The sequence below is a fragment of the Chlorobaculum sp. MV4-Y genome (genome assembly GCF_025244685.1).
In the GTDB taxonomy this organism is placed as follows: Bacteria; Bacteroidota; Chlorobiia; order Chlorobiales; family Chlorobiaceae; genus Chlorobaculum.
In genome coordinates, this window is the sequence record NZ_CP104202.1 from 987,835 (window position 1) to 1,045,505 (window position 57,671).

The window sequence follows — 57,671 nt, forward strand, 5'->3', positions numbered from 1 at the left end:
GCGAAGGCATTTCATTGCCAATCCCCTCAAAAACACTGGCAAGCATCCGCTCGAAATTCACGCGACGACCAGCGTTGTCAAGCTTTGAGAGATGATGATTTTTCAGCTTTAGCAATTGCGGAAAAACGGTCACAGGCGTCGATGAAGCTGCTCCGTAAAAGCGATCACGAATCGTTGCATTAAGGCCGCCGGGACTTGCCTCTTCCTGAATTTTTTCCAGAACGGCAAAAAGCCGTCCAAGCCGATACCCCGGATTGTTGTTGGTTGGATCAAGAGCCACGTTTATCTCCTTTTCTTTGGTTTTATAAATTCTGGAAAAACGGTTGAGATAGGCTTTCAGAATACTCGCCTGAACCCTCGTTACATCCTGCGTTGCGCGAATTCGTCGGATTGCCTGCTGAAGCATCGTTGCAGGATACAAACCACCGGTTATCACCGATTGAAAAATCTGTCCGGAAAGATTGGGTGGAACGTTATCCACCTTCCCTTCGTGCCCCATTGCAGACAGGAGCCAGAACATCGAAAAATGGCCACTATCTTTCTGCCTTCTGATGATGTCGAGATCATCGAAATGCTGGCGGATATTCCCTGCAAATTCCGCAATCGTGCCGGTATGCCAGAAGCGAACGGAAATACGCGCCGAGTTCGGTGCAAGCCCAAGCACATAAAACCTCGTATCTGAATCCATACCTGCGTGACCGGCATAAACCCCTTCATAAAGAGCTTTAACAGCTCTGACATCCGCATCTGGATCGTCTTTTCGATAACCGAAAAAGACCGGAAAATCCTCTTCAAAAGTTTCTTGCTTTTGGGACCAAAAAACGGTCGTCGCATCTCCGACCTGAACCTTATTTTTGGATTCTTTACCAAGCAACATGTTGAGAGCTGTCGTATAGGCAAACTCTGCTGATTTGCTTATCGGTGCATTGAAAGCTTGCTCTTTTCCATACGAATCATAGCCGGAATTTTTCTGAAACGAGACAAATTTCTTTGAATCCTTGTTGATCGGAGTATCACTGTGAATTCTGGCAATTGGAGCGTTTTTTCCTGTCACAAGACAAAGGCCGGCGACATCATCAGCACTCTCTCCAATCTGACTCTCAACATAAATTCTTACCGCATCACGGCATGGAATGAGATCGACTTCGCCATCAAGCCTGAAGCTCATATTGCAACCAACTATTTTGCTACATTCTCTCCAGTTATCAGACTCTTTAACTTTTTCATACTCGCCATTTTCGTAAAAGCGCATGACCGCCAGAACACCTTCATCGACCTTGACATCTACAGGTAATGAGTGAAGTTTTTCTATAAAACTCGACATCTGTTTTTCAGCCATCACCTGATCTTTTTCATGTTCACTTCGTGCATGTCCCAGCACATAGCCGTAATGATCCCAAAACAAAAAGCTATTTTTCCAACCGTTAAGGCCAGTGCGAACAACAGACTTCGGCAACAAATATGATTTCGCTTTTTTCTTTTTCCCCTCGCCTTCTCGCGTATCTTCGAGCGATACGAAATTCCCATCCCGATCAATCACGATCACGAATGGAATTTCCTTCCATTCAAAACCTTCCGGAGCAATACCGCTTTCCGGATCGGCAGCTTTTCGCTGGTAATAGTCGTACAGTGCTTGCAGAATCATTTTTTCACCTCCTCGCTGTCCCATGCCGGAACCTTGATTACCCCGTTTTCAAGAGATGCCCGGAAAAAGGCTGGAGGAGGTTCTTTCAAGCTCTTTTCAAAATCGAGGTCGTAAAGCATGAATCCCAGATCGCGCGTTTCACTGATCGGCTCCGGTTCGTTTGCCATATCATCGACCATCCTGAACTCGCAACTGAACTCGCGGCATCCGAGGTAGGGCTGGTTGAAGCACTGCCCTTTCCGCGCCCGGCGCTCGAACATGGCGTTGTACTTTCCCGGATTTTCATCTTTGCGCAGCTCTTCGGTTTCCCAGCCATCCTGCAACGCTTCCGGCACCGGGCGCTTCACGTTCGCACGTTTCGACAGAGGAATGAATTCAAGCTCGGCGTGCAGCCGGTAGGCCACATCCCGCAGAAACAAGCCCGCTCTCTGCTGACGCGAATCCTCGATATAAATCCCTCGACTTCGCTCGCTTGCCGTTTGGCCGACTTCATTCCGCCGCACCGAAATCCACTTGATCGGATTCAGTACCTCGATCTTGCAAATCCGCCAGCGAATGGCCGGTTTCCAGAAAATCGCCTCGAAAATGCCCCGCGCCGCCGATGGCGTGATGACGTCGTAGCTCACCCGTTCGACCTTCATTTCGGGCCGGGTGAAGCAGGCATAATCGCCCTTGACTTCGACGCAGAATGGTTTATTCCAATGCTCCATAGAGTTCTTCTTTTTGTTGAGCTTAGTAGTAAAAATTCAGGGCCGCATCGATATTCAACCCGAAAACCGGATCGTACGCGCTTTCCGCCGTCTGCACCCAAACGCCATTGACCTCTTCGATCAGGCCATTTTCCCTCAGTTTCTCCAGATCGGGATCATAGACATTGACCGAATAGCGCTGAAGCTTTCTCATCAGCGTCCGGTTCGGGCCGCCAAAACGGAGTTGATCGGTCAAGGCCTCGATGTTCGTTTTTCCATCGCGATACTTAACGATCACACCGTGTTGCTGCGTATCGTCGATCAGCTTGAATTTTCTGGCCGCCGTGCGGAACTGGATTTTATAGCACAGCGCGTCGTTACTCGCCAGCAAATCCATGATTCCCTTCGTGTCGAATCCGTTCAGTCCGCTGAAGTAGTGCATGAAATAACGGCGAAACGCTTCCGGCATGAGCGATGCAGCAAGCTCAGGCTCGTTACGGAACAATGTCTGGGCGGCAGTTTCAGCTTTGAGCAAGCGGCCCGATGGCGAAGGCTTCGGAGGATTGAACACCACCACATCGCCACGTTCAAGCCGCCCCTCGCGATTGCACCGGCCCGCCGCCTGCGCGATGCTGTCGAGCCCGCTGAAAGAGCGATACACCGTTGGAAAATCAATATCCACGCCAGCTTCGAGCAACTGCGTGCTGACAACACGGACAGGCTCGCCCGCCTTGAGCTTCGATTTCACCTCGGCAATGACGTTACTGCGATGCTCCGGGCACATCAGCGCGGAAAGATGAACTGTGCCGTCCGGCATCTGCCCGTGAAGCGCCCGACAATCCTTGCGGGTATTGACGATGCACAACACCTGCTCGTGCTCCCGAACCCGTTCGGCAATCTCCGACCACTCGTGCCGCTCATCGGCTTGGCCCAACATCCGGACGCGAACGCGCTGAAAAACGCTGAACAGTTTCTCCGGATCAGCCATCAACTCGCGCACGGAGCCTTCCGCAAATCCGTTCAGAATATCCTTGCCGGTGCCGACCTTGCCGCTCAACACCGGTTGGGTGGCCGTGCAGAGCACGACCGACGTTCTGAAATGCGCGGTCAGCGATTTGATGACGGAAATAATCGGTTGCAGAAAATCGGTCGGCAACATCTGCGCTTCGTCGAGCACGACAACCGAATTGACGATGTTGTGCAGCTTGCGGCAGGCTGAGCTTCTGGCTGCGAAGAGCGACTCGAAAAGCTGCACGTTGGTGGTCACGATGATCGGCGCATCCCAGTTTTCGGAGGCCAGCCGTGATGCCGGAGTTTCTCTCGACGGATCGAGGTTGCTGTGGTGCTCCAGCACGGCGTCATCGCCGAACACTTCGCGATAAACAGCGGCGGTTTGCTCAATGATGCTGGTGTAGGGAATCGCCACGATAATCCGTTTTTTGCCATGCCGAATAGCGTGTTCGAGCGCGAAGGACATCGAGGCAAGCGTTTTGCCACCGCCGGTGGGCACGGTCAGCGAAAACAGTCCCGGCTCCAGCGACGCGCCTTTTTCGCGGCACTCGCGGAGAATCTCTTTTCTTTCCCGGTTCACCGGCGTATCCGGAGCGCCGCTCTCTTTAGAGGCCATATAACGGTCGAAACGCTCTTTCAGCGTCGCCAAATCAACTGCGTTCGAACGAAGATCAGCCTGCTCTGGATTCATGAACAGTTCGGTATCGAGAAAGTCCGCATCGACCAGGCAGGAGTAAAGCATCCGGATCCACAGGTGCGCCAGCTCTGCGCCGCCAGGCGGGCTTTGGCATGGCAACGACGTCGGCAGCGCCACATTCAGAACGCTGTCGGGCGGAGTGCCTTTCAGGGCATGCTGCAAATGCTCCAGATTTTTCAAGCGTTCTTCAAGCGTGCATCCGTTCGTTCTCATTTCTCGGTACCAATCCGGCAAACCGGTGTGGTGCCCGGCGATCAGGTAGCCGAGAATTCGTCCGATACCTTTGCTTTTGTTGCTGGCCAGAATCGCTCCGGCTGCGGAGTGGTCAATCTTGCCCATCGTGCTCCTCCAGATAATCGCCGTTGCTCTTGCGCAGATACTCCTGCCAGCGCGGATTGAATTTGCCGAGATCGTGCAGCATTCCAGCCGCCCTGGCCCAATCGGCATTGCCGAATTCACTGGCAAAGTTGGAGGCGATTTTTGCGACGCTGGAAAGATGGTCGCTCAGCTCGTGCTCGAGCCACCGTCCCGATTCATCTTTTCGGAGATGGGCGGCGGGGATTTTTTCGTCACTCATGCTATTCCAATTTGAATTGATATTTCCGAACACAGCACAGTAAAGCCCGTATCTGCACTAACGAGCCTGATATTTGTAAGGCGAAATTGAGAAACTGATGATTGAAAAGGGGAAAGAATCTTCCTGCTGGCACGGCTCTCTTTCCGGGCAGATAAGGTACCGCCCGAAGATTTTTAAAACTGCAACTCATGAAGAGAATACCGCTTGCTGAAAAAGGGGTTAAGTTGAACGTTGACACAATGGAACTGCCACGAACATCAGCACTTTTCATAGTACTGATTGGTTACGCCATTTGAAAGCAACAAAAGCATTATGTGACAGGTGCCCGATTGAAAAAGCGAGCGTTTGAAATCGCAAAGAAAATTCAGGCTGGGGAATGTTCTCGGGATAAAGCTCGTTAAGTGTGTTAATGGTTCTCAAATTTCATGAACAAATGCTCTCTGCGGCTTCATCGTGAAAGTTGGCGCTCTGGGTGGTAAAAGCTGGTCAACGAGTTATGGGGAGTTTCATTATATTGATTAACAAACTGTTCCCTTGTATGGCGTTAATCGCTGCCAAAGCCATTTCACAGCGAAATCGGACCATACGGAAGAACGCAAGAGTTTCGGATTTTTATCGTCCTTGTTTATTGTGGCTTCCTGCGGGACATCATCTGGCCGGAGCGTGAATATTTTTTCGTCAGTATCGAATACCTATGACTGTCAATAAAGAGAGTGATGCCGCGCGGGCAGTTCCTGCCGTGAAGCGCGAGATACCTTACAACTACACTTCGGCGAGTGACCGCCAAGCGATTTCGTTCATCCTCGGCGAAGAGGTCGTCCGGCAGATCGAGGAACTGCGCGACCTCCGGGTGACTGGACGGTCGGCCCGTCTGTTGATGCAGCTTTTTGGCGATATTCTCATTCATGGCCGCAATCCCTATCTGTTCCAGGAGCTGGTCGGTTCGGAGCGGCGGCGGGACAGGATTTTCGAACACGCCCGCAAGGACATAGAGACTATCCAGTCGTCGGCCAACGGCGAGCCGAGAGTGCTGGCAATTGTCCAGACCCTTCGCGCCAAGCTGGAGAAGTTCCGCGCCGAGATCGAAAGTTTGCCTGAAAAGCGGCGTAAAATCAAAAAAGAACTGGCCCCGATCGTCGGTGCAAAGAACGTACTGTTCGATCCCTTTTCGATTGTGGCCCACGCGACCGACGCTACCGACTGGCGCCTGTACCTGCCGGTAGCCGTGGTAACGCCGGACGACGAAGCGCAGGTGGCGCCACTCATCGCGGCTATCGCGAAGCTCGGGCTGCGCGTGATTCCGCGCGGCGCGGGCACCGGACTCACCGGCGGCGCAGTGCCGCTGCGTTCGGATTGCGTCATGATCAACACCGAAAAACTGAACCGCGTGCGCGGCATCACCGAGCGGACATTCCACCTTAAGGACGGTCACACGGTGACAGGCAAGGTGATCGAGGTCGAGGCGGGCGTCATCACCGAAGCAGCCATGCACCACGCCGACGAGCACGGCCTCGTCTTCGCCACCGACCCGACCAGCGAGTGGGCCTGCACCATCGGCGGCAACATCGCCGAGAACGCGGGCGGCAAGATGGCCGTGCGCTGGGGCACCTGCATCGACAACCTGCTCGAATGGAAGATCGCCATGCCGGGCGGCAAATTGTGGACGGTTCGCCGCGCCGACCATCAGCTTCGCAAGATTCTGCCCGAGGATACCGTAACCTACGAAGTGCTCGACCAGCACGGCGCTCCGCTGAAGCGCATCGCCTTGCGCGGTACGGAAATCCGCAAGCAGGGGCTGTGGAAGGACATCACCAACAAGGCGCTCGGCGGCGTACCGGGGTTGCAGAAGGAGGGCACCGACGGCGTCATCACCTCGGCGGTTTTCGTGCTCTACCCGAAATATGAGGAGAAGCGCACGCTCTGTCTGGAGTTCTTCGGCCCCGACATGGACGAGGCGAGCCGCGTCATCGTCGAGCTGTCGAAGGCATTCCCGTACCAGAACGTCGAGCACGAAACGCTGCTCGCGCTGGAGCACTTCGACGACGAGTACATTCGCGCCATCGACTACAAGGTGAAGGCCACCCGCCCGCAGACGCCCAAAGCGGTGCTGCTGATTGACATTGCCGGGCACACGGAGGCGGAGGTCGAAGCGGGTGTGGAGCGCGTTCGCGCCCTGCTCAAAAAGCACCCGAACACGCTGATGTTCGTGGCGCGAGACCAGACGGAGAGCATTCTCTTCTGGCAAGACCGCAAGAAGCTCGGCGCGATTGCCCGACGCACCAACGCTTTCAAGCTCAACGAGGATATCGTCATCCCCATCGAGCAGCTCGCCGTGTTCGCCCGTTTCATCGACGACCTGAACGTCGAGGAGGAGCGCTATTCGCAATTGAGGTACGTCGAACGGATCGAGGCGATGCTGCGCGAAAGCAGCAACCCCGAAAAACTCACCCCCTTCGAGGCGAAGATTCCGGCGGGACTCGGCCTGTGCGACCTGATCCGCAACCGGCTCGAAGCCGCCGATCCCCTGCTGTTGCGTTCGCTGACGCTTTTGCAGGAGTTCCGCACCGAGTTGAACCAGCTTTTCCGCGGCTACCCGAAAACGCTCGACGCCATCGAAGCGGCCTACCAGCACGTGCGCGACCGGCGCATCGTGCTGGCCACCCACATGCACGCCGGTGACGGCAACGTGCACGTCAACGTGCCGGTACTTTCGAACGACCGCCCGATGCTCGACCGCACCAATCACGTCATCGACAAGGTGATGGAAAAGGTGATTTCGCTTGGCGGAGTGGTCTCGGGCGAACACGGCATTGGCGTGACGAAGCTGAAATACATGGACAAAGAGCGTATCGAGGAGCTGTCGGCCTATCGCCGCGAGGTCGATCCGGATGGCATCATGAATCCCGGCAAGCTGGAGGATTACGAGGCGCTGAACCACATCTTTACGCCGTCGTTCAACCTGCTGGAGCTCGAAGCGCACATCCTCAAGCGCGGCAAACTCGAAGCGCTCTCGAAGAAAGTGGACTACTGCATCCGCTGCGGCAAGTGCAAGCCGGACTGCTGCGTCTACTACCCGGCGCGCGGCATGTTCTACCATCCGCGCAACAAGAACCTGGCTATCGGATCGCTCATCGAGGCGCTGCTCTACGACGCCCAGCGCGAGCGTTCGACCGATTTCAAACTTTTGCAGTGGCTGGAGGAGGTCTCGGATCACTGCACCATATGCCACAAGTGTCTGAAGCCCTGCCCGGTGGACATCGATTCGGGCGAGGTGTCGATTCTTGAGCGGCAAATTCTCTCTGCGCGCGGGTTCAAGGACTCGCCGCTCATCACCAAGATGACGCTGAACTACCTGGCCAACCGCTCGCCCTTCTACAACAAGATGTTCCGCAACACGGTGCTGCGGATTGGCGGCGCAGCCCAGCGGGCTGGCACGAAAATAACCGCCCCGTTACAGACATCCGAGGCGCAAAATGTCCTTCCGCCGCTGCGACTCTTGCGTTCGGCGGTACCACCGGTGCCGGAAAAGACCCTGCGCGACGTACTGCCCGCCTGCGACAGCGATCAGGTGCTGGTGTTTGAACCATCCGGCAAGGAGGCGACCTCGACAGTCTTCTACTTCCCCGGCTGCGGCTCGGAGCGCCTGCACTCGACCATCTCGATGGCCGCAATCCACATTCTGCTCGAAACCGGTACGCGCGTGGTGCTGCCGCCGCCCTTCCTCTGCTGCGGCTTTCCGCTGAACGTCAACGCCAAAGAGGAGGAGTACGCTTCGATCGTGCTGCGCAACACGGTAATGTTCAGCCAGATTCGCGAGATGTTCTCCTATCTGGATTTCGACGCCTGTGTTATCTCCTGCGGCACCTGCATGGAGGGACTTGAAGTCATGGACGCCCCGAAGCTCTTCGGCAACCGGATCGTCGATGTGTCGCGGTACGCTTACGAAAAAGGAATGCGGGTGGACGGCGGCTCGACGCAGAGCCTCTACCACGCCCCCTGCCACGACTCGCTGAAGGGCAAAGCCTGCGACCTGTTGCGCGATGTCGGCGGCTTCGGAAAGGTGACCGATGTACCGCACTGCTGCTCGGAAGCGGGCACGCTGGCGCTCTCACGCCCCGACATTACCGATTCGATGCTGCATCGCAAACGCGAAGCGCTGAAGGAGTCGATGCACGACGAAGCGACCGCGACGATACTGACCAACTGCCCATCGTGCGTGCAGGGCCTCGGGCGCAACCGCGACATGGGCATCGAGCCCAAACACATCGCCGTGGCGCTTGCCGAAAAACACTCCGGCCCCGATTGGATGGAGCGCTTCCTCGTCCAGGCAGCAAAGGCCCAGGCGGTGATGTTCTAAATGAACAATGTCGAATGATGAATTGAAAGGGCGGGCACTCAAGCCCGCCCTTTCTGCGTCCGGCATCACGGAAAGCCATTTCGGTCACGGTGCAGCGCACTCAAACCTCACCAATTTTCTACAAAAATGAAGAAAACGCAGTATGCCTCTGATCTTCAATCAGACGATTATGGCTAACGCTAAATAAAAAAGAAGGTTAGCCAAATCTCTTCCTGTGGTGGCTTGAGCTGTCTATTGTTGCTGGAGCCATAAGGGTCTCGGGAAGAAAAAATTTGTTACATATTTGTAGTTACCATCATCTCCCTTCTGCTCTAAAGCTCTCCGCATCTCTTTCCCTGAAAAAATCTCAAATCCATCTAATTTCAAGTAAAGTATTCTATTTCTATAGAATAGACAGCAAAGAGCACTGCTATACAAAGAATTTTACATAAAAAACGAAATAATTGGCACACTTATTGAAAATCTTTTTATAAAGATTATCACAAAACGAAAAACCTACGACCATGTACAGAATCATCAATGAATCGGAATACATCGCGGTCACCTTTACCGGCTCGGTCAGTTTTTCGGAACTTCTCGACGCCTTCCTTCGCCTTACCGCCCTTCCGGGTTTCGGCGACAAGAGCCGTATCTGGATTTTCAAGGGCGATGATGAAAGCAGTCTTTCTCTGGCGACCATCTTTTCGGTCATGCCGATAGTCCAGAAGCTGAACCTGAAGAACAGAAAAAACAAGGTTGCCATCGTTTTGCAGAACGGACTCCAAAACGCCATCACTGATCTGTTCGACAGCGAAAGCAACGGGGGAAGCCGCCGCGTCGATCTGTTCGAAGATGTAGAGAGCGCCGTGCAGTGGATTGCAGCGTAAGGAAAATGGTGAATGAACTTCAAGGACGGACTAGCAGATCCGTCCTTGTTTCCATCCTATAAAAGTTATACGACCTATTTCACTGCTCCTCCATCGCTATCGAAAAACCGCCCCTTGCGATATCCGAACATTGATGCCGCGAGCTTCATGAGCATGAAAACAACCGGCTGGTAACGCAACGTGCCGCCTCGTCCACTGATTGCCCTGATTGCTGGCACCAGCGTTGCCGCAACGGTCTCCGGAGTTTCGGCCATCGCGTTGAAAAAGCGCTTCTGAGCAGGCGTTGCGTCGCGGAGCAACAGATCGGTCAGCACCAGTCCGGGACTCAGATCGTGAATACCGACTGAGCGGTTGCCAGCGGCTTCGAGTTCCTGGCGAAGTAGTTCGCTCATGATCGCCACCGCCCGTTTGGATGCTCGATGCGAGACGGAGGTAGACGATGAACGAAGGCCCGCTGATGAAAATCCCATGTTGAACAGATGGTAAAGCGGCTCGTCGGCACTCCCTGGCTGGCGAAGCATAACGCGCAGCGCTTCGGCACAAAGCATCATGCTACCGGAAAGATTGGTGCGGCAGGTTTCGTCGATGTCCAAGAGCTCGAGCTCCCAGAGCGGCCGGCGCATCCGGCCCGCCGTACCCGCGTTGTTGATCCAGCGGTCGATGACGCCGAGCTTCGAGGCGGCGAAAGCGGCAAATCCGGCGGTCTGCCGGTGGTCGGAAACGTCACACGCCATGCCGTGAACCTCCCCGCCTGGCACGTCTCGTTCGAGCACCTGCAACGCCAACGCGAGATTCGATTCGCGGCGCGAGCAAATCGCCACGCGGTCACCGGCCCGCAAAAACTCCCGCGCCATCGCCAGCCCGAGCCCGGCACTGCCGCCGGTAATAACCACGCCGAGAGAGGCTGATATGCTCTTCGTTCGTTGCATTGACAGGATAACCGTGATTTTTCAAAAAGAGAGAAAATACAGCCGCACGTAGCGACTTACAAGCAAAGCATCATTCTGATCGTGATGATGTGTCGCTTCCGTTGCAGCTATTGATATTTAAGCGATGTTTTTATTATGCTTTGCTTTATAAAGTACTTTACACTAAAACACAACGGAGCAAGGACTACGGCCTGAAACCCTCGCATTCAGGTAAATTGCTTAAATTCAATCCTGTTCCCCAGCGGTCAACCAAACAAACCTGAAGCGGACTCAAGCAATATGGAATCCTATTACCATCAGTTTCTTGAGGAATTCCGGCTACCGTTGACCAATCCGGTGCTGGTCTTTTCGCTCGTGCTGTTCATCATCCTGCTCGCCCCGATTGTTTTCAAAAGATTCAACATCCCTGGTACGGTCGGCCTGATTCTCTCCGGCGTGCTCATTGGCCCGCATAGCCTGAATCTGCTTGAAAAAAGCTCAGCGGTAGAACTCTTCTCAACCATCGGTCTGCTCTATATCCTCTTCATCGCCGGCCTTGAACTCGATGTGAACGAATTCAAAAAGAGCCGCTATAAAAGCGCCCTGTTCGGACTGCTGACCTTCAGCATACCCATCGCCATAGGCTATCCTTTCTGCCGATACCTGCTCAATTACAGCATCGGCACGAGCCTCCTGACGGCCAGCATGTTCGCCACGCACACGCTGGTAGCCTACCCAATCGTGAGCCGGATGGGCATTTCGAAAAACCGGACGGTTGCCATCACGGTAGCAGGAACAATCCTGAGCGATACCGCTGTGCTGATCCTCCTGGCGGTTATTATAGGCTATAGCCGGGGTGACATCAATCATGAGTTCTGGCTGCACCTCGGCATCGCCCTCACACTTTTCTCGGCGATCGTGTTCATCGTGCTGCCCGCCATCGCCCGCTGGTTTTTCACCAAGCTCGAAAACGAAAAACACGCCCACTACATCTTCGTTCTGGCGGCTCTCTTCTTTTCGGCTTTCCTCGCCAAAGCCGCAGGACTGGAGCCAATTGTGGGCGCCTTCGCGGCTGGCCTCGCGCTCAACCCTCTCATTCCCGGCTCTTCAGCCCTGATGAACCGCATCGAATTTATCGGCAACTCGCTCTTTATTCCCTTTTTCCTCATCAGCGTGGGAATGCTGGTGGACCTCCGGGTCATCCTGAGCAGCCCGATGGCCCTGATCATCGCCGCCCTTTTGACCTTCGTGGCATTAGCAGGAAAATGGCTCGCGGCGCTCTCTACCCAGAAAATTTTCGGCTATTCCGCCGCGCACCGGCGGCTTATCTTCGGCCTGAGCAGCTCCCGCGCCGCCGCGACCATCGCCATCGCCCTGGTCGGCTACCGAGTGCGCATCCTCGACATTAACATCCTCAACGCCATCATTATCCTCATTCTCATCACTTGCATCGTCAGTTCGCTGGTTACGGAAAAAGCGGCCAAGGAGATCGTGCTTGAAGAGCACGACGCCGCACCGGAAAAAGAGAGCGCCGAGAGCGATTCCGATGAGCAGATTCTGTTACCAATCGCAGAAAACAAGCCTTCCGAACGGGTGCTGGAGCTCGCCGTAATGATCAGGGAAAAGCGCTCCGCCAATCCGCTGACCATCCTGACTGTCGTGCCCAATGATCATGAAGCTGAACTGAACGTGAAAAAAGCCAGAAAAGAGCTGGCGCCAACAGTCGATTTCGCGGCGTCGTTCGACACCAGCCTCAATATCGTTGCAACTATCGACTACAATATCTGCAGCGGCATCGGCAGAACGGTCAAAGAGTCCCAGTCAAACCTGATCATTTTCGACTGGCCAAGCCGTCAGGGATTCATAGACCGGATGATCAACGACGCAACGGAGAGCATCGTGGGGTGCACCTGTAAAACCACCATGATCTGTCATTTCACGCGTCCGTTGGTCCTACACCGGAGGATTGTTGTCATCTGTCCGCCCTTTGCCGAAAAAGAGAAAGGATTCGGGCAATGGCTGCGCAAAATGAGTCGCCTGTCGCAGGAGTTGGCCATTCCGCTGCTTTTCCATTGCGACAGGAAAAGCCGCCTGTCCATCATCGAAACACTGAAAACAAGCCATTCAGGCTCTCCTGTTCTGTACGAAGCCTTCAAAAACTTCCGCGAATGGGAGGATATACCGAAACAGAAACACCAGTTCAGGGCTGACGACCTCATCGTGTTCGTCAGCGCCCGCCGGGAGTCCATTTCCTACAGAGCCTTTTTCGATCTCGTGCCTGAACGGCTTGAAAAGCATATGAGCGGCATCAGCAAAATCATGATCTATCCGGCACAGTTCGATTCCGCCATCATTGAAGAGGAGTATGCCGATGTGGTCGCACCGAAATCCTTCCCGTTCGGAGCATCGACCATCCGAAAAATAAGAGAAGAAATATCCGGCTTCATGAAAAAGAATCAGTTACAAATCAGAAAAAAGCTTGGGGAAAAACAGCAGCAGCACCAAAAAGATTTGGATTTTCCCGAAAAGAACCATAAACTTTAACTTTTTAAAATACAATGTACTAACGCCGTCAAATACCGTTTATAGCGGAAGTTGACTAATCCACACTGCCTATGCGAAGAGAGCAGCAATCCCGCCCAAGCCTTCGGGTTCTGAAAAGTCTCATGGTTTGCGCCACCATTGCAGTCTCTTTGACTCTCCACTCCCCCGCGCTCATGGCTGCCGAAGAGGCAACTGGAGTAACTTGCACCACTCCTTCAGCCGATAGTATAAACCCGATCAGACAATCGTCGGAAAACCTCAAGAATCTGTTCTCAGAAGTCAAGCAGTACCTTGGCATCCGCTACCGTTTTGGAGGAGATACGCCTTCGGGTTTCGATTGTTCGGGCTTTGTCAGGTTCATGTTCAATAAAGAACTCAACGTCAATCTGCCTCGCTCGTCACGTGAAATGGCAACGATAGGCACAAGGGTAGATCGCAACGAACTCCGGCCCGGCGACCTCGTATTTTTCAAAAACGCAAAAGACCGCATCAACCACGTAGGCATTTTCATCGGTAACGACACCTTCGTCCACTCCTCCCTCTCAAAAGGCATCACCCGCGACACCCTTAACGAAAGCTACTACAGCAAACGCTTCGCCACCGGCGTGCGTATTCTCGACGTACAGAACAGCCAGCTTCCGAACGACCTCAATAACCTGATCGACGGCGACTCCGCATCCTGATTCTCCGAAAGGCCTGAGCCGGCAAAAGGCCGACAGCCGCCAATCATCAGAAATTCGACGCACTTCCGTCAACACATTTCGTGACATCCCAGCTCGTACCAGGCGTAAAAAAACAGCTTGACGGACAACTTCGCTGGCATCAACACCATAAGATGCTCATTCTGTTGAATTACATATATTCTTCTCATACAGTGCGTAACGCTATCGAACCGTCGGTACAGTCGAGCTAATCGAGGTGAGGGAAAAATTTGCTGATGACCTATCTGAATAATCAATCCTCCCCCATCATTCCGACAGGCCGATACGGTAAAAGATGTAAGTGTCCATACGCTGATAATCGATAACGGCATGAACCCTGAATTCCGCCAGCCTGTGTTATGAAAACATTTCTGAAGATCTCTCTGCTTTTCTTTCTGATCTCCAGCGCGCTGTGCGCCTCGCTGTATCTTGGCCTCGGACTTCTCGTATCGATGCACTCAACAAAGCCTGAAAAGGCTGACATAATCGTGATTCTTGGCGGTGACGACGGGCTGCGGGTGAGCAAAGGAGGCGATCTTTACAAGGCGGGCTATGCGAAGAATGTTCTGCTGACCGGCATCGACAGCCGCTATTACCGCCCGGATCATCCCAACTGGCGTGAACGCAAGCTGATGGCGCGTGGCGTACCGAGAAAACACATCATCGTCGATACCTGGTCGGAAACAAGCTGGGAGGAAGCGGAAAACACCTCTGACCTGATGGATAAAAAAGGATGGAAAAGTGCGCTTGTGGTCAGCGATCCACCGCATATGCTTCGCCTCAACAAAACATGGAAAAAGGCGTTTGCAGGCACAAACAAGCGTTTCAGACTTGTGGCCACTGAACCCTCGTGGTGGAATCCTCTCCTCTGGTGGCGCAACACCATCAGCTATCGCTTCGTCGTGAACGAACTCAAAAAGAACATCTATTATCTGGTGACCTATTACTGAGACCGTTACCGGACTCACCTGGGACCGCTGACGCCAGGGCCTTCGATGGCGCTCCGGCCTCCGGTGAGTGGCGTGACTTTAATGTGCGTAGCAATGCGATCCCGCAGAGCCGGCACATGCGAAATGATGCCGATCAGCTTGCCGGACTGCTGGAGACTGCCAAGCGTTTTCAGGGCCGTTTCGAGTGCCTCCTCGTCGAGCGTACCGAACCCTTCATCGAGAAAGAGCGAATCGACGCGGACATTCCGGCTTGACATTTGCGACAGGCCGAGCGCAAGCGCGAGGCTGACGATGAAGCTCTCGCCGCCGGAAAGGTTGCGCGTGGAGCGCACCTCACCCGCCTGCCACTTGTCGATCACACTGAGTTCGAGCGCGCCCGACGGGTCGTGCAAAAGCACGTAGCGGTCGGTCATGCGCGCGAGCTGTTTGTTGGCGTGGACGATCATGATCTCGAAAGTGATGCCCTGCGCGAAGTTGCGGAACTTCTTGCCGTCCGCCGAGCCGATGAGGCTATGCAAAAGCTCCCACCGGCGGCACTCGGCTTGCTGCGCTTCGACCACCGCCATTTTCGCGCGGTGCTCGTCCGCCGCCTGCCGGTACGCTTCGAGCTGGCTCGCAATGGCCCCGATGCGCCCGTGAAGTTCGCGAATTGCATTCTGAAGCACCTCGATCCGCACCGCAAGTTCGTTGGCGGACGACGCCGTGAGACGACGCTCCAGCTCATCGCGCAGCCGCGCCTCGCGATCAGAACGCTTGAGGTCGAGGTCGCGCTTGCGATGCTCCAGCGAAGTCACCGCGTTTTCAAGCCGCTCGCGCTCGGCCTCCGGAAGCGAGGCCGCGATAAACGCCGCTTCGTCGGCAAATCCCTTTCCGGTGAGCGCCGCACCGAACTCCGCCTCGTGCCGTTCGGCTTCTTCGCGCTCCTCTTCGACAGCGCGACGCAACTCAACTATCGAAGTATCAAGCACGGCAAGCACCTGCCGCGCGGCGCTGAGCGCTTCCGACGAAGCAGCAAACCGGTCGCGCGATGCCTGCGCAAGGCGTTCGAGCCGCTCCTCCTCGGCATCGGGCGACTTCTCGCTGAACAGTTTCAGGCGCTCTTTTTTGACAATCTCCACCCCGGAAAATGCCACCTCGACCTGTTCGTGCCGCGCGGCGAGATCGGCGTCGAGCGCCGCGAGCTGATCGGCAAAGTTGCGAAGCAACGCCTCACCGTTTTGCACGGAGTTTTCGAGGCTTCGGCCTCGCTCCTCCTCGCTTTGCCATGCATCGCGCCGCGCCTCCAGCCTGGCAATGAGCGGCTCGTCAATTTCGTCATCCGCCGCGACGCCGTAAGGTTCGACGAGGCGGCGCAAGAGCTGCTGCCGCTCGCCGAGTTCGCGTTTCGCCACTTCGCGGTCGCGTTCGAGGCGAGCCAGGTCGAAGCGGTAGGTGCGCTGCCGCTCGGCGGCCTGTTCGAGACGGCGCTCGTCGGCGCGTGCGACTTCGCCGAGAAGTTGCAACTGCGCGTCGTCAGTGCGAATCTGCTGTTCGAGAAGGTCGAGCTGTTCGATCCGCCCGGCAAGCTCGCCAACCTTGCGCTCGCTCTCCGCAAGCTTTTCGAGCACAACCGGCTCTGCTTCCTTCGCCGGAGCTTCGATACACGCTTTTTCGAGCAAGGCAAGGCACTGCCGCCCGGAGGTTTCGCGCATGGCGGCGAGATCGTCGCGACGCTGCTGCATCTGGGCGATCTCCGTCCGGCGTTCGGCAATGCCGATTTCAAGCTCCCGGATTTCCCGTGACCGCTCCTGTACGGCTCGCTTCGCTGCGTCGAGCGCCGCTGCGTCGCTCTCCGGCAGCGCTGACTCTCCGGCGTAGGGGTGGTGCTCCGAGCCACACAAGGGACAAGGGTGACCGGCGACGAGGCGGCGGCGCTCCTCTTCGAGGCTGCGCACCCGATCAGCCATCCGCACGAGCTTCTCCTGCGCCGCCGCCTCGCGCTCCGCGTGAGCCAGCAGCTCCCGCGCATGTTCGAGCTTTCGCGCGGCCTCCGCCCGACGGCTTTCGAGCGCCTCGATATTCGCGCCAAGTTCGGTGATTTTTGGCAGCAGCTCTTTGCCGGATTTATAGAGTGCCACGATCTCTTCGAGCAGCCTTCGGCGCTCGCGCAGGAAATCGAGGTCGGCGCGAAGCGCTTTCAGCGTCGAGCCGCCAAGCTGCGCGGTGAACGTCGCTTTCCGCTCGTCGAGCGCCCGGCGAGCTTCGTCGAGTGCGACTTGCGACGCCTTTGCATCAAGTTCGATGGTCGCGCTTTCGTTCAGCAACCGCTCGATGGCTTGCTGAATGGCAACAATGCCGGAGGCGGCGGCCCGCTCCCGCTCCGCCGCCGGAAGCAGTTCGTCGAAAGCGTGGCGGATGCCCGACAGCGCACCGACAAGCGAGGCGTCCACGCGGTGCTCCTCCTGCCAGGCGCGAAGCGAAAGCAACTCGTTCCGCGCCGATTCGACGCTTTCAGCGACCGTTGCGCGTTCGGCATCGATTCGCTCGCGCCGCTCTTCGAGCGCCTCCAGTTCGCGCTTCCGTCGCTCCGCCTCCAGCCGCTTGCCCTCGATCAGCGCGTCGAGCTGCCGCACCTGCGCGATGAGCGGCTTCGCCGCCGCGGCGCTCTCCTGAGCCAAAGCGAGCGCTTTTCCGGCAGCTTCGTGCCGCGCTTCCGCCTCCAGCCGTTGGCGCTCGACCTCCGGTCGCCCAGCCTCCTTCGCAGCAAGCTCATCGCTGTCGCGCTGCAACTGCGCCCGTTTCAGCCTCAGCACGGCGTGCAACGGCTCGACGGCGGCGGCGTTGCGGGCGAGCCGGAGGCGCTCCTCGTCTGCGCGGAACGCCTCGCGCTCGGCGTCGAGCGCCGCCGCTTCGCTGCCGATAGCCGCGAGTGACGCTTCGAGCCGCGCGATCTCCTGCAACCAGCGCAGGGCCGCCGAATCGCGTTCGACCCCGGCGCTCAGCTCGCGCTCCTTTTCGATGCACTCCGCCCGCTCGTTTTCGAGCGCCTGCCGCTCCTCGTCGCCAAGCAACTGGATGCCCTCGCATTCGAGCTGGAGCCGTTCGAGCCGCGCCTGCTCGTCGCGCCGCCGCTCGTGCACCTTCATCGAAATCACCGAGTAAAGTTCCGTGCCGGTGATCTGTTCGAGCACGGGCGCGCGCTGGTCGGCATCGGCTTGCAGAAACGCCGCGAACTCGCCCTGGGCAAGCAGCATCGAGCGGGTGAAGCGGTCGAAGTCCATGCCAGTTCGCGCCTCGACCTCCTGCAACGTCTCCTGCAATTTTGTCTGAATGAGCTTGCCGGTCGCCGCGTCGGAGATTTCGTGCTTCTGGGACTGCAACTCGCCACCGCGCTTGTGGCGCGAACGGTGCTGGCTCCAGTGGCAGCGGTACGCGCCGGAGGCGGTCGCGAAGGTCACCTCGGCGAAGCAGTCCCCCGCGTGGCGCGACATGATTTCGTTGCTGCTCTTGGTGATCCGCCCGAGGCGCGGCGTCTGGCCGTAGAGCGCGAGGCAAATGGCGTCGAGAATGGTGCTTTTGCCCGAGCCGGTCGGGCCGGTAATGGCGAACAGCCCGTCCGAAAGATATTCGGGCCGGGTAAAATCGATCTCCCACTCCCCTTGCAGCGAGTTCAGATTGGCGAAACGGAGCTTCTGGATTATCACGAGCGAACCTCCTTTTCGGCCATCACATCCTCCTCGTGGATCGAGCGGAGCACCTCGCGATAGCTTTCAAGAAGCGCAGGGCGGAGCGATTCGTCCGTGCCGTACGCTTCGAGGCAGCGGTTGAAGACCGCTTCCGGATCGAGCTGCTGAAGCGTCTCGTCCATCGTGGATTGGCGCAGCGCCTGCTGGAGCGGACGGTTGTTGCGGATACGGCAAATTTCGAGCAGCGATCCTTCGACCGCCTTCTCCATCGCCTCCTGCACGGTTGCGGGCGCTTCGTCTCCGCGACAGTCGATTTCGAGCCAGGCGTTGCTGCCCGCCAACCGCAGCGCAGCGATGGCGGCGCTCAGCTCGTCGAGGCTCCCGGCGAGCCGTTCGAGTGGCTGGAAGCGGGGAATCGCGATCTCCGTGACCGCTGGCGTGCGCCCTTCGAAATCGACCTGAAGCACCAGCTTCTGCTGCTTCGCCTCGCCGAATCCCATCGGAATCGGCGAGCCGCAATAGCGCATATGCTCCGTTTTGTCAACCCGTTGCGGCACGTGCATGTGGCCGAGAGCGACATAGTCGAAGACAGGCGGAAAGGCGGTCGAGCAGACAATCGAGAGCGCTCCTGCATAAATTTCACGCACGCCATCATCCTCAGTCGTGACGCACCCCGCCGTGAAGAGATGGCCCATCGCAATCACCGGAATCTGTTCGCCGAGACTCCGGCGGCGCTCGGCGGCGATCTGCGCCACCTCGGCGTAGTGCAGCGACACGCCGTCGGAGAGCTTGCGGATTTTATCCTCCAGACTCTCCCCCGGCTCGACCGTGCGGATGTCACGATCCCGCAGGAACGGCACCGCGCACACAATCGCCTCCGGGCGGCCCTCCCGGTCAAAAAGCACACGCACCTCGTCTGCCGGATCGCCGGTCGCCGCGCCAAGCACATGCACGTCGAACGAGCGCAGCAACTCCTTCGGTGCATCGAGAAAGGTGGGAGAATCGTGGTTCCCGCTGGTAATGACCACGTGTCGGCACGGCGAGCCGGGCGTCAGGGCGATGCGGTGCAGGAACTGGTAATAGAGCTTCTGCGTGGCGTTGCCCGGCGTGGTGGTGTCGAAGATGTCACCCGCGACGACGAGCACCTCGATGCCCCGCGACTCGACGGTTCCCGCCAGCCAGTCGAGAAAAGCCTCGAACTCATGCAGGCGGCTCCGCCCAAACAGCGACCGTCCGAGATGCCAGTCCGATGTGTGAAGGATTCGTAAAGACAAGGGATAATGGAGAATGGAAAATTGATAATTGATAATGCACAATGTAGGAAGCGCCTCCGGGAGCGCCAAGCGCCTGGCTGGCAAAAATCCGGGCATTTATGGCTAATTTTCCAACAGAGCAAATGCTTTACTTTGTAAAGTTCTTTGCGAGCAATCACCAAAAACGAATTCACGGCAGGGTGTTTCGTCTACAAAGTCCACAATAGGGCGTATAGGTCTTACAGGTCGAATGGGACAAACCGCACAGAAAAGATCATCATAGACGGCTATTCGCGCAGTCCTACGATTCATTATCAATTATCAATTCTTCATTATCCATTAACTCCGGCGGCAGCTTCTTCGATACTTTCGCGCCGAGCTTGCGAATCTCTTCGGCTCTTCCAGCGAGGTTGCCGCGGCCTTCGGTGAGGCGTTTCATGGCGAGGTCGAAGCTCTCCGACACGCCGGCGAGCTTGCGGCGGGCGTCGGTCATCGCTTCGGCGACCAGCACCACCTGGTCGTAGATGCGGCCCGCCTTGTCGGCAATCAGTTCGGCGTTGCGGTTTTCGTTTTCGCGCCGCCAGATTTGCGCGATCAGGCGCAGAGTAATCATGAGCGTGGCCGGGCCAGTGACGACGACGTTTTTTCCGGCGAGTTCGTAAAAGAGCGACGAATCGGCCTGCATCGCCGCCTGATAAGCAGGTTCGAGCGGGATGCACATGATGACGAAGTCGAGCGTGCGGTTGCCCCGGAGCGTGGCGTAGTCCTTCTTTTCCAGCTCAGCCACGTGGCGGCGCACCGATTGCACGTGCTCGCGCAACGCCTCGCTGCGCCGGGCCTCGTTCTCCTCGCCGCACCAGCGCTCGTAGGCGGTCAGCGACACCTTGGCATCGATCACCACCGTCTTTTCGCCCGGCAGATGCACCATGAAATCGGGCCGCACCAGCCGCCCGTCGTCCGTGCGGTTGCTCTCCTGCACGGTGTACTCGCGCCCCTTGACCAGCCCCGACGCCTCGAAAAGCCGCTCGACGATCAGCTCGCCCCAGTCACCCTGCTTCTTGCTCTCGCCCTTGATGGCCCGCGCGAGGTTGTTGGCCTCATCGCTCACCTGATGATTCAGCTCCTGAAGCTGCCTCACCTGTTCGAGGAGCCGCGCGGACAGCTCCGTATCGTTGCGATGCACCTCATCGATGCGCTGGCGAAACGAGTCGAGCTGCAAACGGAACGGCTCCAGCAGCCCATCGAGCCGCTGCCGGTGCTGCTCCGAAAGCGCAGCCCCCCGCTCCTCTACGATCCGGTTCGCCAGATTCTGCATCGCAGCCTCCAACCGCGCCTCGTCGGAGCGCCGAGCCTCCAGCAAAGCCACCCCCCGCTCCCGCTCATGCTCCACCTCCGCCTGCAACCGCGCATTCTCCACCGAAAGCCCCCGAGACTCCCGCTGGCTGCGCAGAAGCAGGAACCCAAGTGCAGCAGCAAGGATGACAAGTAGGAGGATAACGAGGATCGAGGTCATGGGTGGGTTGGATTATTTGGAGAGACTTTATTGCAAGGTATTCGTCAGGGCATATCGATGCAAATCGTGCGCACGCCTTTCGGGAATAACGCTCGCTGGCAGGGGATGAAAGGGTGATGTTTTGCGAAAATCCGGACAACAAAAAACCCCTGACGTCGCAGGGGTTTTAGTGGTATTTGGAGGTGAAGAGCGGATTCGAACCGCTGTACGAGGTTTTGCAGACCTCTGCCTAGCCACTCGGCCACTTCACCAAAGTGAAGCTAAGGTAAGAAAAAAATCGTTTTTACAAAACTGCGACTTTTTTCATCTTCGAAGACCAGAGCCAGGTGCACTCGGTCTGGCAATCAAACGGCACGGCAATAGAGAATCACAAAGTTTTATGATCGATTTCAGGGTTGACAAAAAGAAATGCACACAGTGCGCCCTTTGTGCGGGGGATTGCCCGTCACGCATCATCGTGATGGATGAAGAAGAGTATCCAGCGATTGCTCCCGAAAAGGAACTGGCCTGCCTCAGGTGCGAGCATTGCCTCGCCATCTGCCCGACAGGCGCTATTTCAATCCTTGGCTTCTGCCCGGAAGACAGCCTGCTGCTCAAAGGTGGCTCCCCTGATCCGGGACAACTTGAGACTCTCATCAAGGGACGACGCTCGGTGCGACGTTACAAACCGGAAAATCTCGATCCCGATCTGATGCAGAAGCTGCTCGATGTCGCCTGGCACGCGCCCACCGGAGTGAATTCGCGCCAGGTGCGCTTCACCGTGCTCGATGACCGCGAAAAGGTCGCCCACTTGCGCGACGAGGTAATGAATGGCTTGATCCGACTCGATACGGAGGGTTTGTTGCCGGCGTCAAAAGCCTATTACGCGAAGTTTGTAAAGATATGGGAGAAGCACAAGGTCGATCTGATCTTCAGGGAGGCGCCGCATCTGCTCATCGCGTCGGCGCCAAAAAGCGTTTCGACCCCGAAGGAAGATTGCATGATCGCGCTTACCTGTTTCGAGCTGTACGCGCAGGCTTGCGGGGTTGGCACGCTCTGGAACGGCATCGCCACATGGGCTATCGACGAGATGCTACCCGAAATTCGCCGGAACCTCAACATTCCGGATGACCATCTCTTCGGCTATGCAATGCTCTTCGGCAAACCGGCAGTACACTACGCACGAACGGTACAGCACCGGCCAGCGCTGATCCACCGCGTACCGTAACCCAAGCGCAGGATCAATGGTGGGCGTAATTTAAATCCGCCCCCTGATTGCTTGGTTGCTGGAGATCAGCGGGATTTGAAAACCATGTATTTGACCGCGTTGGAAACCTCTTTATCGGAGAGGTCAGCATTACCACCTTTCGGCGGCATCGTGCCGTTCTTTCCAACGAACCCTTCGATTGAGCGTTTTGTCAGGGCCTCGCCCCCCCCCTTCTGAGCAAGCAGGGTAGCTCATGCATCCTTCTTGCCCGGCTTTGGCGCACCGCCTGTACCACTGTCATGGCAACCGGCGCAGTTCGATTCGTAGACCTCTTCCCCGGCAGCGATTTCAGGGTCGTTGAAATTGCCGTCATCCGATCCGCTCAATGCAATCGCGGTCGTCATTGCGAGGATTGTTCACTCTGGTGGAAACCGGCCAGAGATCGATCACCTGTTCATCGGCAGCGTCAAGGAGCTGCAAGGCGTCCCGGTTCGACGAGTCGAGCCAGCCTGCCCACTCCTCTTCTTCAAGCATGACCGGCATCCGGTCATGCACCGGCCTCATCTGGCGGTTTGCACCGGTGGTGATAATCGTGCAGGAGAGCAGCGGCAGTGATGGCGAGCCGGGCGGCTGCCATTCATCCCACAGACCGGCCAGACCCATCGGGCGGCTATCTTTCCGATGGATGTACCATGGCTCCTTGTGACGCTCCCCGACAAGCTTCCATTCGTAAAAGCCACTGGCCGGTATGATGCAGTGCCGCCGGTTCAGCATGTGGCGGAAAAATGGTTTGGCCGCAAGGCTTTCGGCTCGGGCATTGATCAGCCTGCGCTTCGGCATTTCCCTCGACTAGTGCAGGATTAGCCCCCAGTGGGCCATGCCAAGCCGATAGTGGCCATGATCACCGAGCAGCGTCACGATCATGCTGCCCGGCGTGATGTTCCAGCTTTGCCGGTAACCAAAGCCTGGCGCTTCGTCAAAGGTCAAGTCAAGCTCGCGAAGCTGTTCGATGAAATGGCTCAACTCAAAAAATCCGAATCGTCCGCACATGGTAGTGATGTTTTACATGCCGCCATTTCCGGAAAGTGGACAAGAGGCGTGAAGATCATGCAGGCGGGTTGACTGAGAAAAGCGGACCCCCAAAAGCTGTCCTTACCCACACAAATATTTGAGAAGCACTTCGACCTCCACCTCCGGGCTGTCGAGTTGAAATTTTGCGTTCTCGAACGAAGGCGGACCGAGAAAGAAATGAGGATTGTTGGAGGTGCCGACCCCCTCTTTCGGAATGCCGAAACAGTTTTTGTGCAGCTCACCACAGCAGCTCTCGTCGTGGATAACTGAGATAGCGTAGATGCCATAAGGAACGTCCTCGAAGACGTAGCGATTCGACTCCCCTATCTCGTGCAGCCCGCCCTTTCTGAACGCATGTTCCACCTCTCCCGGAAATCCATGTTTGTCATTGAAGAGCGCAATACCAAGATCGCCTATGCAATTGTGAGCATCGAGCACTTTGACCACGATACGGCCCGTGCCGGTTGATGTGGCTTCAGCGGATGACAGTGTTAGGTCAGCGGACAGGTTCATGGATTCATTGCGGATAATCTCGATGGACGCCGTGATGCACAAATTCAATGTAAGAAACATTTCGCTTGCCTGTGAACGTCTGGAGCAGCTCGGTGAGTTGTGCAAAAGGACGAAAAGAACATCAGGGACGAAAACGACGATGGACGCCAAAGGAAAAAAGCCTGCTTTGGAACAGGCTTTTTTCGTTGACAGATTTCCGAATGTCGTGTTTATCCGATCTTTTCAGCGCCGGAGATGATGGCGGCGACAAGCCTGTCGATGGTGGCGTCGTCCATCAGCACCGGAATGTTGAGGCAGATGCTGCTCTGGAGCAGTTCGCCGGTCTTCGGCCACAACTCTTCGAGGTTGGCGTCGCGGTAGCGGTCGTAGGCCTTGAGCAGGTGGCCCCAGATGGCGGCGTAATGCCAGTCGATCGCTTCCGGCAGAATCTTGGTGCCGAAGCCATGCTCCATCAGGTGCGCCTCGAACGCTAAAGCAGCCTTGGGATCACGAACCTTGAAGATGAGCGTGTCGCCCTGCGCTCCGGCTTCGTCGGTAAAGGGGCGCATCACGAGGTTGCTGAGGTGACTGATGCGATCCTTGATCTTGTACTTGTTCTCCCTCGCCTTCGAGAGAATGTAGTCGATCTTGCCAAGCTGGGCGACGCCGATGGCGGCGGTCACTTCGCTCAGGCGATAGTTTAAACCCTTGGCGCGGCGAGGATCCTTGCCTCGCGGCAGACCGGGGATGTGCATGTGACCGTGGTCGCTGAATTCGGCCACGCGGTCGTAGACATCCTTGTCGTCGGTGATGACCATGCCGCCTTCGCCGACGTGCAACGTCTTGCCTGCGTCGAACGAGAAAGAGCCAACCTTGCCGATGGTGCCGAGCTTGCGCCCTTTGTATGTCGCGCCGAGCGACTGGGCGGCGTCCTCGATGAGCGTCACGCCGCGACGCTCGCAGATTTCGGCGATTTCATCCATCTTCGGCGCGGCCCACATCGGAATAGCCACGACGGCTTTTGTTTTTGGCGTAATCGCCTTCTCAACCTCCGCCGGATCAAGGTGGTAGGTCTCGTCGATCTCCACCGGCACCGGCACGGCGCCAAGCGCGGCGGCGGCTTCGACCGGCGCGATGAAGGTCCAGGCGGTGGTGATCACCTCGTCGCCGGGGCCGACGCCCGCGCCAGCCAGTGCACAGTGAATAGCCGCCGTGCCCGACGACACCGCGTGGGCGTACTTGACCCCCATGTATGCGGCGAACTTCTCCTCGAACTCCCTCGCCTTGTAGTTACCTGGTGCATACCGGTACAGGGTGGTTTTCTCCCTGCTGAACAGCTCCTGAATCTCGGCCAGCTCCTCGCGGCCAATCAGCTCGGCTCCTGCCATAGTGTTTGATTTCTTTTAGTTATTGTTTATGTCCACGTCATTCATTACGTCAACTTCATCCACTTTCTTTCAAGTCAGCGCGTCAATCACCACCCGGGCCGATTCCTCGTTGAACTCGACCGGGTTGCCACCGAAGGAGCCCGAGAGCGCACCAGACGCTTTTGCGGCGAGTTCGGCGACGTTACCCTTGCCGTAACCATAAGGAACAAGATTGGGAATAGCGAGCTGGCGATAGAGATCGTCCATCTGTTCGAGCAACTCCAGCGCGGACTCCCTTGCCGATGCGCCCTCTTTTCGGGCCGGATTGAGCAGCGCGTATTTGTCGTATCCCTTGTTGACGTTGTAACGCATCACCTCCTTGAGGAAGATCGCGCCCGCAAGGCCATGCGGCACCTGGTGCTTCACGCCGACGTAGTAGGCAAAGCCGTTGGTCGGGCCGTCCCCGGAGTTCATGAGCGCCGTGACGCCGCAGATGCTGCCAAGAGCGAGGTCGAGGCGCGATTCGGCGCGGTCGAGCTGTCCCTGCTGCAGGGCGTAGAAGGTACGCTGGAAACCCTCGATCGAGAAGATGCGGCTCAGGGCAGTGTGCTTGATCGAACCAAAGCTGTCCACGCAGTGCACGAGGCTGTCCATCGCCGAAGCGATGACGCTCTCCATCGGCGCACTCATCGAGAGCTTGGGATCGATGACCGAGCGCTTCGGGAAGTTCTTGCGGCTGTTGATACCGAGCTTGCGTCCTTCATTCTCGTCGATGAAAACCGCGTTATAGCTCACCTCGGCGCCGCTGCCAAGCAGCGAAGGCACGGTCACGAGCGGCACAGGGTCGTTCACATCCTTCGGGAAGCCCTTGAGCGAAAGCGCCGGAACGTTGTTGGTCAGCAGCAGCGCGACGCCCTTGCCGAGATCGATAGTGCTCCCGCCTCCGATAGCCACCATGCCGTCGGGCAGCTCGCGGCGGAAAAACTCCGCGACATTTTCAAGATGCCGATAGGTCGGCTCCCCTCTGAACTCGTTACAATAGACAACCGCATTGGCATAGCAGGCGTTGATGTTGCGCAGCACATCCTGGAAATAGAGATTTTCCGAAAGGCTTGCATCGTAAATGATGCCCGGTTTGGAAATACCGAGCGACTGAAGATGCTCATGCACGGCGAGAGCCTCGTTGACCCCGATGCAGAGGTCGGTAGAGAGGAAAAAGTTCATATTGTCTTGATTCTGTTGGGTTTGTCGGATTTCAGGATCGGTTGAACGAGCGGTCGATGCCTTTCTGCTTCAGGTAAAATTCAACGAGATCGACCTCTTCAATGGTGTCGATCTCCCAGGTCTGCCAGAACTCCATCGGATAGACCGAGAGCTTCTGGCCGATACGGTTGCCGAACTTGCGCAGCACCGATGGCGTGAAGAGGTAGATCGAGCCATTTTCGATGAACTGCGACGGTCGATCCTGCCGCATCCCGCGATTCCGATAGTCGAAGTTCACGCTGTTCCAGTCGCCTCCGCGCTGTTCCCATATGGTGAGGTCATCGGCCCGCGTCACCGAAATGAGCGAATCGGCCCCGTCGCGCCGGAACAGCTCGACGGCACGGTCGATGTCCCCCGGCTTGCGCAACGGCGAGGTAGCTTGCAGAAACACGACCGTCTCCGGCTCCGCGCCGTACCGTTCAGCAATCACTTCAAGCGCGTGCAAAAGCGCCGACTCCGAGGTCGCCTTGTCGCCGCTGATGTGCTCCGGGCGGTCGATCACCTCCGCACCGAACTGCCGTGCCACCTGAGCGATGGCCGCGTCGTCGGTGGTCACAAAAACCTGATCGACATGTTCGGCATCCGAAGCCTGCAAGACGCTCCATGCCAGCAGCGGAAGGCCGGCTATCGGATGGATGTTCTTGTTTTTCAGGCCCTTCGAGCCGCCGCGCGCCGGAATGATGGCTGCCGTCCGCATTCAGTGATTCCCGTGTGATTCTTGGTTATTGCCAGTTCCGCATCATTTTTCGATCACCTCCCGGCAGACTCCGGCGATTTTTCGCGCCGCCGAGCGGTTCTGCAACGGAGTAAGGCGCTTGAGATAGCCGGGCTCCAGTCCGCAATATACCGGTTTGTTCAGCGCCGATCCTACAAAGATCGTCGAAGAAAACTGCGCGATCATCATCTGCGAATTGGCGATCATCTCCTCGGTCTTCCCTTCGGCATAGACGATGCTTCCCGGCGCGTGCAGCTCGATCTCCCTCGTTGCACGCACGGCGTTCTCGTTGGGATGAAGCTTGAAAAGCAGCTGCCGCCCGTCGGCCATCTGCAAGTACTTGCGGATATTGCGCTTGCGGTTCTCGTAGATGAAGGTCTCCCGGTTGTCGGAGGTACAGACCAGCACGTAGTCGCGGTGCTCAAAGTCGTTTTCAAGAAAGCGCTCGCAGTTATCGAAGTTGGGAATGCTGGTCACTTCGATCTTGGCGGGATTGACCCCTTTCTGCACGAACAGGTCGCGGTACCCTTCGCTGGCCACGCAGAATTTTTCGTAGGTGTCGGACAGGCCGGTGGCCGCGGTGCCCGCAATCCAGCGTGGCACCCAGCGAAAGTTGCGCGCGAGATGGAACAGAATCGTCTCCGGCTCGGTCATTCCCTCCTGAACCAGCACGATTTTCGTGTGTTTGATGTGTTTCGGCACAATAAGATCTGTGCAGGTCACTACCAGATCGTAACGGTGCAGGGTGCCACCAATATCAAGCTGAAGATTGTGCGAAGTGAGGTAGTCAATGGCTTTGCTGGCGCGCTTCTTGCCCATGATCGTGAATTCGAGCATGCCCATGTCTGAGGCCTTGCCAAGCAGTCCGTCGCTGAAAAAAGGGGTGAACCATTGATCGTACTCCCGGAGATGCTCCGCAATCTGGTGCATCTGGGTGGTCTGATTCATCGATCCGCAGACAAACAGTATCTTTTTCTTCATGCACTCTCTTCACTGGCTTGTTCGGCATCCTTAAGCTGAATGCCCTCCATAAACATCACACCGTAACCTATCGAATACCAGATCACCTCCTTGAAACGGCGCAGCATCACGAATGCTCCTCCATAGGCGAGGTAATCGGGTATGCCAAGCGCATGAAAAAAAGCAAGATACCCAAGATCCTGAATCCCCAGACCTGATGGAATGAAAAAAAAGATCGCCCTGAGAATGGTCAGGGCCGTGTCAAACGCCAGCACTTGAAAGAAGGTCACCTTGAGGCCGAGAATTTGTAATATAAGATAACTTTCCAACGCCAGCATCATCCAGGCCGCGACATAGATGACCATCACCGGCAAAAACGATTTCATGCCGTCCGACTTGACCCGCTGAAGCTTGTGGTCGGTCTCGGCGAACCCCGCCTCCTGTTTGAACAGCCACTGCCGGACTTTTTCAAACGGGATTTTCATGAGTATGCGATGCAGATTCTGAGCGGCGTTGCCGTTGGTCATCAGGATCAGAAACAGCATAAAGACCACTGCCATAACAAGGCTGACAAAGATCATGATGACGCCAAGTCCCTTAAATTCAACCACCTGCATCGACGCTGCCTGCAAAAAACCAAATCCGGCGAGCGCACCGAGAAGCGTGTAGATGCCTTGGGTTGAACCGAGGAGCAGCTTTCTCACAGAGACCGTAGCGAATCCGTCCGGAAGGGGAATGCTAAGAAATTTCCGGCAGAGCCAAGGGCGCAACGGCTCACCGACAGCCACGCCTGCCGGCAGAGTCATCGACACCGTTTCGGCAACCAGCTGGATTTTGAAAAGGCCGAAAAACGGCACCCGTCCGCTCTCTTTGAGAAACAGCCGTTGCCATGCCGCCGTTTCCAGAAGATGCAGGCCAAGGTAAGGCAGAAGAATCCAGAGCGAGGAGGGGCCGAGTGAAGCGATCAGCTTCATCGATCCAGCAAGATCAAGCTTGCTGAAAAGATAGGCGATGAGAACCAAGCCAAGCAGAAGCCCCGCATACCTTGACCAGGACGTTTTACCTTTATTGTGAGCCTGCATGCAATCGATTGGTGATGAAACCGTTGCGCGAGCAGCGTGACCATTCCAAAGCCTGACGCCCATCGGTTTTCGGGTGCATAAATCTTTTCAACACAAGCACTCCTGAACTCGGTGCCGCAAGCCTCGAATACAGGGGAAACGCTCGTCCTCCCGCACCATCCGGAACAGAAGCGTCCAAATATATCAAAAATAAGGAATTCCCGTGAACCCGCCTTTCTGGTGACTCACTCCGGAAGTGCGGAGCCGATTTCGATGCCGCAGCGCCGAATCGGGGGAGAACATGTATGAGAGAGCCAGACTACCGAAAGCGGCAATAAATTGTTGGAGAAAAGGACTCCGATTGTTACATAAGAGTATATTGATCACATTCAGAGCGTTCCTGTCACGTCGTCCATTGTTTGGACATCCCTGTTGACCGTTTGCGTCAGACCCGATTTCACGATTCTCATCACGTCATTCCGGAATCAAACTTTCGTTTATGGGACTCATCAATCCTGATTTCCAAACCTTGCCCGAACTGTTCGCCTCGGTGTTCAGCCATTTCAGGGGACAGCCCGACAAAGCGCCTATCGCAAGGAAAATCAATGGCGCTTACTCGCCAATCAGTTACGACTCGCTTGCGGAGGATTGCCGCCACTTTGCCGCTTATCTGAAAGAAAGGGGCATCGAGCCGGGCGACCGGGTGGCGATTCTCTCAGAGAACCGTCCTGGATGGTATCTGGCCGATATTGCTATTCTCTCGCTCGGGGCAACCGACGTACCACTCTACCCCTCCCTTCCACCGAACCAGATCGAGTATATCCTGAACAACTGCAGCGCAAAGGGCATCATCGTCTCAAACATGCTGCAGCTTGGCAAAATCCTCTCTATCTGGCCGAAGCTTCCGGAGCTGAACATGGTAATCGTCATGAACAAGCTCGAAGAGCCGATTGAGGATGTGATCGACCTGAGCCAGGCGAAAATCGAGGGAAAAAAAATCCTGGAGGCAAAACCGTGGCTGCTCGATGGCATCAAAACAAGTCCTGACGATGTGGCGACGCTCATCTACACATCGGGCACCACCGGCCTGCCGAAAGGGGTGATGCTCACCCACCGGAACCTCTGCGAGAACGTGAAATCGTGCTCGACGGTCATCCGGCTCGACGAAACCGACAGCAGCCTCTCCTTTTTGCCGCTCTCCCACGCCTATGAGCGTACCGGTGGATACTACCTCATGTTCGCCTGTGGCGCACGGATCAATCTCGCCGAAAGCATCGAAACCATCTCGCTCAACATCTCGGAGGCCAAACCCACCATCATCTTTACGGTGCCAAGACTCTTTGACCGCATGAAGACGAGCATTCTCAAATCGGTGACAAGTGAAGGCGGCATCAAGGAGAAAATCTTCTTCTGGGCGGTCAGTACCGGTGAAAAGTACCACAAGCAGCTCACAGCCGGAAAGGCGTCGCCACTGCTCGCCGTGCAGCACAACCTGGCCGACAAGCTGGTTTACAGCAAAATCCGCAAGAAATTCGGTGGACGGCTGCGCTACTTCGTCTCCGGCGGCGCGGCGCTGCCCCAGAAAACGGGCGAGTTTTTCCAGTCCATCGGCATCACGATTCTCGAAGGGTTCGGCCTGACCGAGACCTCGCCCGTCACCCACGTCAACCGCCCCGAAAAGGTCAAGTTCGGTACGGTCGGCCCACCGGTGAAAAATGTCGAGGTGAAGATCGCGCCGGATGGTGAGATCATGCTTAAAGGCCCCAACATCATGAAAGGATACTGGAAAGACGAGGCTGCAACCGCTGAGGTGCTCAAGGATGGCTGGTTCTACACGGGCGACATTGGTCTGGTCGATGCGCACGGCTACCTGAAAATCACCGACCGCAAGAAGCACATCATCGTGACCAGTGGCGGCAAAAATATCGCTCCCCTGCCGATCGAGAACCTCATCCTCGACAGCCCATACGTTGATCAGGCCATGATTGTGGGCGAAAAGCGACCGTTCCTCATTGCGCTCATCGTGCCTGATTTCCTCAAGCTCAGAGATTTCGCGGCGGAACACCAGATCAAAGTTTCAAGCACCAAAGAGCTGATCAACACCAAAGAGGTGGTTCAGGTGTACGAGAAGCTGCTGAAGAGCGTCTCCCGTCAGCTCGCCACCCATGAAAAGGTGCGAAAATTCCTGCTTGTCGAAGAACCCTTCTCGATTGAAAACGGCATGATGACCCCGACGCTCAAGCTCAAGCGCAAGGAAATCACCACAAAATTCAGCGCCGAAATCGATAACCTCTACAACGCGCTGAACATGGTCTACAACACCGAGTGAGTTCAGCGCCGCAGCACTCCGAGTTCGGTGTAAAGCACACCGAACAACTCGCCAAGATCCTTGATGGTGGTAACGTAGCCGGGCGTAATTTCAAACGGACGACCTCGCTGGGCGACTGGCAGAAAAAAGTTGAAATCGGAATCAAAGCGCAGCATCACCGTAATCGACCCGGCAGGATCAGTGGTACTCACCGCTTTTCGCCTGCAATCCGCAGCATCCGGCGGTCTCCGTACTCCTCGATCATCGACTCCATGACCATCGAATCGACAATGGAGCCGATGCCGTGCGGGCAATCAGCATATCGCTCCTCGACCGCCTCGCGGGAGAGTTCGCCCGCTGCGATCAGCTCGCGCAAAAGCGCCCCTCGATACCAGCGGCGCGAGCCCTTGAAACTGGACTGCTTCGTCAACGGGGCGATGCCGGTCTTTTTGCCGGTCAGCTCCATCGCGCCGTAATCCATCAGCGCATTGTGCCAGTCGCGGCTACGACCTTTCGGAAGCACCTCGTGAGCCACTTCGAGCAAAGCTTTCGGAGTAATTGATTCGGGAAGGTTGAGTTCGTGGATCAGCACGCGCCGGATGTTGGTATCGACCGCTGCAATGTCGAGGTTGTCGGCAAAGACAGGGATGGAGCGACTCGTATAGGCTCCAATGCCGGGCAGCTCGATGAGTTGCGCAGGCTCGACAGGCACCTCGCCACCGTACCGCTCGACGATCATCGCCGCCGCACGTTGCAGGCGCTGGCCGCGTCCGTTGTAGCCAAGACCACTCCACTCTTCGAGCACCTCCCGCAGCGAAGCGGAAGCGAGTGCACGCACATCAGGAAAGCGCCCGAACCAGCGAAGAAATCGCGGCGCGACCCGATCGGCCTGGGTCTGTTGCAGCATCACCTCGCTCACCATGACGGCATAACGGTCAGTGGTCAAACGCCAGGGAAAGCTCCGTCTGTTCTTTTCGTAATAATCGAAAATCTTCGCCTGAAAAGCCTCAACGAGAGCGGTATTCATCGTTTCGGGTAAACATCAGAAGGGAAAAAAGAGTCATCACTCTCCGTCCACAGCATCCTAAAGGTTTACTGGCGAACACAAAGCAAGAAAGCAGCGCCACCTTGATTTGGCAGCGCTGCTCTGCGTAAAAGCTGGAGACACTGAAGGTTATGCTTCGACGGAAGCTGACTTGCGCTCTTTGACCTTCAGCGCAGCCTTGCCGGTACGCTTGCGGAGGTAGAACAGTTTGGCTCTTCTTGCCTTGCCGCTCCTGACGACCGTGACGCTCTCGACGTTTGGCGAGTTGACCGGAATGATTCTCTCGACGCCGACGCCATGCGAAATCTTGCGGACGGTGATGGTCTTGGAAGCACCTGCGCCCTTGTCGCCGATCACGACGCCTTCGAAAGCCTGAAGGCGCTCTTTGTCGCCCTCGATAACCTTGAGCTGAATCCTGACGGTATCGCCAGGACGAACTTCGGGAATATCGCTCCTCTGCTGGGTTGCTTCGACCAACTGAATTAACTGATCCATGATGACACTGTTATCTTTATGTTGTCTTTACTCTTCTTCACTTTCTTTGCCGAGCATCTCCGGCCTGCGCTCAAGCGTGCGCTCACGCGCATTCTCCTGCCGCCAAAGCTCGATTTTTTCATGATGGCCTGAAAGGAGCACATCGGGCACCTTCATTCCGCGGAACTCCGCAGGGCGAGTGTACCATGCGCAGTCGAGCAGCTCACTCTGGAACGAATCGGTCAACGCCGATTCACCATCACCAAGCACGCCAGGAATGAGCCTGACGACCGCATCCATGACCATAAGCGCCGGAATTTCACCTCCGGAAAGCACCACATCGCCGACGGAAAGCTCCATGGTGACCAGCGTCCGGCGAATCCTTTCGTCCATGGCCTTGTAGTGGCCGCAGAGAATGACGAGATTCCCCTTTCGCGAAAGGCGGTTGGCCCGCTTCTGGTCGAAAGCCTGCCCGTCGGGCGTCATGAAGATCACCTCCTCATAACTCCTTTCAGCCTGCAACTTCTCGATACATGCGAAAACCGGCTCGGGACGAATCACCATTCCTGCGCCACCTCCGAACGGTGCATCATCCACCTGCTGGTACTTGCCCAGTCCGTAATCGTGCAGATTGTGCACATGGATCTCCGCAAGACCTTTCCGTCTTGCAATACCGAGCAATCCCTTTTCAAGAGGTGACGAAAAAAAATCCGGAATGACGGAAATGATATCTATCCGCATGGCTTCACACCTGAGTCGTTGCCTGTCAATCTTGTCAAGAACATCGCGCCACAACTTCAAAGAAGAAGCCGCAACGCAGTGACGTTACAAAAATTCTTTGAATCTGCGCAACGTCACGATCCCTTTTTGGAGATCGGTTTCAGTGATAAAATCCTCCACTGCCGGTATTAGCACTTTCCTGTTACCAGTATCGACTTCGTACACGTCGTGTGCGGGCATCTGCAACACATCGCTGACCTTGCCGACACGCCCCTCCGCTTCGTCGAACACCTCCAGACCGATCAGCTCATGAATGTATGCCCGGTCGTCCGGCATAGATTCCAAAGCATCCCTTGTCACGTAGAGTCCGCACCCGGCGAGGGCTTCCGCATCTTCGCGCGAGCCGGCGCCTTCGAGCACAAGCCAGGCAAAACCCTGATGAAAGCTGGCTGACTGCACCTTGCGAAGCACGACATCTTTCGGCGTTTTGCCGACATAATACTCCCGGCGCCTCAGAAAGCTCTCCGGAAAGTCGGTCACCGGCTTCACTTTGAGTTCGCCTTTTAACCCTTTGGGCTTCAGGACGACGCCTGTCAGAAACAGTTCCACTCAGGTTCAGCCGGTTCGGATTCCCTGTTATTCTCAGCCTTCGGCAGAACCGGCGGCTTCAGCAGCTTTCTTGGCCTGACGGCGGCGGAGTTTGGCGTTAAGACGCTTCTGACGGCGCTCGGCCTCTTTCTGCTGCCACGCTTCCATCTGGGCGGCAATATCACTCTCGCTGAGACCGCGACGCTTCAGGTTCATTTCGTGAAACAGACCGGTACCACGGATAAGGCTGTGGACGGTATCGGTCGGCTGAGCGCCAACGTTCAGCCAGTATGCCACGCGATCTTTTTCGATGGTCACGGTATGCGGCTTGGCGGTCGGGTTGTAGTGGCCGACCACTTCAAGAAACTTGCCATCTCTCGGCGCGCGCCCGTCGGCAGCAACGATCTGGTAGAACGGCATCTTTTTCCTTCCGGCTCTTTTCAATCTGATCTTAACCAATGCGTAATAAGTTTAATTTATGAGAGAGATTGTTCATTTATCGTTTCAGAAACTTGTCGAGTGCAAGGTTCTCCGTGGTGATCTTGCGGCCGGACTTGGCCAGGCGATTCACCGAGCGCATCATTTTCTTCATTTCGGCAAACTGTTTGAGCAGCATATTGACCTCTTGCACCCTCGTGCCGCTGCCAAGCGCGATACGCTGACGGCGACTGCCGTTGATGATTTCGGGGTGCTTGCGCTCCTGTTTGGTCATCGAGGAGATCATCGCCTCAATAGGCTTGAAGTTGATGTTTTCGAGATCCTGCTTTGGCACCATCTTGTTCAGCCCGGGCACCATTTCGATGAGCCCCTGGATCGAGCCCATCTTCTTGAGCTGCTGGAGCTGATCGAAAAAGTCGTCGAGGTCGAACTCGTTCTTCATGAGCTTCGACTGCATCGCCATTGTCTTTTCGAGGTCAAGCGCCTCCTGCGCCTTTTCGACGAAGCTGACGATATCGCCCATGCCGAGAATCCTCTGGGCCATGCGATCCGGGTAGAAAACGTCGAGATCATCGACCTTCTCGCCGACGCTCATGAACTTGATCGGCTTTTCGACCACCTGGCGAATCGACAGAGCTGCACCACCACGTGCATCGCCATCAAGCTTGGTAAGCACGACGCCGTCAAAATCAAGCCGATCGTTGAACGCCTTGGCGGTGTTAACCGCCTCCTGACCCATCATTGAATCGACAACGAACAAAAGCTCGTCAGGACTGAGGCGGTTTTTGAGTGCTTCAGCCTCGGCCATCATCGCTTCGTCGATCTGCAAACGACCGGCAGTATCAACGATCACAACATCTTTCGCCCCGGCTTTGGCAGCTTCGAGACCACCAAGCGCAGCCTTCATTGCGTCCTGCTCTTCGACCGAGAACACCGGCACATCGATCTGCTCGCCGAGCGTCTTGAGCTGCTCGACCGCCGCGGGACGGTACACGTCGGCTGCCACAAGAATCGGATTCTTGCCGTTCTTCTTGAGGCGCTTGGCCAGCTTTGCGCAGAAGGTGGTTTTACCGGAACCCTGGAGACCGGCAACCATCACGATGGCGGGAATTTTCTTCGGAGGCAGGTTCAGCGGCTGGTTCTCACCGCCCATGATCTCGGTCAGCTCGTCATTGACGATCTTGACGATCATCTGCGCCGGAGAGACACTCTTGATGACCGACTCACCCAACGACTTCTCCCTGATATCCTCGACCAGCTTTTTGGCAACCTTGTAGTTGACATCGGCGCTCAAGAGGGCGCGCTTGATGTCGCGCATCGCGATACCGATGTTGACTTCGTTGATCGTCGCCTGACCGGCGAGTTTTTTAAAGGTCAGCTCAAGTTTGTCACTGAGATTGTCGAACATATTGAACCTGTCACATAAATTCTAAAAATGGATAGCTTTAAATATAAAAATATTCTTGTAAAATAAAACCAAACGATGCGACCTTCACCGAACTATTTTCGCTTATATTAGTTAAGTCAATTTCAGAGCATAGCCTATGACCCCGGAAAAGATCGAACAGATATTTCAATCGTTCAAAGAGAAAAAGATCGCCGTTATCGGTGATGTAATGATCGACAAATATATCTTCGGCCACGTATCGCGAATTTCACCCGAATATCCGGTACCGGTGGTCGATGTCAACCGCGAGAGCAGCCGGCTGGGAGGCGCGGCCAACGTGGCGTTCAACATCCATGCGCTCGGTGCTGATGCGCTCCTGATTGGCGTTACCGGGGATGACGCGGAGCGTCGGAACCTCGCGAACCTTATGACAGAACATGGCCTCAATCCGGCTATGCTGGCCCCCGACAGCACCCGCCCGACAACCTGCAAAACCAGAATCCTTTCGCAGAACCACCACATCACGCGGGTTGACTACGAAAGCCGCACTCCGGTGGATGCTGAGCTGGAACAGGTGCTATTCGGCATGTTCATGGAGATCGCCGGATCGGTCGACGCCGTAGTACTCGAAGATTACAACAAGGGAGTGCTCACGCCGTCGCTGATCGCTTCTGTAATCACCGCCTGCCGTCAACGCAACACTCCAGTGCTGGTCGATCCAAAACTCAAGGGCTTCTTTTCCTACGGCGGGTGTTCAGTGTTTAAACCCAACCTCTCCGAACTCGCCGCCTCGCTTGGCATTCCGGTGACCAACGACGACCGTGAAGTAGAGCAAGCATGCCTCCTGCTCGGCGAAAAGCTCGATGTCGAGAGCCTCGTAGTAACACGAAGCGAAAAAGGCATGACCGTCTACAACGGCTCGTTCACCCACATCCCGGCCTTGTCACTCGATGTCGCGGACGTCTCTGGTGCGGGAGATACCGTGATCGGCACGCTCGCACTCGGGCTGGCTTCAGGCCTCGACCTGGTGACAAGTACAAGAATCGCCAATCTTGCGGCCAATACTGTCTGCCAAGAAGTCGGCGCCGTGCCGGTCAGACCGGACAAACTCCTCAGTGCTTGTCTGGCACATCTTCAATGATAGTGACGTGGTTATCCACCACTGACGGCCACGCCGGTTTGTAAGAAGGGTCCTGTGCCAAATTCCTCATCTTGAGCAATGAGTAGAACGGCACTTCGAAGAGAGCGGCGTTGCTAAGCGCGGGCGGAATGTCGCTGCCGGGATTGAGATGCATCACAAAAGTCACGTGCACCTTGCCGCTCGCCACCGGCATCAATATCCAGACCCCCCAGGCCTCGCGCACACGGTGAAAATCAGGCGTCGACGGAACATAATCGGGTATACCAGTCATAGTCAGAGCGAGCGCCCCCTCTTCAGATGCGTGCAGGGCTGTACGCACGATCATCTCCCTTTTCGGAATCGGCCAGGGAGTGTTAAGTACCTGGCGTACGACATAATCAAGGTCATCGCTCTTGTGCAACACCTCCATTTCAGAAAGCTGATGCACCCATTTCCCGTAATTGCCGAAATCGTGAAAAAGGCTGATCAGCTTTCTGAGAGGCGCATCGAACAAAGCCTCACCCTTGAAGCCCAGCACCTGGGAGCCACTGATTTTCGAGGAAAAAATTTTTATGTCTTTGTGATCAACACGAAATTCCCAGTTGCCCTCCAGGGCGCTTGCTACATCCATTGACTTGAACTTGTAATGATGATACTAAGAAACCTGGGGGTCTCTATTCTGTGATAAAATCGGTGTAGTTTCTGATAATATCATTCTTCGACTCCTTGAACGCCGCATCAACAGGCGTGCGGTATTTTTCGCGCTTGACAAAGTCGCGCATATTGTTCAGCGTGTGATACGGCGTATCAATCACTGCGATATTGGCCAGCCATGACGGGATCTCTCCGGCAGGCTCGATGTGCAGCCTGAAAACCACGCGGCAAGAATTTTCTGAAAGTGGCAGAATATTCCACGCCCCTTCGAGCTTGCGAACCCTGACGTACCGGTCATCTTCAGGGATAAAATCCGGCAGGCACTCGATCTTGATAAAGGCTTCGCCTGTTTCGGGATCCTTGTAAGCAGTCGATCGGCTGATGATCTCCCTGTCGCTCACCGGCCATGGCGCAGTTACGTGCTGAAGCACCACTCGTCCCTCATTGTCGTCGGCAAGCTCCTGAAGAATACGCATTTCGCTGGTTTTCCAGACCCAGTCGGGTGCGGACTCGATGTCATACAAGAGACTGAGCACGGAGTGCTGAGGAGCATCGATCGTAGCCACACCGACAAACGACAAAAAATCGGATGAAGGCACCGGACAGGTGAAAATCTTCAGCCAATCATTGCGAAACCTGAGCGTGCAAGTGTTACTGTTGATTTTTTCAAGTAATGACATAGTAAACCGGATTGTATGAAAAATTGGTTAAAGGCCAACATACTGTCTGGGAAACAGCTTTTACCTATTGACTCATGAAGCCTTCTTTTCGATGAAATGCCGCGCGACCTTCATAACAGGATCACCTTCACGCAATAACACCCTGATCTGCTCTTCAGTTCCAAACAGGTGCCTGGCAATTCTTGCCTTGAGCGCAAGAGCTATATCGGCCCGGTCACGATTGAACTCTGACTGGTCTAAAGTGAGCTTCGACTCCTCGCATCCCTTTTTGACCAGCGCTTCGAGATTGGCGGGAACATGATAGTTATCGAGGTATGCTGCCGCCGAGTGGCGAAACTTCTGGACCGGATCATCGGGAGCGTCAATCAGCTTCAGGGCAATATCCTCGATGACGCCCTTCGCGTAAAGCTCCTGGTACAGGTTGGAGTAGGGCTTGCCAAAAACCCAGTAATCGGGCATGATGCCGCCCGCTTTGGCCAGCATGGCGCGGAGACTGTCCGCCGAAGCGCTCTTCAACAAGGTTCCGGTGCTGTAAACCGAAATATCCTGCCCCTCCCGGTACAGAAGGCCGCCATACTTTTTCATAAAATTACCGGGCAGATTCCGGGTGAACATCTCCTTGTAATAGCGCTCACGCCCGGAGAAGCCCTCGTCATATTCGCGCTGAATCTGCCGTCCGGACGGGGTGTAGTATCTCGAAACGGTCAGCCTGACTACTGAGTTATCGGGCAACTTGAACTGTCGCTGCACCAGTCCCTTGCCGAAGGTCAGCTCGCCGATGAGCAGGGCGCGATGGTTGTCTTGCAGCGCCCCGGCAAGAATTTCGGCTGCCGACGCGCTCCCGCGATCAACCAGGAGGCAGAGCGGCCCTGTTTCAAAAACACCGCCGGAGGTCGAAGAGTACTTCATCTGGTCGTCACCGCCATGCCGACTTTTGGTATAGACAATGAGCTTGCCCGCCGGAAGCAGTTCGTCGGCGATGGTGACGGCCTGATCGAGATAGCCGCCAGGATTGCCCCGCACATCGATAATAAGCTGCCGCATTCCCTTGTCACGCAGCTTCTGCACCGCTTTATGAAACTCGCTTGCTGTCGTTTCGACAAACTGGCCAATCCGGATGTAGCCGGTATTGGCATCATCGAGAAACGCTGCGTCGATGCTCGTGGTCGAGATTTTGTCACGAGTGACCCGGAAATCGATCATCCGGCGGATCAGAGGCCGGTATATCCTGAGACTGACTCTGGTGCCGCGCTCGCCCCTGAGTTTGGAGAGAACAGCCGCGGGCTTGATGCCGATGACATTTTTCGAGTCGATCGAGACGATCCTGTCGCCGGGCATGATTCCGGCCGACTCGCTCGGCCCGCCCGCAAGCGGCGTAACCACCAGCAGGGTATCGCGCACGACATCGAATTCTATACCGATTCCCTCAAAATTGCCATTGAAATTTGACTGGGTGATTGCGGCTTTTTCCGGCTCGAGATAGATGGAGTGGGGATCGAGCGACTGCACCATGCCTCGAACTCCCGCGCTTTGCAGGCTATCGGCATTAACTGGATCAACATAATACGACCTGATTAGCCTGTAGGCATCAAGCATTTTCCCTTCAGTGCCACGACTATTAGTCCGCCATCCGATAAAATAACCGAATCCCCCGATGAGCAACATGATAATAACAGTGAAAATACGAGACATAGCGATCGATTCAGATTAACCGTTGGACAAGTGGCAGCTGTAGCTCAACACAACGCAAGTCATGCAAAAAAGCTCAAACAGACCGATAGCGAGACAGCAGCAGAGAACGCAAAGTCCGGGACCGGAATGCCTGCAAATAAACACTGCCAAAAAGCACCCGGCAAATTGGCGGATAGCAATAGCAACCGCATGTGTGTACATGTATTTCTAATTGTACCGAAGAGAAGGGGAATTCGCAACAACAACCCTCACCACCTAAAAATACCAACAGGTGTAACTTGCCACATTTCTCACTTTGACGCAAGAATAAAGAGATAAACAAAGAGGGCATCACGCAAGATTATCAGTCAATTAAACCAAAAAAATATTGTATATAAGTAAAATAATTTTAAACAAAAAAAAGAAAACAAAAACAAATAAAACAGAATCATGACAACAAATAAAAAACAAAAATAAAAATTATAAAAAACATAAAATAAACAAATAATTAAATAAAATTTTTATTTAATAAAAACACATAATTGTTTTTAAAAAAATTACTTATAAGCGTTTATATAAAAAATTTATTAATTAGTTTTATAAAAAAAATAAAACAATAATAGAAGCAAAATATTTTTTTATTTTTAACTTATTAAAAAAAAATTTCATAAAAATTACTAACAAAGCGTATTATAAGCACTCTTTTTACAATCACTTAAAAACAGTTAAAATAAAATTTAATCTCTTATTAATGGGCAATAAGCGATCAATTCAACCTCAACACTGGCATCAAGAGGAAGAGCAAGAACACCAACGGCGACCCTGACATGGCGACCCGATTCACCAAAAATTTCACAGACAAGTTCCGATGCTCCGTTGGCCACCTTGTGCTGATTCGTAAACCCTTCAGCACTCGAAACATAGATTGTCAGCTTCACGATTCTCGCCACGGTGTCAAGATTTCCGGTAACGGATCGGAGTACCGCAACCGCATTCAGCGCGGCCGTTCTGGCGGCCTTCGTCGCCTCCTGTTCGCACGCTTCGCTCACCCTTCCCTTTCCTCCTGGCTCCATCAGTTTGGCGCCAACCAGCGGTAATTGGCCTGAGGTGTAAATCAGATCACCAATTCGTATCGCTGGCTGGTAAAGTCCCGCTGGTGAAGGGATTTCCGGGAGAAGAATACCGGCGTTCTTCAGATTTTCTTCATTAGATATCATGACCTTTTTGTGTTTTTTGCTTGGTAAAAGAGCGGAAAATCCGAACAGCTCGGGATAGATTTTCCAGATTGTGATTCCTCTGGAAAATAGTTATCGTGCCTGAAATTGGATCTATGCCTGAAAAACACCCCTCACTCCCCCGGCTGATGATTGTCAGCAGTGGTGGCGAACATCTTTCTCAGAAAGGCCTTGTACTGGCACAGGCACAAGCTCTCGCCCGCTCTGCGCCGGTCATTTTCCAGATTCGGGAGAAAATGCTTGATTCTGCTTCTATTTGGCGCCTCTGCCGCCAAATAGCTCCGCTTGTCAATAATTCGGGGTCGATTCTCACCATCAACGAACGCTTCGACATCGCGCTTGCATCAAAGGCGGGCGGTGTTCATCTTCCCGAATCTTCATGCCCTGCCGATGTCGTCCGAAAAGCTGCACGAGAATTGCTTACCGGGCAAAGCGTACATAGCAAGGCGGCCGCATTGAAAGCCACTTCGACAGGCCTTGATTACCTCCTTTTCGGACCAGTATTCCATACGCCATCAAAAGAACCTTTCGGACCACCTCAGGGACTGGAACGTCTCCGGGAAATCTGCACGAAAGTACGCATACCTGTCTTCGCCGTCGGCGGCATCACGCCTGATAAAGTTCCGGCCTGCCTCGAATGCGGCGCGTGGGGCGTCGCCGCGCTCACCCCCTTTCTTGATGCTTCATCGATGCCGGAAACCATCAAACGCTTTTTCTCGTACATATCCATATGAGCCTGCCACGAAGACTTCTTTGCGTCATCACTGATGAACACTCCGATCCCATCGAACTTGCCCGCATGGCCCTCCGGGGCGGGGCAGGGATGGTACAATTGCGACGAAAAAAAGCCTCAGGCCGAGAACTTTACGAGAGGGCCTTGAGGATTCAGGAGCTGTGCCGTGAGCGGGAAGCGCTCTTCATCGTCAACGACCGGGTCGATATTGCCCTGGCGATGATGGCTGACGGCGTGCATCTCGGCCAACAGGATATGCCTGCGTCCGCCGCACGCGCCCTGCTCGGCCCTGACGCGATCATCGGCGTCTCGGTCTCCTGCGTCGCCGAGGCAGTCAATGCCGCGGAAGAGGGCGCGAACTACATCGGGGTAGGACACATCTTCCCGACCTACTCCAAAGACAAACCCTCCGAGCCGCTCGGCACAGCGGCAATACGCCCGATCCGCAATGCCGCGCAATTACCGGTCATCGCCATCGGCGGCATCGGGCACAACAACGCCGCCGAGGTCATCCGTGCCGGCGCATCAGGCATCGCCGTTATCTCCGCAGTTTCCGACAGCGACGACCCCGAGACCGCCACTCGCGAGCTGGTAAGAAGAATCAGGCAATGAATATGATGCAGGACTACATCACCGTACTAACCATCGCCGGATCGGACGGCAGCAGCGGGGCTGGCATCCAGGCCGACCTTAAAACCATTGCCTTCAACAACTGCTATGGCCTTAGCGTCATCACTGCTGTGACGGCGCAGAATACCCTTGAAGTACAGTCAATACACAACATTCCGCCCGCCTTCATCAGCGAGCAGTTCAAGACGATTGTCGACGATATTCGCATCGATGCGGTCAAGATCGGCATGCTGGGCTCACCGGAAGCGGGAGAAACAGTCGTTGAACTCATTAAAAGCCTCGATGAAGTTCCAGTCGTCCTCGACACCGTTTTGCGTTCATCGAGCGGAAAATCGCTTTTTGAGGCAGCAACCATGCAGGTGATGAAGCGGCTCTTTCGTATCGCCAGTCTGATTACCCCAAATCTGCCAGAGGCGGCATTACTGACAGGGCGCAGCAAGCCGCCGACAACGCCGGCGGAAATAGAAGTGATGGCGAAAGACTTGCAACGGGAAGGCGCAAAATCTGTTCTTGTCAAGGGAGGACATGGCGAGGGAGACCAATGCAGCGACTGCTTGTTGCACGAGGGACGGTTCTTTTGGTACGCAAACCCGAAAATCGATACGCTCAACACGCATGGCACCGGGTGCACGCTCTCGTCAGCCATAGCTTGCGGACTGGCAAAAGGCTTGCCGATGAATGAAGCTGTAGCAGACGCTATCGGCTATACAAGAAAAGCCCTGCAGGCTGGTGCATCATGGCAGCTGGGACACGGAAATGGGCCTCTGGAGCATTTTCCCGGCCGGAGAACCGAATGCCGACCGGGAAAGAAACAATAAAAACGCTTTAGCGCACCAGGCGAGGACGGCGACCGATGGAGTAGTAGCTGATGCCCAGCTGCTCCACCATATCAGGATTATAGATATTCCTGCCGTCAAAAATTACTGGTTCTTTCAGAGAGCGTCTGATCAGCTCGAAATCGGGACTGCGAAACACCATCCACTCCGTCATGATGGCCAGCGCGTCTGCGCCCTTGAGAGCCTCGTCGGGATGCTCCACCAATAACAGATCGGGCCGGTCACCATAGATGCGGCGGGCCTCGTCCATAGCAACGGGATCGTAGGCTCTGACGGTTGCCCCCGCCTGCCAAAGCTCTTCCATGACCTTGCGGCTCGGAGCCTCGCGCATGTCATCGGTATTTGGCTTGAACGCCAGCCCCCAAATCGCAATGACGCGCCCATTGAGATCGCCGTCGAAATGGTCACGAATCTTTGAAACAAGGCTCAGTTTCTGGTCATCGTTGACCGCCTCGACCGCTTGCAGAATTCGCGAATTATAGCCAAGCTTTCTGGACGTGCGTTCCAGCGCCTGAACATCCTTGGGAAAGCAGGAACCGCCATAACCTACCCCGGGATAGATAAAGGAGAAGCCGATCCTCGAATCGGAGCCGATACCCCGGCGCACCGCTTCAACATCCGCTCCAGCCCGTTCGGCAATATTGGCGATCTCGTTCATGAAGCTGATCTTGGTGGCAAGCATGGCGTTGGCCGCATACTTGGTCAACTCCGCCGAGCGGATGTCCATGGCGATAAAACGCTCGTGGCTGCGGTTGAACGGCGCGTACAGATTACGCAGCAGTTCCTTGGTGCGCGGGTTATCCACTCCGACGATGATGCGATCGGGCTTCATGAAATCGTCCACGGCATCGCCTTCTTTCAGAAACTCGGGATTCGACACGACGTCGAAATCAATAGCCTGCCCCCTTTCTTCGAGTACTGTCCTGATCGTTTCGCGCACCAGATCGGCCGTACCGACCGGAACCGTCGATTTGTTGATCACGATACGATAATCCTCCATATTGCGGCCGATGCTCTCGGCAACGCTCAACACATGGCTCAGATCAGCCGACCCATCCTCATCGGGCGGAGTCCCGACGGCGATAAACTGGTACAGACCGAAATCGACACCGTCAGTAATTCTGGTGGTAAATTTCAGGCGTCCTTCACGCAGGTTTTCCGCAACGATAGTATCAAGGCCAGGCTCGTAAATCGGAATCTCCCCACTCAGGAGGCGATTGATCTTGTTCTCGTCGATATCGACGCACATAACCTCATTGCCAACCTCGGCAAAACAGGCGCCGGTAACCAGCCCTACGTAACCAGAACCGAATATGGTTATCTTCATGCATTCTGCGGTTTAATTGATCAGAAACAAAAACGATAACGCCTTCCGGTTACTACCGAAAGGCGAGGATTCAACCCTGTGAGATAAACCAATAGAAGACCAGCAAGAGACATGCTTTTCGGACATCGTTTATTCGACGACAATGATCAGGCATCGGGATTTTTTCCAGAACTCCGCCTCGTTCCTGATCAACAGAAGCGAGGATGTTTTGCCGCCAACGAGTTCATAGGAACCTTTTGTATGTGGGGTAATGACATGCAGGCGACTGACTGGCTTGTCAAAATAAATATCTCTTGTTTCGGTAATATCCACCTGCCTGAATGGCCGCAGATCAAAATCGTTGGCCAGAGCCGGCCGTGCGCCAAAAAATCGGTAAAAAGGGCCTGATGGAACCAGAATCCCTTTTGAGACGAGCTGATCGACGGTGCCGACGATGTAATAGGCCTTGACCATCTGGTCTTCCTGGTCACTGATAACCTCATCCATAACATCGACCGTGTTGGTCAGCCTGGCGATCTGCCGGTTCAGCTTGGCAATCTCCCCTTTCATGGTTCCAAGTTCCAGACTTTTCTTGTCCAGCTCCCCTTTGAGCTGACCGGTCATGCGATCGAGCGCTGCGATGCGGTATTGGGACTCGTGATTCTGCTTTTCAAGCGTCGTGACAAGGTTCTTGCTTGCCGAAAGCGTGGAGTCGATGAAGCGGATATTGGTGTTGATCTCGCGCCCGATCTGCTCGGCGCTCTTTGGCTTGCGCCCCTCCACATCTGACGAAAGCCGGACGACCACAGCCTCTTTCTGGCGAATCCGTCCAAGATTCTTCTGAACCTGGACAAGAATGGACATCATCGACTCGAGATGCTTTTCCTCCTCCTTTTTTCGCTCATCCCGGCTGCAAGAGGTGGACGTAGCAATAACCGCTCCTGCCAGTAAAATAACGGCGATGCGCCTGAAGGGCTTTAAAGCCACTCTATCCATTGTTCAACTCCATCTTTGGTACCATACCACTTTGTATGCGGCGCTGGCAAATGTTCGCATTCCGGTATAGTAACATTTTCGGCGCCATCAAGAAAGCAGCTTCTCGCGGGAACAACCCCGTCTCCGGCAAGATTTCCATCGTCAGTCACTCCCCGGTAAAACATGTAACACATTTTTTCGATCATGCCGCCATCGAGCGAGCCTTTATACTGGTTGCTGACGACCGAAACTATCTGGTACTTCTGAAAAAATTCAGGCCCGAGATGCTTGAAAATAAAATCTGTCTTGATTTTCGCGAAATGCTCGTGGGTATGAAATGGAGTGCCGAGCGTGACCAGCCTGCCGACCAAGCCATTAACAGCGTAAACATCGCCCTGGAACGGGCGTTCCAGCAGATAGACCATGGCAACCGTTCCGCCGCCGCTGTGCGCGACAATGGTGACCGGCTCGCCGGGAAAGCGTGAGGCCATGGTGCGCACCGTTCGATCCAATACCGCCATAACCCGGTTGGTCGAGCGCTCGGGCGATGGTGGAAACCCGATCCAGTCGAGAAGATTGACAGGGGCAATCGCAATCTTCTCTGCCGGTATCCAGGTTGAAAGGGCCTCCCTCATCACCTCATAAAGAGAGTCCCAGAAAAGCACTCCCGGAATGATCACTACCGGATTCTGTCTGACCTCTGCCATATTGGGCAACGCATCATGCATCAGTTATGAATCATGAACAGATGGTTCTGACTCCAATCTTTTTATGACCAGCGCCTCAACAGATCGAGGAGGAGACGGACACCGAAACCGGTCGCTCCAGATGCCTTTGATCCGCTTTTTGCCAGAAATGCCGGGCCTGCGATGTCAATATGCGCCCAGTGCTTGTGACCGTCGATGAACTTCTCGAGAAATTTAGCCGCTGTAATCGTACCTGCGCCGCGACCACCGGTATTGTGCACATCGGCAACGTCGGACTTGATCATCTCGTCATACTCATCCCAGAGCGGCATCCGCCAAACCTTTTCGCCCGAAGACTGGGCAGCCTCAAAAATACTCTCCGCCAGTTTGTCATCATTGCTGAAAAGTCCGGCCACCGAATTGCCAAGCGCCACGATGCATGCGCCGGTCAGCGTGGCTAAATCAATAATCACATCAGGATTATACTCCTTCTTGGCGTAGGTAAGCGCATCGGCAAGAATCAGACGCCCCTCGGCATCGGTGTTGCCAACCTCGACCGTGATACCTGACATGGTCGTGATCACATCGCCAGGTTTTTGCGCCGAGCCGCCTGGCATGTTGTCGGTGGCCGGAACGAGACCAACCACCCTGAGCGGCAAACCAAGGCTTGCGGCGGCTTCAACTGCGGCGATCACCGCAGCGGCTCCGGACATATCCGATTTCATCTCATCCATTCCCTGGGCGGGCTTCAGCGAAATGCCGCCCGAATCGAAGGTCACGCCTTTGCCCACCAGCGCAACGGTCTTTTTGGCCTTGCCTTTCGGCTTGTAGTCGAGAATGGCAAAGGTCGGCGGCTGCTCACTTCCCTTGTTGACGGCGAGAAGACCGCCCATGCCAAGCTCGGTGATCTTCTTTTTATCCAACACCGTCACCTCGAAGCCTCCCCGCTTACCGGCTTCGATGGCGGCATCCGCCAGCTCTTCGGCAGAGAGATGATTCCCCGGCAGGTTGACCAGGTCTCTTGCCCTGTTCTGGCACAAGCCAATAATCATCCCTTTTCCAGAACCCTTCTCAACAGCCTCAAGCCGGCTTCCGCATCCAGCAAGCACCAGTTCTTCGATATTTTTGGGCTTGTCGTCCTTGTCCTCCTCCTTGTCGAGTTTGCCGCTCTTGAGGCGATCGAAGCGATACGCTCCGGACAGGACGCCCTCTACGAGAATGGCTGCCAGTTCTTCCGGTTTCTGCTTCGACTGCTTGGCCCAATCATCGATCGGCGAGCAATCGAGAGCGAGAACGCCAAGATGCAGATCAACCGTCTTTCGAGCGACGGAATCGGCAGCCTTGCGATAATCTTCGGCGGTTTTGCCTTCGCCGACACCGGCAAGAATCACCCTCGAAGCCTCTTTGCCAGAGGTCTGCCGGTACAGCATCGCAATCTCGCCAGCAGAAGCCTTGAAGTCACCATCGGGACTCGCAACGACACCCAGACCCGCGAGAACTTTCCCCGCATCGCGTTTCATCTCTTTCTTGCTGAAGAACTGAACAAGAATATCGGCAGTGACCAGGCCGCTCTCTTTAGCCGTAACAGTACATTTCATGCTTGCACGTAAATAGGAAATAATTGAAAAAATTAACTGTCCACCTGTTCGAGGGTGAACTTGCGGACATCCTCCAGAATCACGAGTTGCGCCTTCTCTGCCGACATTCTCAACAGGCAACCGGCAGCATTCATATGGCCACCTCCGCCGTGGTGTTTGGCCAACTGGTTGACATAAATCTTGCCCCGCGACCTGAAGCTGACCTTGCACCGTCCATCCTGCATCTCAACAAGAAGAACGGCAACCTTCACAGTCGGCACACTAAGAAGATAGCGAATAATAAGATCGGTGTCGAACAACTTGCTGCCGGTCTGTTCGAGCATATCCTGGGTAATGAAAAGCCAGGATATCAAACCATTCTCGATAATCTTGATGCTTGAAAGCGACAGGCCAAGCAGCTTGAGCGCCTCCGGCGTCAGGGCATTGTAGATGCGGTCGTAAACCAACTCCGGGTTGGCCCCTTTTTCAACCAGCATTCCGGCAAGTCGATAGGTGTAAGGAGTAGTTTTGGGAAACCTGAACGAGCCAGTGTCGGTCATGATAGCTGTATAGAGAGCTGAAGCCACTTCGACAGTAAACAGCTGCTGCCCGGTACGTAGCTCCAGGGCGGTAACAAGATCACAGACAAGCTCACCGGTCGAAGAAGCGTAGGTTTCGCACACCGTGATATCGGCAAAATCCTCCGGTTCGAGATGATGATCAACGCAAAGCACTTTGAGTCGGCTCATCTCCCTGGCGAACTCCACATGTGGCCAAAGTCTGCCGATACGGTCGTGCAGATTGGCATCGAGTACGACCAGGAGATCAGCAAGGAAAAACTCCTGCATGGTCTCCTCATCCCGGTCGCGAAAAAGGTTGATATCATGAAGTTCCTTCAGGAACAGATAGTTCGGCGGCACTTCCGTTGGATTGAAAATCGCAACCTCTTTGCCCAGAGCCTTGAGAGCGAGAGCAAGAGCGACCTGGCTGCCAAGCCCGTCGCCATCTGAATTTTCGTGGGTGGTAAAAATAATGTGCGTGGCTTCCAGCATCTCATCGATGACCGGCCTCCACTCTTCAGGGGTCAATGTCCGGCCATATTCGGGTATAATCATCAGCGCTGGAAATGGTTTGCGAAATACTCAACGGAAACGAACGTATAATACGGAAATAACCGGACGGACCGAATCCGATAATTTCAGAACATCAGCAGAAAGCAAAAGGATTTGCAATAACTGAACCTAACCCAAAAAAGAGGTGATCAGGCCGTCTGCACTTGCAAATCCGGCATATCTTCACAGAATTTCTCCACATTCCTGAGATACCGGGCAAAAGCCTCCCGGCCCTCGACGGTCATCCGGTAATTGGTCAGGGGCTTGCGGCTCTCGAAACTCTTCATGCACTCCACATACCTCGCCGCTTCAAGTTTTCTCAGATGAATACTGAGATTTCCATCCGTAGCTCTGATACTATCGCGAATGTCAACGAACGATGCTTCAGGGACGCTCATCAGATAAGCCAGTGCCGCAAAGCGAATTCTCGCATGGATAACCTTGTCGAGAAGCTGATGATTGTAATCCTTTTTGTCTTTCGATGGTTCCGGAGACATTCTTTCTTTTAAATTATTTCAACGGTTACTAAAGAGACTTGTGGTTATATATAAAAAAGTACTTTTTTTATCGATCAAGAGCAAGAGAAGCAACGAAATGGAAGAAAATGAAATATCAGAAGAGAGCCTGACCCAAGAAAAGGAAAACAACACGGCAACCTTCTGAACATCAGAAAACTGAGCAGGAAGGAGCTTACCGGACTCTTGACCCGTCTCGGAGAGCCAGCTTATCGCGCAAATCAGCTCCATCGATGGCTGTACAGTAATCAGGCTCTCCGTTTTGAAGAAATGAGCACCCTCAGCAAACAACTGCGTCAGAAACTCGCTTCTGAATGGATTATACATCCGGCCTCACTTGTCGGCACCGAAAGCGAAACGATGGAATCTGGTTCAGTGGCTGGAAACCCAACGGCAAAATTCCTCATCAAACTGGAGGACAACGAACTGGTCGAAAGTGTCCTCATCCCTTCGGAAGAGCGGATAACTGCCTGCATCTCCTCGCAAATCGGCTGCCCGCTCCGCTGTACCTTCTGTGCAACAGGCCACATGGGATTCAGAAGAAACCTCACGACATCGGAAATAACCGATCAGATATTTCTGCTTGAAAAAGAAGCGCAGAAGCGCCACAGGCGGGGGCTGACCAATATTGTCTTCATGGGTATGGGCGAACCGTTGCTGAATCTTGACAATGTGTTTGAGTCGATCGGAACGCTGACTGAAAAGGATTACCAATTCAGCATCTCCGAAAAAAAGATCACGATTTCAACCGTCGGGTTGCCCCTGGAAATGGACAGAATCGCCCGATCGGGACTCAAAACCAAACTCGCCATATCGCTGCACAGCGCCGACCAGCTCATACGCGAACGAATGATGCCAATCGCCATTGACATTACCCTCGACAAACTCGCCAAAGCGATAAACTCCTATAACACCATAACCAGCCAACCGGTTACGCTTGTCTACATGCTGCTGGATGGCGTCAACGATTCGCCTGAAGATGCCCGTAAACTGGTTCGTTTCGCAAAGAGAGGGTTGTGCAAAATTAATTTGATTGATTATAATTCTATCGTTACCTTGAAATTCAAGCCAGGTTGCAGCAGCTCGAAAACCGTGTTCATTCAACAGTTACTGGATGCTGGGCTGTTCGTAACCGTCAGAAAAAGTCAGGGTGCAGCCATCAACGCAGCATGCGGACAGCTGGCCACCCGGCCTGTGAGGTAATAACGGTTTGAAACCGAAGAAATATTTAACCGGCCCATCTCATGGATCTATCCTCTTTTCTTCCTTTCAGAGACGAAATGGTCAAGGTATATCACTGTCTGACCAACAATGCAACCCATACCTCCGAGAAACCGGTTTTCAGTGAGCTCAAGGTTCGCCGCTACTCCTGTCCGCTGGAAAATGTCTCCGACTTTATCACCAACAAAATAGAGGGCTGGGTTGGCTGGGAACTCAAGAGCCAGAAAACGGCGGTCGGCGGCATGAAAACCATCCGCGCAGAGGTCTCATCTTTTGCCCTGCTTGGAATGAAAATAGACGTCACGTTCGGGCTGGTTGAAGAAACCGACATCAACGGCCGTAAAATCACCACCGTCAACGGCAAAGCGCACACCAGGATCGACTCCAAAGGTGATCTCGGCGAAAGCCGCAGAATGCTCCGGATGATGCTGGCCTCACTCGATTTCGAGTTCAGACCACAGATCGTCCATGAAGATGAGTACGTTCACCGCTCCATTGACCCGAAAAACTCGAACGCAGCATTCCAGCAACTTTTCGATGAATCCACGCTCGAACATCGCCCGAGCACACCAAAGGCCAAGTCTATTGAGCTAAAAAACCGGTTAAAAACAGATAGAGTTCAAGTCATCCAAGAACAGTGGAGAAACTGTAACGGCCCCCACCTCATCTCCGGCCATACCAGTCGCTACGAACGGCGCACAGACAACCACTGCCCCGGATTCGGATGTCGAAGAGGTGAAGAAACCGGCAAAACCGAAAATTACCGTTATCTCCCTGAAAAAAAATTCATAAAAGGACTATCGTTTCATGAGAGTAATCCTGTTGGGCGCGCCGGGCGCCGGCAAAGGAACACAGGCACAATATATTTCTGAAGCTTTTGGCATACCCCAGATATCGACCGGCGACATGCTGCGCGCCGCTGTCAAGGCCGCCACTCCTCTTGGACTCGCGGCCAAAAAGGTTATGGATGAGGGTGGACTTGTTCCGGACGACATCATCATCAGCCTTGTCAAAGAACGCATAGAGCAATCTGACTGCGCCAATGGCTGCCTTTTCGATGGATTCCCGCGCACCCTGGCCCAAGCCGAAGCCCTGAGAGCAGAAGGCATCCATATCGACTCTATCATCGAAATCGCTGTTCCCGACGAAGAGATCATCAAACGCATGAGTGGACGCCGTGTCCATCTCGCCTCCGGCCGCACCTACCACCTCATTTTCAACCCTCCCGCTGTACCGGACAAGGACGACGTCACCGGAGAGCCATTGGTGCAGCGTGACGACGACTGCGAAGAGACCGTGCGCAAACGCCTGCAAGCTTATCATGAGCTGACAGAACCGCTCATTGGCTACTACCGCAAGCTCTCGATGAACGGCTCGGCTGACGCTCCGAAATACTCAAGAATCGCAGGAATCGGCACCGTCGAACAGATCAAAGAGGAGATCATCGCCGCCCTCAACGGCTAACTGCCCCGTGTGAATATCATTTAAAAAAAGCCAGTTTGAACCACTGGCTTTTTTTGATTATAAATAATGATTTTGAATGAGCAATCTTTTTCCTTGTCTCTTGCTGTCCTTTTCTTTCAAGCTCCTGATTACCGATGCGCGCGATTGTCTATGTAGAGCGAATCTATCGTGACGAGCCTTTTCGGCTGAGCATGCCGGAGGGGCTCAAAACGACGATTCAGCCGGGTTGTCAGGTGCTGCTGAACCTTGCCCGCCACAAGGCGTCTGCTTACACCGGCTATGTCTGGTCGCTGGAAGAGGCGGGCGATGGCGACATCGAAGGCGATGTGCTCGACCTGCTCAACGGCGGCGTTCCGGTGCTGACTCCGGTGATGCTGAAACTCGCAATGTGGATTTCGGACTACTATGCGGCCCTCTCCATTGAATGCCTCACTACCGCCCTTCCCGCCCCGCTCAGGAGCACGGTCGATGACGTGGTGGAGCTGGCCGGGTTCCAGCTCGAAAGCCCGGAATTACGAGTCAAAAGCACGGGGTTGCGCCGGAGCATTTTGAAAGCGCTCTCGGCTGAAAAACGGCTCACCGTGCGCCAGCTCCGCAAGCGCCTCGGGCGCAAGGAACTGTACTCAGTACTCGCCGAACTCGAACGCGCGGGGCTGGTCACCATCAGGAAAAGCTTTGTTGAAACGAAGCCAGCCACCGTCACAGCATGGCGTCTGGCGGCGGCACTTCCCGATGAACCCGAAAAGCTCATTGCGCGATCGCCCAGAAAACGTGAAGCGTTTGAACTGCTCGCCTCGCGCCCGGAGCGGCTGTTCCGCGCCGGAGAGGGCGGTATTTCACGAATGGTATTCAGCGGACTTGTCACACTCGGCCTCGCCGAAAAGACCGAAACCGCCGCGCCCTCTCGCGAAAGCCTGCGCTTCGACGAGCCGCAAAAGGAGATCTATTCCCTCAGTCCGCACCAGCAGCAGGCGCTTGACGTCTTGACCGAAGCGCTCTACGAACAGCAATTCCGGACATTCCTTTTGCACGGCGTAACCGGCAGTGGCAAGACGCTGGTCTACATCGAGCTGCTGCGCCGCGTGCTCGCCGAGGGCAAGACCGCAATTGTCCTGGTACCGGAAATCTCACTCACACCGCAGACCGCCGCCCGGTTCCGCCACTACTTCGGCGACGATATCCAGATCATGCACAGCGCCATGAGCGACCGCGAAAAGTACGACGCCTGGCAGCGACTGCGACAGGGCAAGGCGCGCATCGCGCTCGGCGCTCGCTCGACCATCTTCGCTCCGCTGGAGAACGTTGGCGCGATCATCGTGGACGAGGAACACGACGCGGCCTACAAGCAGGATCGCACGCCCCGCTACCACGCCCGCGACACAGCGGTGATGCGGGCCATGTTCGAAAACGCGCTCTGCGTACTCGGCTCGGCAACGCCGTCGTTCGAGTCCTACCGGAACGCGCTGGAGGGCAAGTACACGCTGCTCGAACTGCCGGAGCGCATCGACAACGCCCGGATGCCCTCCATCAGGCTGGTCTGGATGCCCGGCAGCCAGCGGGTCACACCGTCGATCTCGGGCGCGCTCTACGACGCCATCCGCGAAAGGCTCAAGCGCGACGAGCAGGTGATCCTTCTGCAAAATCGCCGGGGCTTCGCCGGCAGCCTGCTCTGCCTCGACTGCGGCCACACGCCGCAATGCCGCCACTGCAACATTCCGCTGGTCTATCACACGAGCGACCGGAGCCTGCGCTGCCACTACTGCGGTCACATCGAAACGTTCCGGCAAACGTGCCCCGCCTGCAAATCGGAAAATCTTTTCTACAAAAGCAGTGGCACCGAGCGCATCGAGGAGGAGCTTGGAGAGCTGTTCCCCGAAGAGAAGATTCTGCGGATGGACATCGACACCACCTCGACCAAGGACGCCCACGCCTCGATGCTGACCGCTTTCCGCGAAAAGCGCGCCCGCATCCTGCTCGGCACGCAAATGGTGGCCAAAGGCCTCGACTTTCCGGAGGTGACGCTGGTTGGGGTGCTGATGGCCGACATCGGCCTGAATCTGCCGGACTTCAGAGCCGCGGAGCGCATCTACTCGCTTCTGATGCAGGTCGCAGGACGGGCGGGACGATCGTCGATGCCCGGCGAGGTGCTGCTTCAGCTCTACAACCGCGACAACGAGCTGTTTCAGCACGTCATCCGCGCTGACTACCGCCACTTTTTCGAAGCCGAGATGGCCACCCGCCGCGAACTCGCCTACCCGCCGTTCACGCGTCTCATCAAGTTCGAGTGCTCATCGCCATCGGAAGCGGTCGCAGAAAAAGGAGCTCTAGCGCTTCGGGAACATTTGCAGCCGCAGGTACCTGAAGAGTTCGGTTTTATCCTCGGGCCTGCCCCTGCAGGCATCAACAGAATAAAAGGACGCTACCGATACCAGCTCATCCTGAAGCTCTCCGGGATCAAGCTCTCCTCCACTCTGCTCAGACAGGTGCAGTACGATACCCTTGGCGCATTAAGAGGCGAAAATCTGGTTATCACCGTTGACGTCGATCCGCAGCATCTTCTGTAAAGAGTTTTTTTATCGTAAATTCGATGCAATTGACGACTGTCACGAGTAATCAAGGCGATACGCAGAGCACAACGTTGAACCCGTAATCCGCAGATCATGACCGATTTCGAATGGAAAGGCAGTTACCTCGGCGAGCACAAACTCAAAGCCGCTGGCGTCGTTGCCGTGCTTTTGCTGAGATACCTCTACACCTCGCTTTTCATCTACGGCTTCGTCCATAAAATCATGCGCGGCTGGATGTGGAGCGACATTCTGACGCAACACTTCACACAAAGACTGCACGAGCTGCTTGCCACAAGCGCAACGCCCGGCTCCATCGAAGCAGGAATCGCCATGTGGCAGGCCTCATACCTTCAACACTTCGCCATCCCCATGGTCATGCCCATCGCCTGGATCGTGACCATCGGCGAACTGATCATTGGCGTCGCTCTGCTCTTCGGCGTCACCACGCGCATCAACGCGGCATTCGGCCTCTTCATGCTGCTCAATTTCACGGCTGGCGGCTACTACAACCTGACCATTCCTCCGCTGGTCGCCATTTCGATACTGCTCATCGTGCTGCCGACAGGCCACTGGCTCGGCCTCGACCGCAGTCTCAACAGGAAATATCCGGGTTCATTATGGTTCAGATGAAAGGCATTCTGGCAAGGTTTCCTCCTCCAGCAAAAAATGACATGAGAAAAACCGTTGCCTCACTTCTGGCTGCTCTGTTTCTCATGCTGTCGAACCCGGTTTCGGGAAATGCGGCGGCCAGAACGCAAGAAAATACCGAGATCGATGCAGCTGATCAGGCATTCAAATCGCTGCGCTACGAAAAAGCCGACTCGCTCTACCTCTCGATGCTTCAGACCGGGCAAGAGTCGGCAGACCTGTACTGGAAACTCGCCCGTCTGAACATCAGCATCGCGGAGTCTATCGACCCGGCAGAGCGAAAAAAACGGATACCTTTTTACAACAAAGCGGTCGAATATGCGAGAAAATCAGTTCAGCTCGACAGCAACAACGCCAGTGCACACACCTGGCTGGCCGCCGCTCTGGCCTTGAAAGCAGACAAAATCGGCGCAAAAGAGAAGCTGAACAGAGCCGCTGAAATCAGACGCGAACTCGATAAAGCGTTGGCGCTGAACCCGAACGACGATGTCGCCTGGTCGATGCTCGGTTCATACAACTTCGAGGCATCAAAAATCGGATGGTTCAGCCGGTTTATGGGAGGCACCTTCGTCGGGCAGATGCCCAAAGGCAGCCGTGAAGAGGCGGAAAAGGATTTCAAGAAAGCCATCAGCCTTAATCCGAAGGTCATCAGGCATTACCACGAACTTGCGCTTCTCTATCTTGAAGAGGATAAAAAACAGGAGGCCCTGAACACCTTGCGGATAGCCGAAACCAGACCGGTGCTCATAAAAAGTGACGAGAGACGGCTCAAAGAGATCAGAAAGCTGATCGACAGACTATCTAAAGAGATTGAGGAAAAGTAACAGACGAACCGTCGAAGGATCAAGCCTTCAGTAGCTCAGACAAATCTGTCTGAGCTGACCGATTTGCTCTCCCGCCAATTCAACTGTCGCCCCTCCCCAGCAGCGCCCTGACGCCGAGGTGGTAGCTCTGGACTCCGAAGCCGGCGATCACACCGATGCAAACGGCGGAAATCACCGATTTGTGACGAAACTCCTCCCGCTTGTGCACGTTGGAGAGATGCACCTCGACCACTGGCGTCCTGATTGAACTGATAGCGTCGCGCAGAGCGATAGAGTAGTGGGTAAAGGCTCCTGCGTTGAGCACGATTCCCGAGCAGCCCCCCCGGTCTTCGATTTCGAAAAGCTTTTCCAGCAGAGCGCCTTCATACCCCGACTGGAAAAACTCGAAGTTCACCTCCGGGAACGCGACGGCGATCCCCCGGTTGATCTCGTCGATGGTGAGACTGCCGTAAACTTCGGGTTCACGCTTTCCGAGACGTGAAAGATTCGGCCCGTTCATGATCAGAATGGAGGTCGCGCTCATGGTTGCTCCGGCTTTTTGGCTTAGAGGATATATTGGCTCAGATCCCGGTCGGCGACCACCTTGCCCAGCTTTTCACGCACCTGGTTGTCGTCGATAACTACGTTCCTGTCGATGGTACCATCCGTGACCATTTCGGGAATACCGAACATCAGCTCTTCGAGCAGGTTCGTCAGAATGGTGTGCAGACGACGAGCGCCGATATTTTCAACTGTTTCGTTGACTTTTGCCGCTGTCCGGGCGATT

Annotated in this window: 51 protein-coding genes, 1 tRNA gene and 1 pseudogene (2 of these 53 only partly in view); 17 read left to right on the forward strand and 36 right to left on the reverse strand. The window is 55.2% G+C overall.

Going from position 1 to position 57,671, the window contains the following annotated elements; translation table 11 throughout:
- The 4 genes in view from cas8c to NY406_RS04780 are tightly spaced (at most 22 nt apart) and all read right to left on the reverse strand, a layout consistent with a single transcriptional unit that may run on beyond the window.
- Nucleotides 1–1,645 carry the 5' portion of a type I-C CRISPR-associated protein Cas8c/Csd1 gene (gene cas8c, locus NY406_RS04765; protein WP_411267099.1) on the reverse strand. It extends 116 nt beyond the left edge of the window, so 1,645 of the gene's 1,761 nt are visible here — the first part of the coding sequence; it begins with the start codon at nucleotides 1,643–1,645; the stop codon falls past the left edge of the window.
- Nucleotides 1,642–2,355 (reverse strand): type I-C CRISPR-associated protein Cas5c, encoded by a 714-nt coding sequence (gene cas5c / locus NY406_RS04770; protein ID WP_260633589.1) that lies wholly within the window; start codon nucleotides 2,353–2,355, stop codon nucleotides 1,642–1,644. The genes cas8c and cas5c overlap by 4 nt, the downstream gene beginning before the upstream one ends.
- A gap of 22 nt (nucleotides 2,356–2,377) precedes the next feature.
- On the reverse strand, nucleotides 2,378–4,381 hold the full coding sequence (gene cas3 / locus NY406_RS04775; RefSeq protein ID WP_260633590.1) for a CRISPR-associated helicase Cas3': 2,004 nt from the start codon (nucleotides 4,379–4,381) through the stop codon (nucleotides 2,378–2,380).
- Nucleotides 4,368–4,619: a CRISPR-associated endonuclease Cas3'' gene (locus NY406_RS04780; protein ID WP_260633591.1), complete on the reverse strand. Its 252-nt coding sequence runs from the start codon at nucleotides 4,617–4,619 to the stop codon at nucleotides 4,368–4,370. The genes cas3 and NY406_RS04780 overlap by 14 nt, the downstream gene beginning before the upstream one ends.
- A 694-nt stretch (nucleotides 4,620–5,313) precedes the next feature.
- On the opposite strand from NY406_RS04780, the gene NY406_RS04785 reads away from it, so the two are divergent.
- The gene (locus tag NY406_RS04785; RefSeq protein ID WP_260633592.1) at nucleotides 5,314–8,976 is read left to right on the forward strand and encodes a DUF3683 domain-containing protein; all 3,663 of its coding nucleotides are present in this window, start codon (nucleotides 5,314–5,316) and stop codon (nucleotides 8,974–8,976) included.
- Between the two features lie 503 nt (nucleotides 8,977–9,479).
- Nucleotides 9,480–9,842 carry a hypothetical protein gene (locus NY406_RS04790; RefSeq protein WP_260633593.1) on the forward strand — a complete coding sequence of 121 codons (363 nt, stop codon included), beginning with the start codon at nucleotides 9,480–9,482 and terminating at the stop codon, nucleotides 9,840–9,842.
- A 74-nt stretch (nucleotides 9,843–9,916) separates the two neighbouring features.
- Here the strand turns inward: NY406_RS04790 and NY406_RS04795 are convergent, their stop codons facing one another.
- Nucleotides 9,917–10,771, reverse strand: a complete 855-nt coding sequence (locus NY406_RS04795; protein WP_260633594.1) for an SDR family oxidoreductase — start codon at nucleotides 10,769–10,771, stop codon at nucleotides 9,917–9,919.
- Between the two features lie 279 nt (nucleotides 10,772–11,050).
- On the opposite strand from NY406_RS04795, the gene NY406_RS04800 reads away from it, so the two are divergent.
- From NY406_RS04800 to NY406_RS04810, 3 genes are all read left to right on the forward strand, one after another.
- Nucleotides 11,051–13,294 (forward strand): cation:proton antiporter, encoded by a 2,244-nt coding sequence (locus tag NY406_RS04800; protein ID WP_260633595.1) that lies wholly within the window; start codon nucleotides 11,051–11,053, stop codon nucleotides 13,292–13,294.
- Between the two features lie 71 nt (nucleotides 13,295–13,365).
- Nucleotides 13,366–13,977 (forward strand): C40 family peptidase, encoded by a 612-nt coding sequence (locus NY406_RS04805; protein ID WP_260633596.1) that lies wholly within the window; start codon nucleotides 13,366–13,368, stop codon nucleotides 13,975–13,977.
- Nucleotides 13,978–14,354: 377 nt separating this feature from the next.
- The gene (locus NY406_RS04810) at nucleotides 14,355–14,945 is read left to right on the forward strand and encodes a YdcF family protein (RefSeq protein ID WP_260633597.1); all 591 of its coding nucleotides are present in this window, start codon (nucleotides 14,355–14,357) and stop codon (nucleotides 14,943–14,945) included.
- Nucleotides 14,946–14,959: 14 nt separating this feature from the next.
- Here the strand turns inward: NY406_RS04810 and NY406_RS04815 are convergent, their stop codons facing one another.
- The 4 genes from NY406_RS04815 to NY406_RS04830 all read right to left on the reverse strand — a co-directional run bounded on the left by NY406_RS04815 (nucleotide 14,960) and on the right by NY406_RS04830 (nucleotide 21,627).
- Nucleotides 14,960–18,628 (reverse strand): AAA family ATPase, encoded by a 3,669-nt coding sequence (locus tag NY406_RS04815; RefSeq protein ID WP_260633598.1) that lies wholly within the window; start codon nucleotides 18,626–18,628, stop codon nucleotides 14,960–14,962.
- The gene (locus tag NY406_RS04820) at nucleotides 18,625–19,884 is read right to left on the reverse strand and encodes an exonuclease SbcCD subunit D C-terminal domain-containing protein (RefSeq protein ID WP_260633599.1); all 1,260 of its coding nucleotides are present in this window, start codon (nucleotides 19,882–19,884) and stop codon (nucleotides 18,625–18,627) included. The genes NY406_RS04815 and NY406_RS04820 overlap by 4 nt, the downstream gene beginning before the upstream one ends.
- A gap of 280 nt (nucleotides 19,885–20,164) precedes the next feature.
- On the reverse strand, nucleotides 20,165–21,376 hold the full coding sequence (locus tag NY406_RS04825) for a DNA recombination protein RmuC (protein WP_260633600.1): 1,212 nt from the start codon (nucleotides 21,374–21,376) through the stop codon (nucleotides 20,165–20,167).
- Nucleotides 21,377–21,553: 177 nt separating this feature from the next.
- Nucleotides 21,554–21,627, reverse strand: a tRNA-Cys gene (locus tag NY406_RS04830).
- Between the two features lie 128 nt (nucleotides 21,628–21,755).
- Here NY406_RS04830 and NY406_RS04835 point away from each other — a divergent pair.
- A complete protein-coding gene (locus NY406_RS04835; RefSeq protein WP_260633601.1) occupies nucleotides 21,756–22,583 on the forward strand; it encodes a nitroreductase family protein in 828 nt (275 codons plus the stop codon).
- A gap of 230 nt (nucleotides 22,584–22,813) precedes the next feature.
- Here NY406_RS04835 and NY406_RS04840 read toward each other — a convergent pair whose 3' ends face one another.
- The 8 genes and pseudogenes from NY406_RS04840 to NY406_RS04880 all read right to left on the reverse strand — a co-directional run bounded on the left by NY406_RS04840 (nucleotide 22,814) and on the right by NY406_RS04880 (nucleotide 29,512).
- Nucleotides 22,814–22,966 (reverse strand): c-type cytochrome, encoded by a 153-nt coding sequence (locus tag NY406_RS04840; RefSeq protein WP_260633602.1) that lies wholly within the window; start codon nucleotides 22,964–22,966, stop codon nucleotides 22,814–22,816.
- Nucleotides 22,932–23,612: pseudogene (locus tag NY406_RS04845) on the reverse strand (SOS response-associated peptidase). Before NY406_RS04845 ends, NY406_RS04840 begins: the two are co-directional and overlap by 35 nt.
- Nucleotides 23,613–23,714: 102 nt before the next feature.
- Nucleotides 23,715–24,146, reverse strand: a complete 432-nt coding sequence (locus NY406_RS04855; protein ID WP_260633605.1) for a DUF2141 domain-containing protein — start codon at nucleotides 24,144–24,146, stop codon at nucleotides 23,715–23,717.
- A gap of 209 nt (nucleotides 24,147–24,355) precedes the next feature.
- Nucleotides 24,356–25,513, reverse strand: a complete 1,158-nt coding sequence (locus NY406_RS04860) for a DegT/DnrJ/EryC1/StrS family aminotransferase (protein ID WP_260633606.1) — start codon at nucleotides 25,511–25,513, stop codon at nucleotides 24,356–24,358.
- 69 nt (nucleotides 25,514–25,582) lie between these two features.
- Nucleotides 25,583–26,716, reverse strand: coding sequence for an iron-containing alcohol dehydrogenase (locus tag NY406_RS04865; RefSeq protein ID WP_260633607.1), 1,134 nt, complete (start codon nucleotides 26,714–26,716; stop codon nucleotides 25,583–25,585).
- 31 nt (nucleotides 26,717–26,747) lie between these two features.
- Nucleotides 26,748–27,452: a cytidylyltransferase domain-containing protein gene (locus NY406_RS04870; RefSeq protein ID WP_260633608.1), complete on the reverse strand. Its 705-nt coding sequence runs from the start codon at nucleotides 27,450–27,452 to the stop codon at nucleotides 26,748–26,750.
- 42 nt (nucleotides 27,453–27,494) lie between these two features.
- A complete protein-coding gene (locus tag NY406_RS04875; RefSeq protein WP_260633609.1) occupies nucleotides 27,495–28,451 on the reverse strand; it encodes a hypothetical protein in 957 nt (318 codons plus the stop codon).
- A complete protein-coding gene (locus NY406_RS04880; protein ID WP_260633610.1) occupies nucleotides 28,448–29,512 on the reverse strand; it encodes a lysylphosphatidylglycerol synthase transmembrane domain-containing protein in 1,065 nt (354 codons plus the stop codon). Before NY406_RS04880 ends, NY406_RS04875 begins: the two co-directional genes overlap by 4 nt.
- Before the next feature lie 478 nt (nucleotides 29,513–29,990).
- Here NY406_RS04880 and NY406_RS04885 point away from each other — a divergent pair, with 478 nt between their 5' ends.
- A complete protein-coding gene (locus NY406_RS04885; protein ID WP_260633611.1) occupies nucleotides 29,991–31,820 on the forward strand; it encodes an AMP-dependent synthetase/ligase in 1,830 nt (609 codons plus the stop codon).
- Nucleotides 31,821–31,822: 2 nt separating this feature from the next.
- On the opposite strand, the gene NY406_RS04890 is transcribed toward NY406_RS04885, so the two are convergent.
- The 7 genes from NY406_RS04890 to ffh all read right to left on the reverse strand — a co-directional run bounded on the left by NY406_RS04890 (nucleotide 31,823) and on the right by ffh (nucleotide 36,472).
- Nucleotides 31,823–32,011, reverse strand: coding sequence for a hypothetical protein (locus NY406_RS04890; protein ID WP_260633612.1), 189 nt, complete (start codon nucleotides 32,009–32,011; stop codon nucleotides 31,823–31,825).
- Nucleotides 32,008–32,826 (reverse strand): Fe-S cluster assembly protein HesB, encoded by an 819-nt coding sequence (locus tag NY406_RS04895; RefSeq protein ID WP_260633613.1) that lies wholly within the window; start codon nucleotides 32,824–32,826, stop codon nucleotides 32,008–32,010. Before NY406_RS04895 ends, NY406_RS04890 begins: the two co-directional genes overlap by 4 nt.
- Nucleotides 32,827–32,973: 147 nt before the next feature.
- Nucleotides 32,974–33,339, reverse strand: coding sequence for a 50S ribosomal protein L19 (rplS, locus tag NY406_RS04900; RefSeq protein ID WP_260633614.1), 366 nt, complete (start codon nucleotides 33,337–33,339; stop codon nucleotides 32,974–32,976).
- 27 nt (nucleotides 33,340–33,366) lie between these two features.
- Nucleotides 33,367–34,059, reverse strand: a complete 693-nt coding sequence (gene trmD, locus NY406_RS04905) for a tRNA (guanosine(37)-N1)-methyltransferase TrmD (RefSeq protein WP_260633615.1) — start codon at nucleotides 34,057–34,059, stop codon at nucleotides 33,367–33,369.
- An 84-nt stretch (nucleotides 34,060–34,143) separates the two neighbouring features.
- Complete coding sequence (gene rimM, locus NY406_RS04910) at nucleotides 34,144–34,647, reverse strand: ribosome maturation factor RimM (RefSeq protein WP_260633616.1); 504 nt, start codon at nucleotides 34,645–34,647, stop codon at nucleotides 34,144–34,146.
- Nucleotides 34,648–34,680: 33 nt separating this feature from the next.
- Nucleotides 34,681–35,085 (reverse strand): 30S ribosomal protein S16, encoded by a 405-nt coding sequence (rpsP, locus tag NY406_RS04915; protein WP_260633617.1) that lies wholly within the window; start codon nucleotides 35,083–35,085, stop codon nucleotides 34,681–34,683.
- Between the two features lie 37 nt (nucleotides 35,086–35,122).
- Entirely contained in the window at nucleotides 35,123–36,472 is a 1,350-nt protein-coding gene (gene ffh / locus NY406_RS04920; protein ID WP_260633618.1) for a signal recognition particle protein, read from the reverse strand.
- A 136-nt stretch (nucleotides 36,473–36,608) separates the two neighbouring features.
- On the opposite strand from ffh, the gene rfaE1 reads away from it, so the two are divergent.
- Complete coding sequence (gene rfaE1 / locus NY406_RS04925; protein ID WP_260633619.1) at nucleotides 36,609–37,592, forward strand: D-glycero-beta-D-manno-heptose-7-phosphate kinase; 984 nt, start codon at nucleotides 36,609–36,611, stop codon at nucleotides 37,590–37,592.
- On the opposite strand, the gene NY406_RS04930 is transcribed toward rfaE1, so the two are convergent.
- The 4 genes from NY406_RS04930 to NY406_RS04945 all read right to left on the reverse strand — a co-directional run bounded on the left by NY406_RS04930 (nucleotide 37,564) and on the right by NY406_RS04945 (nucleotide 41,793).
- Nucleotides 37,564–38,202 carry an START domain-containing protein gene (locus NY406_RS04930; protein WP_260633620.1) on the reverse strand — a complete coding sequence of 213 codons (639 nt, stop codon included), beginning with the start codon at nucleotides 38,200–38,202 and terminating at the stop codon, nucleotides 37,564–37,566. The two genes, rfaE1 and NY406_RS04930, sit on opposite strands and share 29 nt — an antisense overlap.
- Nucleotides 38,203–38,245: 43 nt before the next feature.
- Complete coding sequence (locus NY406_RS04935) at nucleotides 38,246–38,905, reverse strand: START domain-containing protein (RefSeq protein ID WP_260633621.1); 660 nt, start codon at nucleotides 38,903–38,905, stop codon at nucleotides 38,246–38,248.
- A 72-nt stretch (nucleotides 38,906–38,977) separates the two neighbouring features.
- Entirely contained in the window at nucleotides 38,978–40,501 is a 1,524-nt protein-coding gene (locus NY406_RS04940) for a S41 family peptidase (RefSeq protein WP_411267092.1), read from the reverse strand.
- A gap of 812 nt (nucleotides 40,502–41,313) precedes the next feature.
- Entirely contained in the window at nucleotides 41,314–41,793 is a 480-nt protein-coding gene (locus NY406_RS04945; RefSeq protein WP_260633623.1) for a RidA family protein, read from the reverse strand.
- 113 nt (nucleotides 41,794–41,906) lie between these two features.
- On the opposite strand from NY406_RS04945, the gene NY406_RS04950 reads away from it, so the two are divergent.
- From NY406_RS04950 to thiD, 3 genes are read left to right on the forward strand one after another with little or no spacing between them, the layout of a single operon-like run.
- Nucleotides 41,907–42,545, forward strand: coding sequence for a thiamine phosphate synthase (locus tag NY406_RS04950; protein WP_260633624.1), 639 nt, complete (start codon nucleotides 41,907–41,909; stop codon nucleotides 42,543–42,545).
- On the forward strand, nucleotides 42,542–43,156 hold the full coding sequence (gene thiE / locus NY406_RS04955; protein WP_260633625.1) for a thiamine phosphate synthase: 615 nt from the start codon (nucleotides 42,542–42,544) through the stop codon (nucleotides 43,154–43,156). Before NY406_RS04950 ends, thiE begins: the two co-directional genes overlap by 4 nt.
- A gap of 2 nt (nucleotides 43,157–43,158) precedes the next feature.
- Nucleotides 43,159–43,992: a bifunctional hydroxymethylpyrimidine kinase/phosphomethylpyrimidine kinase gene (gene thiD / locus NY406_RS04960; protein ID WP_260633626.1), complete on the forward strand. Its 834-nt coding sequence runs from the start codon at nucleotides 43,159–43,161 to the stop codon at nucleotides 43,990–43,992.
- Between the two features lie 7 nt (nucleotides 43,993–43,999).
- Here thiD and NY406_RS04965 read toward each other — a convergent pair whose 3' ends face one another.
- The 6 genes from NY406_RS04965 to NY406_RS04990 all read right to left on the reverse strand — a co-directional run bounded on the left by NY406_RS04965 (nucleotide 44,000) and on the right by NY406_RS04990 (nucleotide 50,163).
- Entirely contained in the window at nucleotides 44,000–45,337 is a 1,338-nt protein-coding gene (locus NY406_RS04965; protein ID WP_260633627.1) for a UDP-glucose dehydrogenase family protein, read from the reverse strand.
- A 129-nt stretch (nucleotides 45,338–45,466) separates the two neighbouring features.
- The gene (locus tag NY406_RS04970) at nucleotides 45,467–46,312 is read right to left on the reverse strand and encodes a biogenesis of lysosome-related organelles complex 1 subunit 2 (RefSeq protein WP_260633628.1); all 846 of its coding nucleotides are present in this window, start codon (nucleotides 46,310–46,312) and stop codon (nucleotides 45,467–45,469) included.
- Nucleotides 46,294–46,998 carry an esterase/lipase family protein gene (locus tag NY406_RS04975; RefSeq protein WP_260633747.1) on the reverse strand — a complete coding sequence of 235 codons (705 nt, stop codon included), beginning with the start codon at nucleotides 46,996–46,998 and terminating at the stop codon, nucleotides 46,294–46,296. The genes NY406_RS04970 and NY406_RS04975 overlap by 19 nt, the downstream gene beginning before the upstream one ends.
- A gap of 62 nt (nucleotides 46,999–47,060) precedes the next feature.
- The gene (locus NY406_RS04980; protein WP_260633629.1) at nucleotides 47,061–48,575 is read right to left on the reverse strand and encodes a leucyl aminopeptidase; all 1,515 of its coding nucleotides are present in this window, start codon (nucleotides 48,573–48,575) and stop codon (nucleotides 47,061–47,063) included.
- 32 nt (nucleotides 48,576–48,607) lie between these two features.
- Complete coding sequence (locus tag NY406_RS04985) at nucleotides 48,608–49,669, reverse strand: DHH family phosphoesterase (protein WP_260633630.1); 1,062 nt, start codon at nucleotides 49,667–49,669, stop codon at nucleotides 48,608–48,610.
- Between the two features lie 146 nt (nucleotides 49,670–49,815).
- Nucleotides 49,816–50,163, reverse strand: coding sequence for a winged helix-turn-helix domain-containing protein (locus tag NY406_RS04990; RefSeq protein WP_260633631.1), 348 nt, complete (start codon nucleotides 50,161–50,163; stop codon nucleotides 49,816–49,818).
- 204 nt (nucleotides 50,164–50,367) lie between these two features.
- On the opposite strand from NY406_RS04990, the gene rlmN reads away from it, so the two are divergent.
- The 6 genes from rlmN to NY406_RS05020 all read left to right on the forward strand — a co-directional run bounded on the left by rlmN (nucleotide 50,368) and on the right by NY406_RS05020 (nucleotide 56,905).
- On the forward strand, nucleotides 50,368–51,384 hold the full coding sequence (gene rlmN, locus NY406_RS04995) for a 23S rRNA (adenine(2503)-C(2))-methyltransferase RlmN (RefSeq protein ID WP_260633632.1): 1,017 nt from the start codon (nucleotides 50,368–50,370) through the stop codon (nucleotides 51,382–51,384).
- A gap of 41 nt (nucleotides 51,385–51,425) precedes the next feature.
- A complete protein-coding gene (locus NY406_RS05000; protein ID WP_260633633.1) occupies nucleotides 51,426–52,274 on the forward strand; it encodes a hypothetical protein in 849 nt (282 codons plus the stop codon).
- The gene (adk, locus tag NY406_RS05005) at nucleotides 52,210–52,866 is read left to right on the forward strand and encodes an adenylate kinase (protein WP_260633634.1); all 657 of its coding nucleotides are present in this window, start codon (nucleotides 52,210–52,212) and stop codon (nucleotides 52,864–52,866) included. The genes NY406_RS05000 and adk overlap by 65 nt, the downstream gene beginning before the upstream one ends.
- Nucleotides 52,867–53,000: 134 nt before the next feature.
- Nucleotides 53,001–55,430, forward strand: a complete 2,430-nt coding sequence (priA, locus tag NY406_RS05010) for a primosomal protein N' (RefSeq protein WP_260633635.1) — start codon at nucleotides 53,001–53,003, stop codon at nucleotides 55,428–55,430.
- Nucleotides 55,431–55,526: 96 nt separating this feature from the next.
- Nucleotides 55,527–56,063 carry a DoxX family protein gene (locus NY406_RS05015; protein WP_260633636.1) on the forward strand — a complete coding sequence of 179 codons (537 nt, stop codon included), beginning with the start codon at nucleotides 55,527–55,529 and terminating at the stop codon, nucleotides 56,061–56,063.
- 41 nt (nucleotides 56,064–56,104) lie between these two features.
- Nucleotides 56,105–56,905, forward strand: coding sequence for a tetratricopeptide repeat protein (locus NY406_RS05020; protein ID WP_260633637.1), 801 nt, complete (start codon nucleotides 56,105–56,107; stop codon nucleotides 56,903–56,905).
- A 79-nt stretch (nucleotides 56,906–56,984) separates the two neighbouring features.
- On the opposite strand, the gene aroQ is transcribed toward NY406_RS05020, so the two are convergent.
- Together aroQ and hslU are read right to left on the reverse strand one after the other, a co-directional pair.
- Nucleotides 56,985–57,428, reverse strand: a complete 444-nt coding sequence (aroQ, locus tag NY406_RS05025; protein WP_260633638.1) for a type II 3-dehydroquinate dehydratase — start codon at nucleotides 57,426–57,428, stop codon at nucleotides 56,985–56,987.
- A gap of 20 nt (nucleotides 57,429–57,448) precedes the next feature.
- Nucleotides 57,449–57,671, reverse strand: partial view of an ATP-dependent protease ATPase subunit HslU gene (hslU, locus tag NY406_RS05030; protein WP_260633748.1) — the end only. 1,253 nt of this gene lie beyond the right edge of the window; only the last 223 of its 1,476 coding nucleotides appear in the window; the start codon falls outside the window, past its right edge — the gene reads right to left on this strand; it ends in the stop codon at nucleotides 57,449–57,451.

Coding starts and splice junctions, on each gene's coding strand:
- cas5c (WP_260633589.1), bottom strand. CDS start 2,355: ATGGAGCATTGGAATAAACCATTCTGCGTCGAAGTCAAGGGCGATTAT.
- cas3 (WP_260633590.1), bottom strand. CDS start 4,381: ATGGGCAAGATTGACCACTCCGCAGCCGGAGCGATTCTGGCCAGCAAC.
- NY406_RS04780 (WP_260633591.1), bottom strand. CDS start 4,619: ATGAGTGACGAAAAAATCCCCGCCGCCCATCTCCGAAAAGATGAATCG.
- NY406_RS04785 (WP_260633592.1), top strand. CDS start 5,314: ATGACTGTCAATAAAGAGAGTGATGCCGCGCGGGCAGTTCCTGCCGTG.
- NY406_RS04790 (WP_260633593.1), top strand. CDS start 9,480: ATGTACAGAATCATCAATGAATCGGAATACATCGCGGTCACCTTTACC.
- NY406_RS04795 (WP_260633594.1), bottom strand. CDS start 10,771: ATGCAACGAACGAAGAGCATATCAGCCTCTCTCGGCGTGGTTATTACC.
- NY406_RS04800 (WP_260633595.1), top strand. CDS start 11,051: ATGGAATCCTATTACCATCAGTTTCTTGAGGAATTCCGGCTACCGTTG.
- NY406_RS04805 (WP_260633596.1), top strand. CDS start 13,366: ATGCGAAGAGAGCAGCAATCCCGCCCAAGCCTTCGGGTTCTGAAAAGT.
- NY406_RS04810 (WP_260633597.1), top strand. CDS start 14,355: ATGAAAACATTTCTGAAGATCTCTCTGCTTTTCTTTCTGATCTCCAGC.
- NY406_RS04825 (WP_260633600.1), bottom strand. CDS start 21,376: ATGACCTCGATCCTCGTTATCCTCCTACTTGTCATCCTTGCTGCTGCA.
- NY406_RS04835 (WP_260633601.1), top strand. CDS start 21,756: ATGATCGATTTCAGGGTTGACAAAAAGAAATGCACACAGTGCGCCCTT.
- NY406_RS04840 (WP_260633602.1), bottom strand. CDS start 22,966: ATGACGACCGCGATTGCATTGAGCGGATCGGATGACGGCAATTTCAAC.
- NY406_RS04855 (WP_260633605.1), bottom strand. CDS start 24,146: ATGAACCTGTCCGCTGACCTAACACTGTCATCCGCTGAAGCCACATCA.
- NY406_RS04860 (WP_260633606.1), bottom strand. CDS start 25,513: ATGGCAGGAGCCGAGCTGATTGGCCGCGAGGAGCTGGCCGAGATTCAG.
- NY406_RS04865 (WP_260633607.1), bottom strand. CDS start 26,716: ATGAACTTTTTCCTCTCTACCGACCTCTGCATCGGGGTCAACGAGGCT.
- NY406_RS04870 (WP_260633608.1), bottom strand. CDS start 27,452: ATGCGGACGGCAGCCATCATTCCGGCGCGCGGCGGCTCGAAGGGCCTG.
- NY406_RS04875 (WP_260633609.1), bottom strand. CDS start 28,451: ATGAAGAAAAAGATACTGTTTGTCTGCGGATCGATGAATCAGACCACC.
- NY406_RS04880 (WP_260633610.1), bottom strand. CDS start 29,512: ATGCAGGCTCACAATAAAGGTAAAACGTCCTGGTCAAGGTATGCGGGG.
- NY406_RS04885 (WP_260633611.1), top strand. CDS start 29,991: ATGGGACTCATCAATCCTGATTTCCAAACCTTGCCCGAACTGTTCGCC.
- NY406_RS04895 (WP_260633613.1), bottom strand. CDS start 32,826: ATGAATACCGCTCTCGTTGAGGCTTTTCAGGCGAAGATTTTCGATTAT.
- rplS (WP_260633614.1), bottom strand. CDS start 33,339: ATGGATCAGTTAATTCAGTTGGTCGAAGCAACCCAGCAGAGGAGCGAT.
- trmD (WP_260633615.1), bottom strand. CDS start 34,059: ATGCGGATAGATATCATTTCCGTCATTCCGGATTTTTTTTCGTCACCT.
- ffh (WP_260633618.1), bottom strand. CDS start 36,472: ATGTTCGACAATCTCAGTGACAAACTTGAGCTGACCTTTAAAAAACTC.
- rfaE1 (WP_260633619.1), top strand. CDS start 36,609: ATGACCCCGGAAAAGATCGAACAGATATTTCAATCGTTCAAAGAGAAA.
- NY406_RS04930 (WP_260633620.1), bottom strand. CDS start 38,202: ATGGATGTAGCAAGCGCCCTGGAGGGCAACTGGGAATTTCGTGTTGAT.
- NY406_RS04935 (WP_260633621.1), bottom strand. CDS start 38,905: ATGTCATTACTTGAAAAAATCAACAGTAACACTTGCACGCTCAGGTTT.
- NY406_RS04940 (WP_411267092.1), bottom strand. CDS start 40,501: ATGCTTGATGCCTACAGGCTAATCAGGTCGTATTATGTTGATCCAGTT.
- NY406_RS04945 (WP_260633623.1), bottom strand. CDS start 41,793: ATGATATCTAATGAAGAAAATCTGAAGAACGCCGGTATTCTTCTCCCG.
- NY406_RS04950 (WP_260633624.1), top strand. CDS start 41,907: ATGCCTGAAAAACACCCCTCACTCCCCCGGCTGATGATTGTCAGCAGT.
- thiE (WP_260633625.1), top strand. CDS start 42,542: ATGAGCCTGCCACGAAGACTTCTTTGCGTCATCACTGATGAACACTCC.
- thiD (WP_260633626.1), top strand. CDS start 43,159: ATGATGCAGGACTACATCACCGTACTAACCATCGCCGGATCGGACGGC.
- NY406_RS04965 (WP_260633627.1), bottom strand. CDS start 45,337: ATGAAGATAACCATATTCGGTTCTGGTTACGTAGGGCTGGTTACCGGC.
- NY406_RS04970 (WP_260633628.1), bottom strand. CDS start 46,312: ATGGATAGAGTGGCTTTAAAGCCCTTCAGGCGCATCGCCGTTATTTTA.
- NY406_RS04975 (WP_260633747.1), bottom strand. CDS start 46,998: ATGGCAGAGGTCAGACAGAATCCGGTAGTGATCATTCCGGGAGTGCTT.
- NY406_RS04980 (WP_260633629.1), bottom strand. CDS start 48,575: ATGAAATGTACTGTTACGGCTAAAGAGAGCGGCCTGGTCACTGCCGAT.
- NY406_RS04985 (WP_260633630.1), bottom strand. CDS start 49,669: ATGATTATACCCGAATATGGCCGGACATTGACCCCTGAAGAGTGGAGG.
- NY406_RS04990 (WP_260633631.1), bottom strand. CDS start 50,163: ATGTCTCCGGAACCATCGAAAGACAAAAAGGATTACAATCATCAGCTT.
- NY406_RS05000 (WP_260633633.1), top strand. CDS start 51,426: ATGGATCTATCCTCTTTTCTTCCTTTCAGAGACGAAATGGTCAAGGTA.
- adk (WP_260633634.1), top strand. CDS start 52,210: ATGAGAGTAATCCTGTTGGGCGCGCCGGGCGCCGGCAAAGGAACACAG.
- priA (WP_260633635.1), top strand. CDS start 53,001: ATGCGCGCGATTGTCTATGTAGAGCGAATCTATCGTGACGAGCCTTTT.
- NY406_RS05015 (WP_260633636.1), top strand. CDS start 55,527: ATGACCGATTTCGAATGGAAAGGCAGTTACCTCGGCGAGCACAAACTC.
- NY406_RS05020 (WP_260633637.1), top strand. CDS start 56,105: ATGAGAAAAACCGTTGCCTCACTTCTGGCTGCTCTGTTTCTCATGCTG.
- aroQ (WP_260633638.1), bottom strand. CDS start 57,428: ATGAGCGCGACCTCCATTCTGATCATGAACGGGCCGAATCTTTCACGT.